Origin of the sequence: Kribbella sp. NPDC051952 (assembly GCF_040680855.1) — a bacterium.
Classification (GTDB): domain Bacteria; phylum Actinomycetota; class Actinomycetes; order Propionibacteriales; family Kribbellaceae; genus Kribbella.
In genome coordinates this window covers 113,048-170,718 of record NZ_JBFAXQ010000004.1, presented here as the reverse complement: position 1 = coordinate 170,718, position 57,671 = coordinate 113,048, and the positions used below count along the sequence as shown (strand labels likewise).

The 57,671-nt window shown below is 67.5% G+C and carries 49 protein-coding genes and 1 riboswitch (2 of these 50 running past the window's edge); of the genes, 20 read left to right on the top strand and 29 right to left on the bottom strand.

Annotated features, from left to right (window positions below):
* A protein-coding gene (locus tag AB0L70_RS10115) for an NAD(P)-dependent oxidoreductase (protein WP_363682148.1) crosses the window boundary here: on the bottom strand, positions 1–678 show its 5' portion. The gene continues 129 nt to the left of window position 1, outside the view; 678 of the gene's 807 nt are visible here — the first part of the coding sequence; the start codon lies at positions 676–678; the stop codon falls past the left edge of the window.
* A 52-nt stretch (positions 679–730) separates the two neighbouring features.
* Here AB0L70_RS10115 and AB0L70_RS10110 point away from each other — a divergent pair, with 52 nt between their 5' ends.
* Complete coding sequence (locus tag AB0L70_RS10110; protein ID WP_363682146.1) at positions 731–2,359, top strand: hypothetical protein; 1,629 nt, start codon at positions 731–733, stop codon at positions 2,357–2,359.
* Positions 2,360–2,426: 67 nt separating this feature from the next.
* Here AB0L70_RS10110 and AB0L70_RS10105 read toward each other — a convergent pair whose 3' ends face one another.
* Both AB0L70_RS10105 and AB0L70_RS10100 read right to left on the bottom strand, forming a co-directional pair.
* Entirely contained in the window at positions 2,427–3,374 is a 948-nt protein-coding gene (locus tag AB0L70_RS10105) for an electron transfer flavoprotein subunit alpha/FixB family protein (protein ID WP_363682144.1), read from the bottom strand.
* Positions 3,375–3,388: 14 nt separating this feature from the next.
* Complete coding sequence (locus AB0L70_RS10100; protein ID WP_363682142.1) at positions 3,389–4,171, bottom strand: electron transfer flavoprotein subunit beta/FixA family protein; 783 nt, start codon at positions 4,169–4,171, stop codon at positions 3,389–3,391.
* A gap of 299 nt (positions 4,172–4,470) precedes the next feature.
* Between AB0L70_RS10100 and AB0L70_RS10095 the strand changes: the two genes are divergently transcribed.
* The 3 genes from AB0L70_RS10095 to AB0L70_RS10085 all read left to right on the top strand — a co-directional run bounded on the left by AB0L70_RS10095 (position 4,471) and on the right by AB0L70_RS10085 (position 5,967).
* A complete protein-coding gene (locus AB0L70_RS10095) occupies positions 4,471–5,088 on the top strand; it encodes a PRC-barrel domain-containing protein (protein ID WP_363682140.1) in 618 nt (205 codons plus the stop codon).
* Positions 5,089–5,370: 282 nt separating this feature from the next.
* Positions 5,371–5,700 (top strand): hypothetical protein, encoded by a 330-nt coding sequence (locus AB0L70_RS10090; RefSeq protein WP_363682138.1) that lies wholly within the window; start codon positions 5,371–5,373, stop codon positions 5,698–5,700.
* Positions 5,701–5,805: 105 nt separating this feature from the next.
* Entirely contained in the window at positions 5,806–5,967 is a 162-nt protein-coding gene (locus AB0L70_RS10085) for a hypothetical protein (protein ID WP_363682136.1), read from the top strand.
* 182 nt (positions 5,968–6,149) lie between these two features.
* On the opposite strand, the gene AB0L70_RS10080 is transcribed toward AB0L70_RS10085, so the two are convergent.
* From AB0L70_RS10080 to AB0L70_RS10060, 5 genes are all read right to left on the bottom strand, one after another.
* Entirely contained in the window at positions 6,150–6,470 is a 321-nt protein-coding gene (locus AB0L70_RS10080) for a hypothetical protein (protein WP_363682134.1), read from the bottom strand.
* Positions 6,467–9,811: a hypothetical protein gene (locus AB0L70_RS10075; RefSeq protein WP_363682132.1), complete on the bottom strand. Its 3,345-nt coding sequence runs from the start codon at positions 9,809–9,811 to the stop codon at positions 6,467–6,469. The genes AB0L70_RS10080 and AB0L70_RS10075 overlap by 4 nt, the downstream gene beginning before the upstream one ends.
* Positions 9,811–10,704 (bottom strand): hypothetical protein, encoded by an 894-nt coding sequence (locus AB0L70_RS10070; RefSeq protein WP_363682130.1) that lies wholly within the window; start codon positions 10,702–10,704, stop codon positions 9,811–9,813. Before AB0L70_RS10070 ends, AB0L70_RS10075 begins: the two co-directional genes overlap by 1 nt.
* Positions 10,701–10,877: a hypothetical protein gene (locus AB0L70_RS10065; protein WP_363682128.1), complete on the bottom strand. Its 177-nt coding sequence runs from the start codon at positions 10,875–10,877 to the stop codon at positions 10,701–10,703. The genes AB0L70_RS10070 and AB0L70_RS10065 overlap by 4 nt, the downstream gene beginning before the upstream one ends.
* A gap of 370 nt (positions 10,878–11,247) precedes the next feature.
* On the bottom strand, positions 11,248–12,507 hold the full coding sequence (locus tag AB0L70_RS10060; protein ID WP_363682126.1) for an AAA family ATPase: 1,260 nt from the start codon (positions 12,505–12,507) through the stop codon (positions 11,248–11,250).
* Between AB0L70_RS10060 and AB0L70_RS10055 the strand changes: the two genes are divergently transcribed.
* Positions 12,496–12,714: a hypothetical protein gene (locus AB0L70_RS10055; protein ID WP_363682124.1), complete on the top strand. Its 219-nt coding sequence runs from the start codon at positions 12,496–12,498 to the stop codon at positions 12,712–12,714. The genes AB0L70_RS10060 and AB0L70_RS10055 overlap by 12 nt on opposite strands.
* A gap of 181 nt (positions 12,715–12,895) precedes the next feature.
* Here AB0L70_RS10055 and AB0L70_RS10050 read toward each other — a convergent pair whose 3' ends face one another.
* Positions 12,896–13,099 (bottom strand): hypothetical protein, encoded by a 204-nt coding sequence (locus AB0L70_RS10050; RefSeq protein WP_363682122.1) that lies wholly within the window; start codon positions 13,097–13,099, stop codon positions 12,896–12,898.
* A 486-nt stretch (positions 13,100–13,585) separates the two neighbouring features.
* Positions 13,586–14,488, bottom strand: coding sequence for a tyrosine-type recombinase/integrase (locus AB0L70_RS10045; protein ID WP_363682120.1), 903 nt, complete (start codon positions 14,486–14,488; stop codon positions 13,586–13,588).
* A gap of 41 nt (positions 14,489–14,529) precedes the next feature.
* On the opposite strand from AB0L70_RS10045, the gene AB0L70_RS10040 reads away from it, so the two are divergent.
* Complete coding sequence (locus tag AB0L70_RS10040) at positions 14,530–15,282, top strand: methyltransferase domain-containing protein (protein WP_363682118.1); 753 nt, start codon at positions 14,530–14,532, stop codon at positions 15,280–15,282.
* Here the strand turns inward: AB0L70_RS10040 and AB0L70_RS10035 are convergent.
* The 6 genes from AB0L70_RS10035 to AB0L70_RS10010 all read right to left on the bottom strand — a co-directional run bounded on the left by AB0L70_RS10035 (position 15,279) and on the right by AB0L70_RS10010 (position 21,238).
* Positions 15,279–16,391: a hypothetical protein gene (locus tag AB0L70_RS10035; protein ID WP_363682116.1), complete on the bottom strand. Its 1,113-nt coding sequence runs from the start codon at positions 16,389–16,391 to the stop codon at positions 15,279–15,281. The two genes, AB0L70_RS10040 and AB0L70_RS10035, sit on opposite strands and share 4 nt — an antisense overlap.
* Positions 16,384–17,247, bottom strand: coding sequence for an acyltransferase (locus tag AB0L70_RS10030; protein WP_363682114.1), 864 nt, complete (start codon positions 17,245–17,247; stop codon positions 16,384–16,386). The genes AB0L70_RS10035 and AB0L70_RS10030 overlap by 8 nt, the downstream gene beginning before the upstream one ends.
* A gap of 9 nt (positions 17,248–17,256) precedes the next feature.
* On the bottom strand, positions 17,257–18,240 hold the full coding sequence (locus tag AB0L70_RS10025; RefSeq protein WP_363682112.1) for a methyltransferase domain-containing protein: 984 nt from the start codon (positions 18,238–18,240) through the stop codon (positions 17,257–17,259).
* A gap of 2 nt (positions 18,241–18,242) precedes the next feature.
* Positions 18,243–19,022, bottom strand: coding sequence for an enoyl-CoA hydratase-related protein (locus AB0L70_RS10020; protein WP_363682110.1), 780 nt, complete (start codon positions 19,020–19,022; stop codon positions 18,243–18,245).
* A gap of 153 nt (positions 19,023–19,175) precedes the next feature.
* The gene (locus AB0L70_RS10015; protein WP_363682108.1) at positions 19,176–20,219 is read right to left on the bottom strand and encodes a Gfo/Idh/MocA family oxidoreductase; all 1,044 of its coding nucleotides are present in this window, start codon (positions 20,217–20,219) and stop codon (positions 19,176–19,178) included.
* Entirely contained in the window at positions 20,216–21,238 is a 1,023-nt protein-coding gene (locus tag AB0L70_RS10010) for a Gfo/Idh/MocA family oxidoreductase (RefSeq protein ID WP_363682106.1), read from the bottom strand. Before AB0L70_RS10010 ends, AB0L70_RS10015 begins: the two co-directional genes overlap by 4 nt.
* A 154-nt stretch (positions 21,239–21,392) precedes the next feature.
* On the opposite strand from AB0L70_RS10010, the gene glgX reads away from it, so the two are divergent.
* Positions 21,393–23,489 carry a glycogen debranching protein GlgX gene (glgX, locus tag AB0L70_RS10005; protein ID WP_363682104.1) on the top strand — a complete coding sequence of 699 codons (2,097 nt, stop codon included), beginning with the start codon at positions 21,393–21,395 and terminating at the stop codon, positions 23,487–23,489.
* On the opposite strand, the gene AB0L70_RS10000 is transcribed toward glgX, so the two are convergent.
* Positions 23,486–25,288, bottom strand: a complete 1,803-nt coding sequence (locus AB0L70_RS10000; RefSeq protein WP_363682102.1) for a WD40 repeat domain-containing protein — start codon at positions 25,286–25,288, stop codon at positions 23,486–23,488. The genes glgX and AB0L70_RS10000 overlap by 4 nt on opposite strands.
* Before the next feature lie 29 nt (positions 25,289–25,317).
* Positions 25,318–27,753 carry a BTAD domain-containing putative transcriptional regulator gene (locus AB0L70_RS09995; RefSeq protein WP_363682672.1) on the bottom strand — a complete coding sequence of 812 codons (2,436 nt, stop codon included), beginning with the start codon at positions 27,751–27,753 and terminating at the stop codon, positions 25,318–25,320.
* Positions 27,754–27,929: 176 nt separating this feature from the next.
* On the opposite strand from AB0L70_RS09995, the gene AB0L70_RS09990 reads away from it, so the two are divergent.
* Positions 27,930–28,244 (top strand): hypothetical protein, encoded by a 315-nt coding sequence (locus tag AB0L70_RS09990; protein WP_363682100.1) that lies wholly within the window; start codon positions 27,930–27,932, stop codon positions 28,242–28,244.
* Between the two features lie 145 nt (positions 28,245–28,389).
* Complete coding sequence (locus tag AB0L70_RS09985; protein WP_363682098.1) at positions 28,390–29,130, top strand: SGNH/GDSL hydrolase family protein; 741 nt, start codon at positions 28,390–28,392, stop codon at positions 29,128–29,130.
* Here AB0L70_RS09985 and AB0L70_RS09980 read toward each other — a convergent pair.
* The 4 genes from AB0L70_RS09980 to AB0L70_RS09965 all read right to left on the bottom strand — a co-directional run bounded on the left by AB0L70_RS09980 (position 29,117) and on the right by AB0L70_RS09965 (position 32,069).
* On the bottom strand, positions 29,117–29,572 hold the full coding sequence (locus AB0L70_RS09980; RefSeq protein ID WP_363682096.1) for a hypothetical protein: 456 nt from the start codon (positions 29,570–29,572) through the stop codon (positions 29,117–29,119). The two genes, AB0L70_RS09985 and AB0L70_RS09980, sit on opposite strands and share 14 nt — an antisense overlap.
* Positions 29,569–30,066 carry an RNA polymerase sigma factor gene (locus tag AB0L70_RS09975; protein WP_363682094.1) on the bottom strand — a complete coding sequence of 166 codons (498 nt, stop codon included), beginning with the start codon at positions 30,064–30,066 and terminating at the stop codon, positions 29,569–29,571. Before AB0L70_RS09975 ends, AB0L70_RS09980 begins: the two co-directional genes overlap by 4 nt.
* Complete coding sequence (locus AB0L70_RS09970) at positions 30,063–31,364, bottom strand: alpha/beta fold hydrolase (RefSeq protein WP_363682092.1); 1,302 nt, start codon at positions 31,362–31,364, stop codon at positions 30,063–30,065. Before AB0L70_RS09970 ends, AB0L70_RS09975 begins: the two co-directional genes overlap by 4 nt.
* Positions 31,365–31,442: 78 nt before the next feature.
* A complete protein-coding gene (locus AB0L70_RS09965; RefSeq protein WP_363682089.1) occupies positions 31,443–32,069 on the bottom strand; it encodes a PadR family transcriptional regulator in 627 nt (208 codons plus the stop codon).
* A gap of 89 nt (positions 32,070–32,158) precedes the next feature.
* Between AB0L70_RS09965 and AB0L70_RS09960 the strand changes: the two genes are divergently transcribed.
* From AB0L70_RS09960 to AB0L70_RS09950, 3 genes are all read left to right on the top strand, one after another.
* Complete coding sequence (locus tag AB0L70_RS09960; protein WP_363682087.1) at positions 32,159–33,010, top strand: MerR family transcriptional regulator; 852 nt, start codon at positions 32,159–32,161, stop codon at positions 33,008–33,010.
* Entirely contained in the window at positions 33,010–33,873 is an 864-nt protein-coding gene (locus AB0L70_RS09955; RefSeq protein ID WP_363682085.1) for a transglutaminase-like domain-containing protein, read from the top strand. Before AB0L70_RS09960 ends, AB0L70_RS09955 begins: the two co-directional genes overlap by 1 nt.
* Before the next feature lie 106 nt (positions 33,874–33,979).
* Positions 33,980–34,615, top strand: a complete 636-nt coding sequence (locus AB0L70_RS09950) for a dihydrofolate reductase family protein (protein ID WP_363682083.1) — start codon at positions 33,980–33,982, stop codon at positions 34,613–34,615.
* A gap of 3 nt (positions 34,616–34,618) precedes the next feature.
* Here AB0L70_RS09950 and AB0L70_RS09945 read toward each other — a convergent pair whose 3' ends face one another.
* The gene (locus AB0L70_RS09945) at positions 34,619–35,290 is read right to left on the bottom strand and encodes a hypothetical protein (protein WP_363682081.1); all 672 of its coding nucleotides are present in this window, start codon (positions 35,288–35,290) and stop codon (positions 34,619–34,621) included.
* 126 nt (positions 35,291–35,416) lie between these two features.
* Here AB0L70_RS09945 and AB0L70_RS09940 point away from each other — a divergent pair, with 126 nt between their 5' ends.
* Positions 35,417–35,947, top strand: a complete 531-nt coding sequence (locus AB0L70_RS09940; RefSeq protein WP_363682079.1) for a hypothetical protein — start codon at positions 35,417–35,419, stop codon at positions 35,945–35,947.
* A 684-nt stretch (positions 35,948–36,631) separates the two neighbouring features.
* On the opposite strand, the gene glgP is transcribed toward AB0L70_RS09940, so the two are convergent.
* The gene (gene glgP / locus AB0L70_RS09935; RefSeq protein ID WP_363682077.1) at positions 36,632–39,226 is read right to left on the bottom strand and encodes an alpha-glucan family phosphorylase; all 2,595 of its coding nucleotides are present in this window, start codon (positions 39,224–39,226) and stop codon (positions 36,632–36,634) included.
* Between the two features lie 244 nt (positions 39,227–39,470).
* Here glgP and AB0L70_RS09930 point away from each other — a divergent pair, with 244 nt between their 5' ends.
* A complete protein-coding gene (locus tag AB0L70_RS09930; RefSeq protein ID WP_363682075.1) occupies positions 39,471–41,459 on the top strand; it encodes an alpha-1,4-glucan--maltose-1-phosphate maltosyltransferase in 1,989 nt (662 codons plus the stop codon).
* 26 nt (positions 41,460–41,485) lie between these two features.
* Here the strand turns inward: AB0L70_RS09930 and AB0L70_RS09925 are convergent, their stop codons facing one another.
* Together AB0L70_RS09925 and AB0L70_RS09920 are read right to left on the bottom strand one after the other, a co-directional pair.
* Positions 41,486–42,643 carry a threonine synthase gene (locus tag AB0L70_RS09925; RefSeq protein ID WP_363682073.1) on the bottom strand — a complete coding sequence of 386 codons (1,158 nt, stop codon included), beginning with the start codon at positions 42,641–42,643 and terminating at the stop codon, positions 41,486–41,488.
* A gap of 11 nt (positions 42,644–42,654) precedes the next feature.
* Entirely contained in the window at positions 42,655–43,263 is a 609-nt protein-coding gene (locus tag AB0L70_RS09920) for a winged helix-turn-helix domain-containing protein (protein WP_363682071.1), read from the bottom strand.
* Between the two features lie 326 nt (positions 43,264–43,589).
* Between AB0L70_RS09920 and AB0L70_RS09915 the strand changes: the two genes are divergently transcribed.
* Positions 43,590–47,960, top strand: a complete 4,371-nt coding sequence (locus AB0L70_RS09915; protein WP_363682069.1) for a S8 family serine peptidase — start codon at positions 43,590–43,592, stop codon at positions 47,958–47,960.
* 23 nt (positions 47,961–47,983) lie between these two features.
* On the opposite strand, the gene folP is transcribed toward AB0L70_RS09915, so the two are convergent.
* The 3 genes from folP to AB0L70_RS09900 all read right to left on the bottom strand — a co-directional run bounded on the left by folP (position 47,984) and on the right by AB0L70_RS09900 (position 50,969).
* A complete protein-coding gene (folP, locus tag AB0L70_RS09910; protein WP_363682067.1) occupies positions 47,984–48,796 on the bottom strand; it encodes a dihydropteroate synthase in 813 nt (270 codons plus the stop codon).
* A 19-nt stretch (positions 48,797–48,815) separates the two neighbouring features.
* Positions 48,816–48,904: riboswitch (ZMP/ZTP riboswitch) on the bottom strand.
* Between the two features lie 143 nt (positions 48,905–49,047).
* Positions 49,048–49,578, bottom strand: coding sequence for a winged helix-turn-helix domain-containing protein (locus tag AB0L70_RS09905; protein WP_363682065.1), 531 nt, complete (start codon positions 49,576–49,578; stop codon positions 49,048–49,050).
* 170 nt (positions 49,579–49,748) lie between these two features.
* Complete coding sequence (locus AB0L70_RS09900; protein ID WP_363682063.1) at positions 49,749–50,969, bottom strand: glycoside hydrolase family 18 protein; 1,221 nt, start codon at positions 50,967–50,969, stop codon at positions 49,749–49,751.
* 192 nt (positions 50,970–51,161) lie between these two features.
* On the opposite strand from AB0L70_RS09900, the gene AB0L70_RS09895 reads away from it, so the two are divergent.
* The 5 genes from AB0L70_RS09895 to glgB form a co-directional block, all read left to right on the top strand.
* Positions 51,162–52,244, top strand: coding sequence for an OmpA family protein (locus AB0L70_RS09895; protein ID WP_363682061.1), 1,083 nt, complete (start codon positions 51,162–51,164; stop codon positions 52,242–52,244).
* A 116-nt stretch (positions 52,245–52,360) separates the two neighbouring features.
* The gene (locus AB0L70_RS09890) at positions 52,361–52,960 is read left to right on the top strand and encodes a hypothetical protein (RefSeq protein WP_363682059.1); all 600 of its coding nucleotides are present in this window, start codon (positions 52,361–52,363) and stop codon (positions 52,958–52,960) included.
* Between the two features lie 290 nt (positions 52,961–53,250).
* The gene (treS, locus tag AB0L70_RS09885; protein WP_363682670.1) at positions 53,251–54,945 is read left to right on the top strand and encodes a maltose alpha-D-glucosyltransferase; all 1,695 of its coding nucleotides are present in this window, start codon (positions 53,251–53,253) and stop codon (positions 54,943–54,945) included.
* Positions 54,945–56,360, top strand: a complete 1,416-nt coding sequence (locus tag AB0L70_RS09880; protein WP_363682057.1) for an aminoglycoside phosphotransferase — start codon at positions 54,945–54,947, stop codon at positions 56,358–56,360. Before treS ends, AB0L70_RS09880 begins: the two co-directional genes overlap by 1 nt.
* A gap of 152 nt (positions 56,361–56,512) precedes the next feature.
* Positions 56,513–57,671 carry the 5' portion of a 1,4-alpha-glucan branching protein GlgB gene (gene glgB / locus AB0L70_RS09875; RefSeq protein ID WP_363682055.1) on the top strand. It continues 1,016 nt past the right edge of the window, so 1,159 of the gene's 2,175 nt are visible here — the first part of the coding sequence; its start codon is at positions 56,513–56,515; its stop codon lies beyond the right edge, outside the window.

Genomic DNA, 57,671 nt, shown 5'->3' with positions numbered 1-57,671 from the left:
GTCTGCGGTCGGCTGGTGCATGCCGGTGTCTTCGGCGGCGATCACCAGGGCTGCGTAGTTGTCGGAGCGGGGGTTGAGGGACAGGACGCAGGCACGAGCCGCTTCGGCGAGATCGACGTACCCCCAGAGGTTGCGGCGGTTGTCCTCGGGCGGCGCGTCGGCGATGTACCGGCGGACCTCGTCGGGTTCGAGGATCCAGTGGAAGCGCAGTGCGGTGACCTGCATGCCGCGGCGGCCGTACAGCTGCCCCATGCGCTCGAGCAGGTCCTTGGTCAGCGCGTACGGATCGACGTACCGCAATTCGGTCTCTTCGTCGATGGGGACGTCCGGGGTGCCGATCTCCTCGGGCGACCAGGCCGTGCCGTAGATCGAGCCGCTGGACGCGAGTACGGCGGTGCGGATGCCCAGCGTCCACGCCTCTTCCAGCGCGTTGAACGTGGTGATCGCGTTGGCCTGCAGCAGCTCGAGCGGGCCGATATTCTCCGGGCTCGCGATCCCGGCGCAGTGCACGATCGCGTCCACGTCCGCGAGCGACTCCGCGACCGCGTTCCGGTCGCTCAGGTCCACCGGATGTGGGCCGGTCAGATCGGCCTCGACCACCTCGTGTCCGTCGGCTCTCAGCTGCCGGCAGACCTCGGTTCCCAACCTCCCGCGAGCCCCACTCACCCAGATGCGCACCCGCCGATGCTAGCCACCCGGCCGTGATCCCGCCCGCTGTCACACTGCGAACATGCCCGGACCCCGCTTCGTCGTTCGCGACCTGGACGCGCTGTTCCTGCTGCAGGGCACGATCGTCCAGGAGCTCGCCGCACCGGACCACTCGGCGTACTCGCCTGCCATCACGGGCACCGAGCTCACCTACCACCCCGACGCCGATCCGGCCGCGATCACCCGCGACGGCAGGATCGAGTACGACGGCGACCTGGTCGCGAAGCCGCTGGGACGGTATCTCGCCGGCGACGACGTCTCGCTCGCCGCCGTGAAGTCGGCCGCGTTCTTTGTCGTGCAGGCGAATCTTCGCCGGATGCTGCCGGGCGATCGGCAGGAGTACCGTTTCAGCCGCGATCCTGACCTGCAGGCGATCGACAACGCGTACACGGATCTGGGCGCACTGGAACTCGTGGACGACTTCAACGACGCGACCGGGCTGGACTGGCCGTCGGCCGGGCTGCGCGAGATCGATCTGCGGACCGAGTTCGCCTCGAGCAACTCACCGGTGTACGACCAGCTGTCGTGGGGCGTCGGCGCCGCGGACGCGCTCACCTCTCGGCTCGCTGAACGGGCCGGCCTCTCCCGGGCTGAGCTGCTCCTGCGGGTGAACCACCAAGACGCCGAGGGGAAGCTGGCGCTCCTGACCGATCTGGTGCTCGAAACCAGTCCTACTTTCGTGGCAGCTGACGATCCGGTGACAGAACGGGTGAGCGCCGCACTACGCGACGGCTTCCGGGTGATCGGTTCCGGCCGGGACGAGTCCGGTGCGCAGCTCCTCGCGGCCCTGGACGCCGCTGTCGCCGGTTCGGCCGAGGCGTTCGACGAGATCGAGCCCGTGCATACCGCCGCCGAGTTCTGGGAGCGACAGGGCTCGCAGTTGATTGATGAGCGGGTGGACCGGCTGTTCGAGGGCGGCGTACTGGATCACGACGAACTGGTTGCCGGGCGGACGGGACTGCGCGCGGTGTTGCAGACGTCGTACCAGGCCGACGGTGCGGATGTGGTCGATCGCGGGTTCTGCGAGGCGGCTGCCCGGGAGGACGTCGACCGGCTGATCGACCACCTGCCGACCGAGCTCGGTGACGCGCTATGGACCGTCGAGGAGAGGTACGACGACCCGGTCGCGACTGCGGCGGCGCAGACGTTCGCGCAGCGCCTTGGCGATCGTGCCGACGTACTGCGCACTCTGGCGAACGAGACGCCGTCGGATCGATCGACTCGGGCGGCGGAGCTGGCCTTGGCTCATAGTCCATTCACGACTCGGGCCGACGTGCCGCCGATCGTTCGGAACGCCATGGTCGAGTCGGTCGCGGACGCCCTGGATGGTCAGCTACGACAGATCGCTTCGGAGACCGAGCGGGCCGAGGAGGCGGGTCTCCCCTTGGCGGAGAGGCTGCAGCTCGGCGACCAGCTCGGCGACAGCTGTGTCGAGGCAGTGCGGGAGACGATCGAGGCCGGCGAAGGTGACCTCGAGGCGCTTGGGCCCGAGCAACTAGCCACCCTGCTGCGATCCAACCAGCGTTCGTCGTCCCGCCACCGAACGGTCTTCGAAGGCGACTCCCCCACGGTTGAAGCTCTCCGCCCGTTGCACCTCCGAGACGTCCCCCGGGGCGGCCGGGTAGACCCCACGGGCCGCCTCCGCGGCTGACCTCAGGACAGCGCGAGGCCCGGCTCGGGAGGGGAACCGAGCCGGGCCAGAACCGCTGTGAGGAAGGTCAGTTCTTGCGCTTGGTGACTTCTTCGGTGGCGGTCGGGAGGACCTTGTGGAGGTCGCCGACGACGCCGAAGTCGACCAGCTCGAAGATCGGTGCTTCCTCGTCCTTGTTGATCGCGACGATCGTCTTCGAGGTCTGCATACCGGCCCGGTGCTGGATCGCGCCCGAGATACCAGCGGCCACGTACAGCTGCGGGCTGACCGTCTTGCCGGTCTGGCCGACCTGATAGGCGTGCGGGTACCAACCCGAGTCGACGGCCGCACGGGACGCACCGACAGCAGCGCCCAGGGAGTCGGCGAAGGCTTCGATCGGGCCGAAGTCGCCACCGGTACCGCGGCCACCGGACACGATGATCGCGGCCTCGGTCAGCTCCGGACGACCGGTCGCCTCCCGCGGCTTGGTCTCGGTGATGCGGGCGGTCTTCGCGCCGTCGGAGATCGTCACGTCGAACTCCTCCACCTCCGGCGAGGTCTCCGCCGCCTCCGGGGTGGCCGCGTTCGGCTTGACCGTGATGATCGGCGTCCCGTGCGTGACCTTCGCCTGCACGGTGAAGTTGCCTGCAAACACGGACTGCGTCGTGACCGGTCCCGCCTGTACGTCGACAGCGTCAGTGATCAAGCCCGAGTCGAGCTTGACGGCCAGCCGGGCAGCGATCTCCTTGCCCTCCGAGCTGGACGAGATCAGGATCGCGACCGGCTCGATCTTCGCCGCGACCTGCTGCAGCGCCTCGGCCTTCGGGGCCACCAGGAACTGCGTGAGGTCCGGGTTGGTCAGCGCGATCACCTTGGTCGCGCCGTACTGACCGAGCGCGGGCAGCGCGTCCTGTACGCCGTCACCGATGTACACCGCAACCGGCTCGCCGAGCCGGCGCGCGATCGTGAGGAGCTCGGCGGTCGTCTTGCGGACAGTGCCCGCGGTGTGGTCAACGAGAACCAGAACGTTCGACATGAACTGATCGCCCCTCAGAGGAACTTGTTGGTGGACAGGAACTCGACGAGCTGGCCCGCGCCGCTGCCGTCTTCGTCGGTCACGATCGTGCCGGCACTACGCGGGGGACGGGCGGTCACCTCGACCACCTCGGTCCACGCCGATGCGCCACCCACCTGGTCGGCGGTGAGCTCGAGGTCGGCCAGCGACCAGGTCTCGACCGGCTTCTTCTTCGCGGCCATGATCCCCTTGAACGACGGGTACCGCGGCTCGTTCGCCTGGTCGGAGACCGACAGCACCAGCGGCAGCGTGCCCTCGATCGTCTCGCTCGCGGTGTCGCCGTCGCGGCGGATCCGGACGGTCTGCCCGTCGACGGTCACCTCCGAGCCCAGCGTCACGGCCGGCAGGCCGAGCCGCTCCGACACCATCGCCGGCACGACACCCATGCCGCCGTCGGTCGAGCCCATCCCGAACACGACCAGGTCGGCCTCGAGCTTGGCCAGCGCCTTCGACAGGATCAGCGAGGTCGCGACCGCGTCCGAACCGTGGATCGCGTCGTCGATCACGTGGACACCGGCGTCGGCGCCCATCTGGAGACCCTTCTTCACCGCATCCGCGGCCTGCTCCGGGCCTACGGTCAGCACCGTCACCTCAGCGTCACCGGCCTCTTTCACGGTGAGCGCGGTCTCGACGGCGTACTCGTCCAGTTCGGACAGCAGCCCGTCGACACCGGCACGATCCACCGTGTTGTCCTCGGTGCGGAAGCGGCGGTCCGCGGTGGCATCCGGCACGAACTTCGCGCAGACGACGATCTTCATAGCGTGTGGGACCCCTTCTGGTTAACGGTCTCTCCAAGCCTGCCACGGATGTTACTCGCGAGAAACATCAGCTCTATGCGAGTCCTATCACACCGCCGGCGCGCCCACAGGCTATCCGGTCCCCCTCCGCCGGTCAGGGGTCCGGCACCGAGTCGTCGGACACATCCGCACCGCAGAGCCGAACGTTATCCGAACGACTCACAGTCAGCGGATGATCACCGAGTGTTTGGCACTTCGGTAGTCGGGCACCAGACGAGAGTTCGTTGCCAAGCGCAAACATCGACACGGAGTTGACAACGATGACCATGCAGGGAATCGAGCAAGTCGTGGGCGAGACGGCGTACGACGCCGTCGGCAACAAGGTCGGGTCGGTCGGGCATCTCTACACCTCCGACACCAGCGGGAACCCGGAGTGGGTGACGGTCAACACCGGCCTGTTCGGCAGCAAGCACACGTTCGTGCCCCTGGCCGGCGCACGGGTCGAGACCGACGGTCTCCACCTCGCGCCGTCGAAGTCGAAGATCAAGGACGCGCCGAGGATCGACAGCAACGGTCACCTGTCCGAACGCGAGGCCTCCGAGCTGTATCGGTACTACGGCCTCACCCTTCCGCAGCGGAACACGCCGGGTCGACCGAACATGGCCGGCGACCAGCCGATGCCGGGAGCCGACGGAAAGATGCGTGCCGGCGGCACCGGAGACAACCAGCTGATGCGTGACGGTGACAACCAGATGATGCCGGCCGGTGACAACTCCATGGTGCGGTCGGAGGAGCGGCTGCGGCCGGGCACCGAGACCGTCCGTGGCGAGGAGCAGGTCTCCGAGACCGTGCGTAAGGAGCAGGTCGAGGTCGAGGGCCTGGCCGACGACGCTCGCAAGCCCGGGAACGGCAGGCCCGGCGAGCACCGCAAGCACTGACCAGCAGATCAGCGAACTGCGCCCAGGCCACCTCGGCCTGGGCGCAGCCGCGCTCTAAGCTGACTCGCGTGACCGAGACGCTGCCGCTCACCGGCGAGAGAACCGCTCCCGGCATCTGGCACGAGAACTATTGGGTCTCGACCGCCAACCCCCTGTGCTATCTCGCTTGTCACGCCTGACTCACGGAACCGACGCACCTCAGGTTATCGGACGAAATCAGCGGTCCCGGCACGACGACTCCACCGCCGACCGGGACCTCGACCGGAAACAGAGGTTCCGACCGTGAGCACATCATCCAACAACCCGGACAGCATCGCCGCCCTCGTGAACTCCCTCGAGGCACACGAGGGCATCTCCATGACCCCACGCGAACGGCAGCTGTGCACCACGCTGCTGAGCGGACTGGCGGCAGCCGATCAGCTCGTCGCACCGATCCCGGCTGACGGCCTGCTGGACTTCGACTTCGCGACCGCGAGCGAGCGTGAGCGCTGGTCGTACGACTGTGGCCGGCAAGACGCTCTCGACGGCCAGAAGATGACCATGGACGAGATCCAGGATGCACTTGAGGCGGTCGTCGAGGCACTGAGGCGCATGACCGGCGAGCAGTCGTGATCGCCGAGAGCGTCCGGGTCTCAATGCCCCTGCTCGAGTGGCTGCTCACGATGGGCGCCGCGTTCGTGCTCGGCTTCGCCGGCGGCTGGTGGGTACGGTGACAACGTGGAAGACCTCGCAGTCACAGCCATGGCCCGGATTTGTGCCGAGCTGCCTCCGGATCAGGACGCGGCGGAGATGGCCCAAGCTCTGATCGGATCAGCGCAGGACGTCCAGTACGACGCGACCACCGGCCGCCTGACGATCGTGTTCGTCCGCCGGCCCTGATGTACAGAACAGCGCCCCCACCAGGAAGTGTCTGGTGGGGGCGCTGTTGCGTTGCGTTGCAACGTTGCGTGCGGCTGAAACGGTCACTGTGAGCGTCACTGTGACGTTGTGACCGTGGCACTGTGACACGAAAACGTCAGGGAGAGAGACGAGATGGGTGCGGTCATGGTGGGTGCCAGATCTCAAAAACCGGGCAGAGGTCCCGCGACGGCACCGACGGCGTCATGCCACGTGACGTACGTACGGGCCACCACCTCATCGGCGTCTACGAACATGGTGAACCCCGCAGACTCCAAGTCCGCTTCGCTTGGCAGTGTCTCGAGCCGCATTTGCATCCAGCCCATGAGCGCGTCCAGCGAGAACCCAGGCTTCAGGTGCAGGGTTGTGACCGGCTTCGGATCGTCATACAGCGTGGGGTGCGGGCATCGGACCTCGAGGAACGCCACGCACGGCTCGGGTACGTCGGAATCCTCGTACACCTGGACTGGGAAGTCTTCGATCATCGTGGCCTGCCAAACGCTTGCTGTACATCTCCGCCGGCTGAAACGTGGACGTAGCGCCGGATGATCTCTGCAATCAGATTGTCCATCTGTCGGCCGCTGGAGCGGACCTCCCAGATGATGCGCTGCTCGGCGGGTGCCCTGTAGCTGGGTGCCACACGGCTGCCCGCGGTGCGGCCGGCGCCTACCTGACGGGCCGCGTCACCCATGCCTGAGGCGGCCTTCGCGATCAGGCCATACTCGCCTTCGATGCCCTGCTTGAACCCGAGCGCCGCCATCGAGCCGTGCCACTTCAGCACACGGGACGGCGAGTGGATCCCCAGCGTCTTGCGGATCTGCGCGACGATCTGGTTCGCCAGCTTCGCCGCCGCGTTGTTCAGTGCCTTCGTCTTCGCGAGCAGGCCGTTGACGAGACCCTGGGCCGCGTCAACACCGGCCTTGTACATGTTGTTCGCGGCGGTGTTACCCAGCCCCGCTGAGGCGTTGGCGATCTGCGCCTGCAGGTTGTTCGCCGCCGCGATAGTCCCCTTGCCGCCCTGCAGCAGCGCCTGCGCCGTCGCACCCCCCGCTTCCACTCCGGCCTCGGCGATCTGCTTGTACAGGTCGCTGCGGAGGCCAAGTTTCTTTAGGTTGGCGAGGTTCGTTGCGAACGCCTTCGTCTTGGCGAGGGTGTTCTGCATGCTCTCGAGGATGTCCCGGCCGATCAGGGTCTTTCCGTCGCCGGGTTGGATGCTGGTGATCGCGTTGAACGACAGCGCCGCTTCGGTGATCTGCTGCCGGAACTCGTTGCGCACCTGGATCGCCGCGGCCAATTTCGCCTGCGCGGCCTTCAATGCTGTCGCGACCTTGGCGCGGGCGATCGTCGCCGCCTGGAGAGCCTTGTTCTCCATCTGCAGCATCCGCAGGATCCGGCCCTGCTTCGCGCTGGAGTACCCGATGCCTACGACCTTCGACATCAGCGACGACATCGCCGACTGGATGCTCGTGGTGGAGCCGCGGATACCCCGGTTGAAGCCCTGCGCGATGTACAGCGCGATCTGCGTGAACTTCTTCGACGGCGACGAGATCCCGAGCACCTGATTGGTTTTCGCGATGACCGCATTCGCCATGTCGGATGCTGCGGAGATCGCCTCGCCGGTTCCACCCCGGATGCCGGCCGCCATACCGGACGCGATGCTCATCCCGCTGACCGGGATAGAGCCGCTCTTCTTCACTGCGCTGTTCGGGAGGATCGTGCCGTTCTGGTCAGGGATGAACGGCTCCGGGCCTTTCTCTCCAACCCAGTAGGGGCGACCCTTCACCACGGGACCGCCGGACGCGCGGGTCTCGTTGATGTGGCCGCCACCGGAACCGGAGCCGCTGCTGCGGGAGCCAACCGTCTTGTAGACCGTGGTGATCGTCGTGGTCTTCGACGCAGGGACTGAGGCGAGAGCAGCCTTCGCACGCTGGATGCCGGCCTGCAGGTTGGAGATCTCCGCCTGCAGCTTCGCCTTCTTGGTAGCCGTCAGCTTCGGGTCCGCGAGTTGCTTCTTGGCAGACGCCAGCTTGGCCTCAAGGTCGGCCTTGTTCGCCTGCAGCTTCGCGGTGCGGGTCACGTTCGGGATGGCGACCATCGTCTTCGCCATGGCCCTGGCCTGCGGACCGGTGTACCCCATCTGCTGGGCAAGCTTGACGAACGACTGCCTCGCCGTCTCGCCGTGCTTCGCCGCGGCCACGTTCCCGTCGCCGTTGGCCTGCAGGGCCTTCGTTTCCTGGTTGGCGGCATCCCTGAGCGCTAGTAGCTGCCTCTGGTTGTCGCGCCCCTTCTGGGTCAACAGGTCGTGCGTCTTGCCGTTCTCCTTGATCGCCGCGTTGGCGTCTGCGAGCGCTTGCGCGTAGTTGACCTGTGAACCCATGATGCCGGCGAGTGCGTCGCTGGCGCGCTGCGTGGCGGCAGCCTGACGGTCGAACGTAGCTGCCAGCTCTCGCGCGTTGCGGTTGGCGATCGCGGTCGCGTTGGCCACATCCGTGACGGCAGGCGCTGCCCTGCCCGCGGCGGCATGCACCGCAGCGACCTTCGCTGCCATGTCGCCGGCCGCGCCACCGGTCAAGGTAGCGGCCTTGCCGAGATCAGCCACTGACGGGGTTGTGCCGCCGTGCAGCAGAGAGTCGAGCTGACCGACTCCGCCTGTGATGGTGTCGATGCCGCCCTTGATGGGGTTCAGCATTCCGGGGATCTTCGCGAAGTTGCTGAAGCCGCCAGGGATCTTCCCCAGCAACCGGTCCACGTCATTCAGGACCGTGACTGCCTTCACGCCGCTGTCGGCGATCGAGCCAAGCCCGGACGCCAGATCCTTCAGCCCGTCGGGATTCTTCGAGACACTGTCAGCGAGCTCGATCAGCTTGGTGGACAGGTTGCCGACGATGCCCGGCAGTGCGCCACCCAGGGATTTCAGGACGGCAGAGGTTGCGACGGACAATGGCCGCAGGGCAGGTGCGAGCCGCTCGAGCGCCCTGGTGGCGTCGTCACCGAACTGGGTAAAAGCCGGAGCCAGTGTCTTGAACGAGGCCGCGAGCTCGGGCTTGAAGGTTGCGAAGGCACGTCGCGCCGACGAGGCCATCGAGATCAGGGTCTTCTCGAACGGTGCCGACAGCACCTTCATGTCCGCACCCATGCCGCGCAGGGTCCGCGACCACTCAGCCTGCACGGCCTCGCTCTTCGCTGCGAAGACGATGCCGAGCGCGCCGATACCGGCACCGAATCCGGCCACGAGACCGGACGCGGCGATCGAACCGGCGATCGGCGCCGCAACGGCAACCGCGCCACCCACACCGGCAATCAGGGCAGGACCAAGAACCGGCGTTTTCAGGGCGCCGGCGAGGCCAGACCCGAAGACGGTTCCGCCGTCCTTGCCGATCGACTCGAACACACTCTTGCCGTCGCCGGTGAACCACTTCTTCAGCCCCGAACCGAGACCCTTACCCGCCTTCTTGCCCTCTTCGTCGAGGGCCGCGGAGAGATCCTTCGCGGCCTTCTGTGCATCGTTCCCGGCCAGCGCTGCCTCACGCCGGGCCTTGGCCAGGGCCTTCTCGGCGGCGAGGACCTGGCTGGTCTTCGCCTTCGAGTTGCTGCGGACCTCGGCCAGTCGCTGCTCCGCGACCTGCACCTTGTCCAGGGCGTTGGTCTCGGCGTTGTGCGCCTTCGCGAGAGCGTCGGACCTCTTCGCGAGCTCGTCGCTGATCTTGGAGTTTTTCTTCATCGCGTCACCGGTCTTATCGGTGGCGCGGGCAACCTTCTCCAGTTCCGCAGCAGCAGTACTGCCACCACGAGCGACGATGTCGAACGCGAGCCTGGAGTCGACCATCACGCACCGCCCACTGCGTGCTTCAGTCGCGCACCGATGGTGAGTGGTGTCGGGGTGGGGTCACCGTTGCCGTTGATCTGGTCCGGCCGCCAGAGACCGGGCTGCCAGCCGTGATCGATTGCCCAGCGCAGCCGAAGCGGCCGGGCTACCGTACGGAGCTCCTCGAACTGCTGCTGCGCCGTCAGCCACGCCCGGTACTGGAACGCCAGCCGCGGCGCCGCACCCGGCAACTCCGACAGCAGTCCACCGAGCCGGCGCGTCAGGTCCGCCGCCTCATGCAGCCGCATGAACCGGTCGCCTTGCATCAGCAGAGTCGTCCACGACTCGGCGTGCTCCGACCGCATCACCAGGGCGGCGGGCTCCGGGGTCACCCACACCTTCTCCGGGAGCGGTGCAGCGCCGACCTGATCGACCGCGTCGGCCGCGAACTCCTGCAACTTGCGGTAGATGAGATCTCCCTTGCCCCCGGCCAGCATCACCGCACGCTGCACCGAAGCGCGCGACAACCTGCGCGCCTCCGACATCAACGGGGAGTCCTGTCCCGGCTGCACCGGTAGCCAGGGCTCCGCGTCGCGCTGCTCGGCGGCCATGGCCTCAAGGGCAGCGATCGTGTCGTCAGCCAGCGCTGCTCGCTGACGAGCTTCGGTGATCCGCTGGATCGCGGCGTTCTGCCTGCTCGCCGCCTGCTGGTTGATCTCGCTGGACTTCTCCAGCGCAAGCTTCGCGTCCGTCAGCATCGACGGCGCGCCCAGCGCATCGAGGTCCGCCAGCAGGCGGCGAAGCGCCGGCACCGCATCCGGGCCATCCGGTTCGATCTCGCGCAGCGGATGGAACGTCGAGTCGGGCTCGTCGTTGGAACCGAGCCATGCAGCTACAGAAGCGGTTGTCGTCATCGGAACAACCTCGATCCACCGTTGCGCTCAGCCATCGCAGCGATCGGATTCGTGGGCTCGTCGTCGCCGCGACTTCTGCGCGTACGCTCCTGCGCCAGATGACGCAGCAACTCCGGAGCCGTCTCGCGCCTCGCGTCGATCCACTGCTGCAGGTTCTCTGTGGTCATGGTCATTGCCGTTGCTCCTAGGTGGAAGTGAAAACTCTGAGTGCGTGCGGACGCACGGACGGTCCGTGTGTGTGGAGGCATGAGTGCGGTCATGTGCAGCCGCGCAGGACAAAGAACCTGCTCGCCTCCCAGACTTGTCAGATCTCCAGACCCGTACGCACAGAGGGTCAGATGAGTGCGGTCACAAGGGGCAGCTGATCTGAAAACCGAAGGCTCCGTCACCGGTCGTCACCCCTCTCCCGAGGCCGCGCGTACGGGTCGTAGTCCCGCTGCTTGGGTGGTGGTGGGGGCGGCTGGCAGGTTGCGCACCATGCACGCCTATCCCCGACGTCGAGGACCAGGCCGCAGGTCTGGCAGCGATACGCAACGCGCATGGTCATGACGCCTCCCGATGCTCGGCGCACACCCACGACGGGTCATAGCGCTCTTGCAGCCGAGAGCACGCGGGGCAGACTGCCTCCTGCGGTACCGAGAGATCGAGTGTTCCCCGTTCCCCCAGCTCTGTGTGGGGAACACGGGTACGCCACTCGCGGAGCACTGCTGACGCCCTGTCGGTACGCCAGTTGAGACGCGCCTTCACGTCCCTGACCGAGGCCGGTGGCGGGTCGAGCAGGTCGAGGGCGTCTATATCCGCCTCGGCCACACCAGCCGGCGCGCGGTCTCCGAGCTCGGGGGCCGTGATGCACCACATCGTGGTGCCGTCGTCCTCTGCCTTCAGCAGGAACGTGCCCGCGTACGCCTCTCCTCCGTCTGGTGGTGGGCAGTGCTGGCGCAGCCCGCCATGCCTGTCCTTGTGGATCGTGATGGCAGCTGCTCCACCACGTCCGGGCGTGAAGGCGTCCTTCAGCGTGATCCGGACCGAGACGCCACCCACCGCGCGCTTCTTGGCTGCCGTGCCAGTAGGACCTGACGTACGGCTCTCGGTGCCCTTAGCGAGGTGGTCAATCCCGAGCACTGCCGCGCCGGCTACAGCCAGGGGCTTCAGTACCCGACTGTTGACGAGCGTGAAGTCATCGGGCGAGTTCGAGGAGAACCCGAACACGGGCAGCAGTTCGCCAACGGAGTCGATCAGGGCAAGAGCCGGACCCCATGCGATCGCCGCCGTAATGACGGCCATCAGATGCGGTGCATCTTCGGGTTCGACGTACAGGAACCGGCTCGAGTCGGCCAGTGCGCTCTCTTGCGCACCGAGCATCAGCAGTCGATCGATCGTGGCTGACGGCCCGTTGTGGTCGAGGTCGATGACGAGAACCCGACGTCCGCGGCTGAGCGCCTCTGCACACGCGGCCAAGCACAGGAACGTCTTGCCTGACTCGGGGTCGCCGAATACCAGGTTCACCTGACCTGCGTAGAACAGCGCGTGCCCATCGGTGCGCGTTCCTACGACAGGCGCGGGTGGGTCAGGCAGTCCGCCATCGAGCATCCCTGCTACGTCGTAGAACAGCCCCGGGAGCGGGCTGAGTGAGTGTTCCCCGTTCCCGGGGACATAGGTGGGGAACGCGGGTACAGCCCCATTCGTGGTCTGTACCCCGTTCCCCGGGAACACTGCGGGAACATGGGTACAGGTGCAGTTCATGCCTGCTTGCTCCCAGAAGGTGAGTCCGGCCATGTCGCAGCCGGGGCGATGAGAGGCCATCTACGCCACCTCCCGAACTACGGCCGCGACGTCCTCGGAGAACGGGTCTCCTTCGGCGAGCAGTCCGGCGTGACGCAAGCACCGGGCAATGTCATTCCGGATCCTCTGATCGCGTTCGGCGATCTGCTCTGGCGTCATCCGGCCGGCGAGATCTCCGGGCCGGCTGAGCCCCGCGGCCAGCTGTGTGGCTCGGCGGTGCCAATGTGAGGCGAGGCTGTCGCGGAAAGCATCACGGATCAGCTGTTCGGCGATCGTGTCCACGTCCACGTGGAAGCCGCCGCGGGGGCCAGTTGAGACCCACCACTGGCGGGTTCGGGTACCTTGGTCGTGAGAGCCTTCAGAGCTGCTCGATGGCGCCCCGGTCTGACCCCCGGGGCGTTCTCTTGTCTCAGGCGGCATCCGGGCCACCTGCCTCGGCAGCGGCGACCGGCTCTCGGGACTGTCGGCGGGTGGCCTTGGCCTTCAGTGACATGCGCATCATGTGCGCGCGCAGCAGTTGCTCGACGCCGCGCTCTACCTCGGCAGGATCGAGTGTGCCGTCGGGGTCGATCTCGCGGGCGAACTTGGCGCGGAGGCCAGCGCGGGCTGGCATCGTGGCCGCGACGCGGTCGGGAGTACGACCCCAGCGTTCAGCGGCAGCGATCCGGGCGACTAGCGAGCGTTCCTCGGGTGTTCGGGCAGGCAACGGACAGCCCTCCAGGGCATGTCCGGGATGCCATCTCCGGAGATCCGCGCTACGCGGTGGCCTTCGTTAGCACAACGGTACCGCGCGCGTTGAGCACATCGGTAGTCGCCACGCTGCCGAGTCCATGTCGCTGGCAGCCCGCCGTCAGACTCTCAGGGATATCAGGCCGGGAGAGTCTGGGATGTTCCAGCAACTGAGCCGATGGCAGCCGTTGCTGACCGCGGACACGGTAGGTCGTGTGCCAGAACTTGACCCCACCGGGACTAAGCAGCACGTGACCAAGCGGACTCGGGTCCTTCCGCCGCTCGGCTGCACACTCGCCGCAGTAGACGGTGAGAATGACTCGAGCGTCGTGCTGGGCCAGGTACTCCGAGGTACTTCTTGGCAGCTCGCTCACAGCCGGTCCCCCAGTCTCATCCGCTTGAACGCCTCGCGGGCTCGCTCATCAGCTGCAGAGTTGCCGTACCGCTCAAGCATGGCGTCGGAGCGCCAGCCTGCCAGCCGCTTCAGGTCCCGCTCCTGGCCGCCGGACAGCAGCCATCTGTGCGCGAACCCGTGCCGGAACTGGTGAGCGTGGATGTGCTCGATGCCTGCCTCGCGGGCTCGCTTCTTCAGCGCATACTCAACGCCGTCGTCAGTGAGCCCACCGCGGATCCCCAGCCACAACGCGTCAGTGGTGTTGGCGAGGCGGTGGTCGCGCCGTGCCCTCAGGTAGCGGTCGAGCGCGCGGCCGGTCTTCGCACCGAACGGCACCGCGCGGTCGACGTCGCCCTTCCCGTGGACATGCACAACATCGTGGTGCTTCAGGTCCACGTCTCCCACCTGGAGGCCGGCGCACTCGCTGATCCGGATCCCGCAGTCGAACAGCACCCGGAGGATCGCCTGATCGCGACGGTCGGCGTACTCCTTGCCCTCACAGGTACGGAGGAGCTTCGTCACGTCGTCGTCGGAGATCAGCGGCACCGGCTTCGGTTTCACCGTAGCGGCCTGGAGTCCGGCCATCGGGTCCCGGTCGAGCTCCTCCTCAGCTACGAGCCAGAGGATGAACCGGTGGAGTCCCTTGAACCGGATCTGGAGCGTCGCAGGCTCGCGGCCCAGCTCTGCCAGGTCGCCGAGCCAGGTCGCAATAGCGTGCTTCGTCATCGACTCGGCGACCGCCGGCCGGTCGTGTGCGATCAGCCAGTCGCGGAACTGATCCACCGCGAGCATGTACTGCTTGATCGTCTTCGGCGACCTGTCCGCGGCGCGCAGATCCCGGATCCACGAAGCAGCGAGATCGTCTATGAGTTCGGCCACGGGTCTAGGTTATCCCGCGAGTGTCCTTTATGCTATCCGTGATGGAGAGCCATGAGGCCGCGTTTCCGCAGGTCATGCAGCTAACGGGCGAGCGAACCGCTCCGGGGATCTGGCACGAGAACTATTGGTTCGCGCGCCATGACGCCGCCTATCGCTGGATCACGGCCAACCTTGCGGTCGAGCGGACCGGTCGCGTCCTCGACGCCGGCTGCGGCGAGGGCTACGGCGCCGAACTGCTCCGCCTGGCAGGGGCGGAATCGGTCACCGGTCTCGACTATGAACATACGACGTTGCAGCACGTCCGACGCGTTTATCCACAGGTCAATCCGGTCCGCGGCAATCTCGTCCAGACCCCGTTCGCCGCCGGCACGTTCGGCCTGGTCACGTCACTGCAGACGATCGAGCACCTCTGGGAGCAGCCGCGCTTCATCGAGGAGTGCGCGCGCATAGTCGAGGCAACAGGCACCCTCGTCCTGAGTACGCCGAATCGCCTGACGTTCCCGAGCGGGAACTGGTACCACACCCGCGAACTGACAGCCGCCGAGTTCGTCGAACTACTCGAGCCGCATTTCGAGATCACGCAGGCGCTGGGTCTCCACCATGGCTCCACATTGAGCGCGTGGGAGGCGCGGTACGGCTCATGCGTCGATGCTCAACTGGCCACCGGGCACGACGAGTGGGACGAGAACCTGGCCGGACTCGTGCAGAGCACGCACCACGAGGATTTCGAGATCCGCCCAGGAAACCTGGACGAATCTCTCGACCTCATGCTGGTAGCAACACCGAAGAACTAGGGACGCACGAAGCGTTCGATGATCTTGCCGGCGATCAGGTAGACCAGCGCCGCGATCCCCCAGTTCACCAGCAGGGTGTTCTTCGCGGTCTCGAGCCGGAACAGGTCCTTGAACGGGCCGACCAGGTCGTGCCCGCGCTCCAGGATCCAGCGCACGATCTCGTTGCTCTGGTTGGTCTGGTCGAGCGCGGTGAACAGCGCACCGAGCGCCAGTACGGCGGCCACGAGTACAGCGACCAGCCAGATCAGCGACGCGATCAGGTTGCGCAGCTTGCGTACGCCGGAACCCACCGAGCTCAACGCCTGCTTGCCCTTGTCCGCCGCCCCGCGCCCGGACGACGAACCGCCCGTGTTCCGTCCCGTCGGCGGTTTGTTGCCTGAGGCACCGGTCCCGCCGGTCGAGGCGACCCTGGCGACCGGCTTGGTCACCGAGGTCTGCGCGGGATCCGCAGTCGAGCCCGCCTTGGGTGCGGCCTCCTCCGAGGCGGCCGCACTCTTGCCGGATTCAGGGCCGGATTCAGCACCGGAAGCCTCGGCAGCAGGCGTTTCGGCCGCCGCCTTCTCCCGGGCCCGCTGCTCGGCGACGATCTCCGCCGCGGTCTTCGCCCGGGCCGGCTTCGTGGCGGTCGCCGTCCCCGAACCGCTCGACGGCGTGCCGGCGGGCGTGTCGCCCGCCGAGGCCTTCTTCTCGGCGTCGGCCGCCGTCGCCTTCTCGTCGTGTGTACCCACGTCGTCCATCTCCTCAGCCGGGGTCGGTTCCTCGTCCGTCACCACTGCTGCCACCACTACTGGCTCTGGAGCCGGCGGTCTCCTACGCCGGCTCACCGGGACCGGGCGCGGCGACAACCTGCGCCGGGCACCCGCGATCGGGGCCGGTGCCGCTGTCTGGCCGTCCACTGCCTGTACCTCTGGGTCCAACTTACGATTCACGCCCACATCCGGATCATTCGTTTCAAGCACTGGTTCCAACGTAGCGCCACCGGGTTCCGTCACGATCGGGACCGGGTCGACCGCGCGGATCCGGGCCAAGGCGATCGAGTCGTCCGCCGCGGCCTCGTCGAGCAGGGACCGCTGAGCCGCGGACGGCTCCGCCCCGGCCTGATCAGCCACGGTGGATCTCCTTTCCGACACTCAACCGATCGTGAGGGGCTTGCGACGCTTCGTGCGGGACATAGTGCCCGACCGGTGAGTAACTTGAGAACCCCTCACCGTCATCCTCTTTGTCTTCCACCACGTCTTCAGCCTCTACCGGAACCTCCCGAGGGGCCTCGGGAGGAGGCTCCGGCGGAGCGCCGGTGTGCAGTCGCTCCCGGGTCCGGTCGTTGGCCTCGGCGAGCCCGGCCAAGTACTTGCGGCGAGCCTCGCCGGCGGCGTACCGGCTGGTCCGATCGCCGACCACGACCGCCGGCACTCCGGCGGCCACGGCGTACGCAGGAATGTTGCCACGGGCAACACTGTTCGCGCCGATCACCACGCCGCGGCCGATGTCGGTTCCGCGCGTCACGGTCACCTTGGTGGCCAGCCAGCAGTCCGGGCCGATCCGGACCGGCGACTTCACCAGGCCCTGGTCCTTGATCGGCAGGTCGAGATCCTCGGTCTTGTGGTCGAAGTCGCAGATGTAGGTCCAGTCCGCGATCAGCGTCGACGCACCGATCTCGATGTCCAGGTAGCAGTTCACCGTCACGTCGCGGGCGAACACCACCTTCTCGCCGATCCGCAGCGTGCCCTCGTGCGCCCGCAGCCGGGTCTCATCACCCAGATGCACCCACTTGCCGAGGATGATCCGGCCGTGACCGGGCCGCGCCACCACCTCGAGATGTTTGCCCAGGAAAACGAATCCCTCGGTGATCACGTGGGGGTGGCGCAACTTGAACCAGGCGAACCGCCAGTAACGCTTCAGGTAGTACGGCGTCCAGGCCCGGTGGCGCACCACCCAGCCCAGATTCGCCGCGGTCAACAACCGCATTCAGTAACCCTACTGCGCTTGATTCCTTCCCCGCCCCGCCGCCCCGGTCGGGGCGGTTCCAGTAATCGAGACGTTGTAGTACAGCTCGTCAGGTACGACGCTCGCCAGCACCTTGTCCACCTTCGACAGCTGCAGCCACGACTTGTACGCGAACATCCGCCAGCCGAAACCGAGCTTCTGCTCCGGTACGGCGGCCTCGAACGTCCGGATCGGCCACCCGACCCACGCGGCCAGCAGCTCCTCCGTGACGGTGCGAACGTCCGTCGCACCTGCCCGCGAAGCCATCCGGGCCAACGTGTCCGGGTCGAACGTGTGCAGGTCGACGACCGCTTCCAGTGCCGCAGCCCGGGACGACTCGTCCAGCTCGGCCTGCGGCCGGCGCCAGTCCATCAATGCGGGTAGCTTGGTCACGTTGGTCGTCGCCCACCAGGTGAACCGGGACAAGCGGCGCGCCACGAAATCGCCGTACCGGGTGGGTTCGCCGCAGATGACGAAGCGGCCACCCGGCTTGAGGACCCGCAGCATCTCGCGGAAGGCGAGCTCGACATCGGGGATGTGGTGGATCACCGCGTGCCCGATGACGAGGTCGAAGGTGTTGTCGTCGTACGGGAGCTTCTCCGCGTCCGCGACCCGGCCCTCGACCGCGAACCCGAGGGTCTTCGCGTTCTTCTTGGCCGCCTCGACCATGCCCGGCGAGAGGTCGGTGACGTGCGCCTCGGCGAGAACACCGGCCAGCTTGAGGTTCAGCGTGAAGAAGCCGGTGCCGGCACCGATCTCCAGCGACTTCCCGTACGGCCAGCCGTCGGATCCGGCGATCGCGGTGAACCGGTCGCGGGCGTAGGCGACGCAGCGTTCGTCGTACGAGATCGACCACTTCTCGTCGTACGTCGAGGCTTCCCAGTCGTGGTAGAGCACCTGGGCGAGCTTGTTGTCGTTCCAGGCCGCCTCGATCTCTTCGGCGGTCGCGGCGGGCTTCGCTGCAGAGGTGGTCACTTTCAGATTCCCTTGAACTCGGCCTTGCCGGGGCCGTTCTCGACGAAGGACTTCATCCCGATCGCGCGGTCCTCGGTGGCGAACAGCGCGGCGAACTGCTGCCGCTCGATCTCCAGACCGGTGGTCAGCTCCACGCCGAGCCCGGAGTCGATCGCCTCCTTGGCTGCCCGCAGCGCCAGCGCGGCTCCGGCCGAGAACTGCGAGGCCCAGGCGACGGCTTCCTCATAAACAGAAGCTGCCGGCACGACCTTGTCGACCAAGCCCAGCGACAGTGATTCGGCGGCGTCCACGAAACGGCCGGTGTAGATCAGGTCCTTGGCCTTGGAGGGCCCGATCAGCCGGGACATCCGCTGGGTGCCGCCGGCGCCTGGGATGATGCCGAGCAGGATCTCCGGCTGCCCGAGCTTGGCGTCCTCGGCGGCGATCCGGTAGTCGGCGCACAGGGCCAGTTCGCAGCCACCACCCAGGGCGTATCCGGTGATGGCCGCGACCGTCGGCTTCGGGATCGCGGCAACCGCGGTGAACGAGGACTGCAGCAGACCGGAGCGCTTGACCATGTCGGCGTACGACATGTCGGCCATCTCCTTGATGTCCGCACCGGCCGCGAACACCCGCTCGCCGCCGTAGATCACCACCGCGCGGACGTCGTCGTTCGCCGTCGCCTCGAGTGCCGCGGCCCGGATCTCCTCCTGGACCTGGACGTTCAGCGCGTTCATCTTCGGCCGGTCCAACCGGATCGTGCCCACACCGTCGCTCACGGTGAGATTGACGAACTCGCCCATCACGTCGCTCCTAACACGCCAAGGTCTACCCGCCGGTCACATCCCCGGAACCGTACCGGACCCGGATCTGCCGCACTCAGTAAACCCCCTGCAACCTGCCGCGAAGGCCGCCGCTGAGCGTGCGCGACGGCCTTCGGAACAGGTTGGTGAGTGTCACACGTCCACGGGTTGACCCGAGGTCGCCGAACGGCGGGCGGCGTCGACGATGCGGAGGGTTCGCAGACCGACGTTGCCGTCGGGCTGGGGTACGACGGCGGGCGTCGTGCCGGGCTTGGCCGGGCCGGATTCGCGGACTGCCTTGAGGAAGGTCGCGAGCAGGGACTCGTCGAGGTTGCCGCCGATCGCGAGGTACACCTCACCGGACTCGTCCGTGCCACCGACGTGCGGCAGGAACGGCTCGATCTCCACTGATCCGTTGGTCCCGGTGACCTGCAGCGTGACGCCACCCCAGGTCGGACCGTTGTCCGGCACGCTCCACGAGCAGTCGATCGTTGCCAGCAGCCCGTTGTCGTAGTTGACCGTGACCAAACCACCGGTCTCGACGGCCACACCCTTGTCCTGGTGCAGGATGCGGTTGGCCGCGGCGTACACGCGGGTTGCCGATGCACCGCCCGTCAGTCCGTCGATGAGGTCGGCACAGTGCACGGTGTGGTCGACGAGCGCGCCCCCACCGGCCAACTTCGCGTCGGTGAACCACTGGCGCTGCTCGAACGGGATCTTCCCGTTGTTCGTCCCCAGTACGGCGAACACGTCACCGAGCCGGCCGGCTTCGACCATGGCGCGCAGCCGCAGGTACGACGGCGCGAACCGGACCGGGTACGCGATCATCAGGATCGACCCGGCGGCCTCGCACGCAGCGAGCATCGCCTCGCCGTCCTCGACCTCGGTGGCCAGTGGCTTCTCGCAGAGCACGTGGGCACCGACTGCTGCGGCCCGCTCAACCAGTGCGCGGTGGCCGGCGTTCTCCGACGTCACCACGACCGCATCCGGTCCCCAGGCGAACAGTTCGTCGTACGAGTCGACGTACGGCACACCGATCCGCTCAGCGAAGTCAGCGCCGCGCGGTCCGGCGTCCGGCGCGGCTGCACCGTCCGGATCGGCAGCCAGCACCTCTACATCAGGCATGCCGGCCAACAGGTAGGCGTAGCCGGCGGCGTGGGTGTGGGCGAACGAGGCGATCGCGACCTTCAAGCTCATGCCACTGCTCCCGTCGAGACGAAGGTCTTCATGTCGATCACACGGCCGGTCTCCATCGAGGCACGGGCCGCTTCGGCCAGGTACACCGCGGTCGCGCCGTCCGACGCGAGTACGCGCGGTTCCGGCCCACCGCGCAGGCCGATCGCAAGCTCACGGAGCTGCGACAGGTAGGGGCTCTCCCCCAGCGTCGATGCCGGGATCAGCAGGTCGCCACCCTCGTCACCGCCCTGCAGCTCCTCGGTGATGCCCGAGTACTCGGTGGACTTGTGCTTCAGTACGCCGGTCGCCCCGGCCACCTGGAATCCGGACTGGAACGTCGTACCCGTCGCGCCCCAGGTCGCACGGCAGTGGCTGATCGCGCCGGTGTCATGGGTCAGCGTCACGTGCGCCGCCACGTTGACCGGGCTGATCCCGTCCACGGTCGGCGGGTTCTGCACGGCGTACACGCTGGTGACGTCGCCGCAGAGCCAGCGGGCATGGTCGAGGTCGTGGACCATCAGGTCCATGATCACGCCGCCGGAGCGGTCGACCTCGCGGTACCAGCCCGCACCGGCCGGCGACGAGGCCTGGCGGAAGAACCGGGCCACCGCGACCGGCCCGATCCGGCCGGCCTGGATCGCGTCGTACGCCGCCTTGTAGGCCGGGAAGAACCGGACCACGTGGGCCGGGTAGAGGCGCACGCCGGCGGCCTTGGCCGCGTCGATGACCTCGTGGGAATCAGCCGCCGTGAGCGTCAGTGGCTTCTCGCAGATCACGTTCGTACCGGCCTTGATCGCGGCCAGCGTGATCTCCTTGTGGGTCGCCGACGGGGTGACGACGTCGACGAACTCGACCTCCGGCAGGAGGGCTTCCAGCGTCGGCATCACCTCCAGCCCGTACTGCTCGGCGAGCTCGGGCGCACCCTCGAGGGAGTACACCAGGACTCGGGCACCGAGCGCTTTCCAGGCGGCGACATGGACGTGTGAGATGTTGCCCGCACCGATCAGACCGACGGTCAGACCGGCCAACTGTTCCGACATGAGGCCCCTAAGTCCCGGGTAAATTAGTAACGGTTCTTGCGTATCATTGCGCAGAGACGTTCGCAACAACCGTCTCACGAACACAACCACGATTGATAACGTGAAGTCCCCCCGCCACCGCGACGGTTCGAGAGGTCTTGTGCAGAATGTGCCGGTGACCGACGCGACCGCCGCCCCGAGTGCTCTCGGCCCACCGCCCGAGGACCAGCCTCGGTTGGGGGCAGTGGTCCAGACCGATGGGACCACGTTCACCCTGTGGGCCCCCGCGGCCGAACGCGTCGAGCTGGCGCTGGTCGGCGACGACGGCAGCCAGCGGAACCTGGACCTGGCGCAGACCGGAGAGTTCTGGACCGGGTTCGTCGGCGGTGTCGGTCCCGGCCAGCGGTACGGGTACCGGGTGCACGGCCCGTTCGACCCGTCGCACGGGCTCCGCTTCAACCCGTCCAAGCTGCTGCTCGACCCGTACGCGCGGGCCATCGACGGTGCGCTGGACTTCGCCAGCCCGCTGATCTACGACTCCTCCGACGGCGATTCCGCCGGACATGTCCCGGTCAGCGTCGTGGTCGCCGGTTCTGAACCGCCGCCGCCGATCAGTCGCCCGGTGCACTGGGGCGAGACGGTCATCTACGAGCTGCACACGAAGGGCTTCACCAAGCTGCATCCCGACGTACCCGAGCATCAGCGCGGCACGTACGCCGGTCTGTCGCACCCGTCGGTGATCGACTATCTGACCGAGCTCGGGGTGACGTCGGTCGAGTTGCTGCCGATCCATCACTTCCTCACCGAGCCGTCGATCGCGGCTCGGGGCCTGCCGAACTACTGGGGTTACAACACCCTCGGGTTCTTCGCCCCACACGCGCCGTACTCGTCGGCGGGTTCGCGCGGTGAGCAGGTGGCCGAGTTCAAGGCGATGGTCGCCGCCTTCCATGCCGCGGGCATCGAAGTGATCCTCGATGTGGTCTACAACCACACCGCCGAGGGCGGGTTCGACGGGCCGACGTTGAGCTTCCGCGGCATCGACAACCGCGCGTACTACCGGCTGTCGCACGGCGGCACCATGTACGACGTCACCGGCACCGGCAACTCGGTCGACACCTCGCATCCGCAGGTCCGCCGGCTGCTGATGGACTCGCTGCGCTACTGGGTCGAGGAGATGGGCATCGACGGGTTCAGGTTCGACCTGGCCGTCACGCTGATCCGCAACGAGCGGCACGAGGTCGACACGATCGACCACCCGTTTCTGGCCGAGGTCGCCGCCGATCCGGTCCTCGGCCGGGTCAAGCTGATCTCCGAGCCGTGGGACGTCGGCGCGTACGGCTACCAGGTCGGCAACTTCGGTACGCCGTGGTCGGAGTGGAACGGCAAGTTCCGCGACAGCGTCCGCGACGTCTGGCGGAACACCTCGGATGGGGTCAAGGACCTCGCCTACCGCCTCTCAGGCTCCAGCGACCTGTACGGCGACGACGGGCGCTACCCCTACGCGTCGATCAACTTCGTCACCGCGCACGACGGGTTCACCCTGCGGGACCTGGTCAGCTACGACCACAAGCACAACGAGGCGAATCACGAGGACAACCGCGACGGCACCGACGACAACCGGTCCTGGAACTGCGGTTACGAGGGTGAGACCGATGACGCCGGTGTCGTCGCGTTGCGAAAACGCCAGATGGCGAACCTGATGTCCACGCTGATCCTGTCCACCGGCGTACCGATGATCACCGCCGGGGACGAGTGCGGGCGGACCCAGCGCGGCAACAACAACGCGTACTGCCAGGACAACGAGATCTCCTGGTTCGACTGGACTCTGCCCGCGGAGTGGTCCGAACACCTCGAGCTGACCAGGCAACTGCTCGCACTGCGGGCGGCCCACCCGGTCCTGCGCCAGTGGCACTACTTCTCCGGCGGCCCTGTCGTACCAGGTGGTCGCAAGGACCTGTCCTGGATCGCACCGCACGGCGGCGAGATGACCGACGCCGACTGGTACGACGGCAACCTCCGCACGATCGGCATGTTCCTGGCCGGCGACGCCCTCCGCGCCACGGATGCCCAGGGCAACGCGCTCACCGACAACTCGTTCCTCCTGGCCCTCAACGCGACCGCCGAAACCCGCCCGGTCGTCGTACCCGACGCCTCGTGGGCACCGGCGTACGAGGTGGTCCTCGACACCAGCTACAGCATGGTCACCGAGGTAGAAGCCGGCGCCACCGTCCCCCTCGCCCCCCGCTGCCTGGTGCTGCTCCGCGCGCTCTAGCAGGTTCTCCGGTACGGCCGATTACCGAAGTTATCCCGCCACTCCGCCTCGGTCAGATCCCTGCCGGCCATCCGGCAGGCTGTCTCGATCGCATGCTCCAGCCGGGTGTCCCAGCGGTAGATCCCGTCGTCGTACGCGGCGATCATCACGGTGTGGCCGTCGGCGAGGAAGTCGGCGGTGACCAGTTGCTGGTTCGGGGTGACTATCGAACCGAGGAGCGCCGCCGTGGCTCCGTCGAAGAGGCTGACGCTGCCGTCCCAGCCGGACGACACAAGCAATGAACTGTCTGCGGAGAAGGCGAGACCGTTGGTCAAGCCCTGGTGGACGAGTTGCGGTGGCGCCGCCGTCCTACCGGTGGCAGGGTCAACGATCAACACATGTCCCGCGGCGCTGCCGATAGCTACCCGCTTGCCGTTCGGAGCGAAGGCGACCAATTCAGGATCGATCACCGGGAGCTTCCCGCGCCGAAGTACTGTGCCCGCGGCCAGATCGACCATCGCCCAGCCTGTGGACGGGACGTCCAGTCGGTCCGAGATGTTGCGTCCGCCGGTCAGCACAAAGGCGGAACGGTTGTCCGGGCTGGCCGACAACCACGCAAGCGAAGCACCGATCTGGACCGGCTGGCGCAGCGGCTGCAGGGTTTCCGCGTCGAGCAGCAGGGCCGCGCCACCCTCGGTACCGATGACGAGCCGACTGCCGTCGAGTCCGCTGTAGTCGAGGTCGAGTACAGGCGTGGCCGACACCTTCCGCTTCGCCAGCAGGCGGCCGCTGCGAACGTCAAGGACGAAGACCTCGCCATCGGTGTTGCCGAAGGCGAACCTGTTCCCGGACGGATGCCAAGTGCCGCAACTGTTCGTCGAATCGCCCATGTGGGTCGCGTCGAAGCGGACTGCCTTCCCGGTCGCGGAGTTCACGAAGGTGCCACCTTGTCCACCGGCGTCCACAGGGTCGAGGCTGGTCTCGACGAGCCGGTAGACGACTTTGCCGCCGGGTGCGATGATTCGGCAGCTCAACTCGAAACCAGTCGAGTTCTTCACGCGTGTGACGTACCTGCGGTTCCCGGTGAGATCCCAGCTGCGCAGCGCGCCGTCACCCGCTGATGTGTAGAGCGTTTTGTCGTCCGGGCTGAACGCGGCGGTGAGCGTGTCGCCCTCTGAGATCGGGATGTCCTCCAGCGCCGATCCTGCTGCCACGTCCCACACCACGAGGCCCAGATCGGCTCCTCTGGAGACAAGAAGCTTCCCGTCGTGGGAGAACTTCACGCCCAAGAGGTTGTTCGTGTGGCGGCTCAGCTTTTGCTGGGTACGTCCGGTCACCGCGTCGAGCAAGAGTGCATCATCGTAGTCGGGGCCGGCTGTGTCCGTGGCTTCGGATCCGAGCGCCAGTGTCTTGCCGTCCGGACTGAGGTCGGACGCTCCGAACGCCAGTTCGGGCCGGATGAACAGCTGCTTGCCGGAGGCAACGTCGTACGCTGCGACCGGCTTGGTCGTGTAGATGCGGTCACCCGTCGGGCTGACCGCCACATCCTGCACCGATTCAGCCGATAGCGGCATCGTTCGACGTAACGTCGGTGGACGGCCAGGACGCACATCCCACACGAACACACCGCCGCTGCTGAAGTCGTTCGCGACGCCGTCGCCGTAGTACTGGATCATCGCGACGAGCGTGTTGCCGTCGCGGCTGTAGGCCAGATGCGTCGCTCGAGCCGGGGTCCGGGGGAAGCCGGGCAGCCGTCGGCCGGTAGGCCGGAGGGTAGTGGGAGCGAGCAGTCGTACCGGTTCGTTGGTTGGAGGCGGCATCCCGACTGCCAGCTCACGATCAGCCGAGCTCAGTGCGAACGGCGCCAGGAGGTCCAGGTGCACTGCTCCGGACGAGCGTTCGCGGGACGGTGCGCCGCGAGTCGCCGGCCACTTGCCAGGTCGTATAGCAGCACGGTGCCGTTGGCGTCGTACAGGAGCACCCGGCGCCCGTCGGCGGTCACCTGGATGCCGTAGGAGGCCAGCTTCTCGGTCTTCATCGACCTGACTAGCTGTGGGTGTTTGGCCAACGCAGCCAGAAGATTTGCCCGCGACTCCGGCGACTCCTTCATACGAACGCCGGCCACGGCGAGCAGCACGGAGGTGTCGATGTCGGTCTGTACCACGGCCTTCGCTCCGGCCCGGCCCGCGTCGGCGGCCACGGCGGCCTGGTCAGCGGCGGCGGCCTGCCGGTCAGCTCGCCCGGCCTGCCCTGCGGCGAGCAACCCGGCAATCAATGCGCCGACCAGTAGGACCGCTGCCGTGCTCAGCGCGGCTCGTAGCCGCCTGTTCACCCGGATCTGCTGCCGGGCGCGCTCCTCGGCGGCGTGCAGCTCTGCGGCCGAGAGCCGTTCTCCTGCGGCGAGGAACTCGGATTCCGTTGCGGTGAGGACCGGCGCTGCGTCCTGTTGCCATTGCAGGGCCTTTGCGAGGCGAACACCTCGATACAACTCACTCTCCGGACGCCCAAGCGACTCCCACGAGTCGGCGACCTGGGTGAGGTGATGCAGGATCTGCTGGCCTTCCAGATCATCCTCGAGCCAACCGCGCAGGCGTGGCCATGCCCGCGCGAGCGCCTCATGAGCGAGTTCGACGACGCCGTCGTCGCTGGTGACGAGGCGCGAACTGATCAGCAGATCGATCAGCACGTCTGACTCGGGACCGGTCACCACGGTTCGTCTCGGCAGCCGGCTGCGGACCGGCTGGCCATCGGGGCCTGGTGTGACAAGGCGCAGCAGGAGGTCCCGCAACATCGGCTGTTGCTCGGGCGAGAGTCGCCCATGGATCTGCTCGGCAGACTGAGCCACAGCTCCTTGGATGCCGCCGGACGCGCGGTATCCCGCGACCGTCAGCGTGCGACCTTCCCGACGTTGCCAGGTCTCAGCCAAGGCGTGCGACATCAGCGGAAGAGCGCCTGGCTGGCCGGCGACATCAGCAACCAGGAGGTCCACCAGTCCGGGTTCCACGACCAGTGATGCGATCCGCGCAGGTTCGGTGATGGCTACCCGGAGGTCCGCCTCGGACATGGCGGTAAGCAGGTGCATGCCGTTCTCCACGGCATGGGCAAATCCGGGATGGGAGGAGATGTCGGCGAGCCGATCGGCGCGGAACGATAGGATCAGTGGCGCCGTCGCGGCGTGATCGGTCAACCGGGTCAGGAACGCCGCTCGCTCGGCCGCGTCCGGACACAGCGAGAAGACTTCCTCGCACTGGTCGACGACCAGAGTGGGCAGCAGGCCCTGGCCTGGTAGCGCGGCGGCGAGCGCTCGCACGGGGTGGAGCCCTGGTGTGATCGTCACGACCTGCCGGCGGTCGCTGCGGAGCGAAGCAGCGATGCCGGCCCGAATGAGCGAGGACTTGCCACAGCCGGACGGTCCGACGACCGCGAGGATCGAACGGTCGGCCAGCTTCCGCAACCCGGTGGCGACCTCGTCGTCCCGGCCGAAGAACAGCTCGGCGTCGTCGACGTCGTACGGCTTCAGTCCCTGGTACGGACAGACCGTGCTCGGTTCCGGCGGGGCGCTCGGAACGACCAGCGCCGGATCCTGGCGCAGGATCGCCTGCTCGAGCGCATCGATCTCCGGGCTCGGGTCGAGCCCGAGCTCGTTGTCGAGTACCACCCGCAGCCGCCGAAGTGTCTCCAGCGCCTCCCCCTGCCGGCCGGCCTGGTACTGCGCTGTCGCAAGCAGGGCCCATCGCCGCTCGCGGAGGGGTGCTTCCGCGGTGAGAGCCTGGGCCTTGCCCAGCACCCCCTCATGGCCACCGGACCGTAGCGAAGACTCGACGTACGACTCCTGCGCGAGCTGCCGTAGTTCGGTCAGCCGGGCGACCTCGATCCGGGCAACGTCCCAGTCCGCCACCTCGTCGAACGGTCTACCACGCCAGAGCGTCAGTACGTCGGACAGCACGACCGCAGCACGCTCTGCCTCGCCGGCCGCCAGCAACACACCTGCCCGGGCCACGGCATGCTCGAAGCGTTGGCTGTCGATCTGGTCAGGTGGAACGGTCAGCCGATAACCGTCCGTCGACGTCTCGATCGCATGGCTGCCGAGCAGCTTCCGTAGCCGGTACACGCAGCCTTGGATCACTTTGGCCGCTGAGGCGGGCGGTCGTTCTCCCCATAACGCGTCAGCCAGAGCCCCAGCGCTGACAACCTCTCCCGGATGCACTGCCAGTGCGGCCAGGACGACGCGGTCGCGTCGTGCGAGGTTCCTCCACTCCCCCTCGATGGTTAGTGGGCCGAGCACGGCGATACCCACTCCTCGACTCTCGACCCCCTGGGGACACCCGTCAAGGTCGTCGATACCGCGCTGATACCAGCAACCGCCGATCCGATACCGACAACCGGGACAACGAGACCACGACCTCGAGGCGCAACCGGACCACCGATCACGGAGATCCCGCCGGAAGAGGAGAGGACGCGATGACCAACGCCGTACGCACCACGAAACAGTCCATGACCATCCGGCTCGCCCGGCTGGCCGCCGGCGCCGCAGTCAGCGTCGCCTTCATCACCACCGCCACACCGGCGATGGCCCAACTGCTCCCCGAACCTCGTGGGGGATCCATCGAGCAAAGCCCCGATCGTCCGACCGCGCCAACACCGCCTGCATCTGCAGTCGACGTGAGCTCAGCCACGCTCGGCGCCCTGGGCGGCATCGCCCTGGGTGGCATAGGACTGGGGATCACACTCGGCGTGCAGCGCCGCCGAGACCGCTCAGCGGCGCATCCCGTCTGACCGCAAACGAGGTGCCGGGACCGTGCTGGGGGTCCCGGCAGGCGCTCTGAGGGTTGTTAACCTTCCTCCAGTACATTCGCTGGTCACCTGGTGTTCATGTCTGGGGGGACCGATGTTTTTGCTGCGCCGTGAGGCCCGTGAACGTATGACACCGATCGGTGCGCTGCACCAGGCCGTCATGCATTGGGGCGAGGCCGAGCGGACGAATTCACGGCTGGCGTTCCGTCGGTGGGTGGACGGAGTCGCGTATGTCGACGTGCAGGCGAAGACGTACGCCGAGTACTGGACCCGGCAGAACGAGAAGGCGCTAGCCGCGGACGGGCCACTGTGGGTGGTGCTTGGTGACTCGACCGCGCAGGGGTTAGGGGCGTCGTCGCCGCTGCATGGGTACGTCGGTCAGGTGCTCAACGCACTCCGGCGTACGGGCAGTCCGTGGCGGGTGCTCAACCTGTCGCGGTCCGGCGCTCAGACCAAGCACGTGCTGGCCGACCAGCTGCCACTGGTCGATGGGTTGCAGCCGGCGCTCGTGACCTGTGGGATCGGCAGCAACGACATCCTGGGTACGCCGCCCAAGCGTTTCCGCGACCACCTGCGTGAGGTGATCGACCGCCTGCCGTCCTCGTCCGTGATGATGGATCTCACCGTCCCCGACCGCTTCTGGCGCATCGGCGGCGTCGCGAGCCCTTACGTCGCGGGCATCAACCAACTCATCAACACCACAGCCAGCTCACGCGGTCTCCCGGTCGCCGAGGTCTCTCGCCACGCCCGTCCCCCGTGGCGCGGCATGCTGGCGCCCGACAACTTCCATCCCAACAACCTCGGGTACCGCCGCCACGCCGACGCCCTGCTCGCCGCCCTTCCGGCCGGCGTCCTCAGGCCTGCATAAGCCGCTCGAGCCGATCCATCGTCCTGGCGCTCTCCTGCCGCACTCGCAACGGAACGATCGCAGCCCGTCCCGGCACCCGGATCCCGCCGGTCAGCGCGGCCCGTGTGCCACCACCTGGCTCGGCGGCGACCGCCATACCGATGATCAGGAACCGGCTCTGCAACCAGCACCACCCGGGCCGCAGCTGACCGACAAGTCGCGCCCGTTGTCCTCGCTTGCCCCGGGCGAGTACGACGACCCGATCGCCGTCCCGCTCGAGCAACGTGGCCGACACCAGATCGGCCTGGATCGTCGCAAACACGTCCAGATCAGCGAGCGACTCCATCACCCGCTCGGGAGCAGCCGCGAGCACCCTTTCGGTGACGGCAGCGCCGGGGACGCCCGCCGCGAGGGCGCGAAAACGCTCGACCTCGGTCAGCTCGACTTCCGGCCAGTTGTTCATGACGACCACACCTTCCGGAAGCTTGCGCGGGCCCGGTGCAGCCGCGACTTCGCCGTACCTGTGGGCACTTCGAGCAGGGCCGCCGCGTCCCGCTCGTCCAACCCTTCGAGATCACGCAGCACGAGCAGCGCACGATGCTCGGGAGACAGCCTCGCCAAGGTGTCCCGTACGTCGACCGCCAGTTGCGGATCACCGCGAGCCGGCAGCTCGGCGAGGTCGGCGGCGACCTGCCGTTGGTCCTGTCGCGCCACCCGGATCGCCTCCCGGACCGCGATCGCCCGGACCCAACCGAACAGCGCGGCCGGCTCCTTCAACGTACGCAGCGATCTGAACACCGCGATCAGCGCTTCCTGGGTCGCGTCCGCGCCGTTGCCCAACGCGATCGGCGCACAGATCCGCCCGACGTACGGCGTGAGCTGGTCCAACAGGTCGTTCATCGCGAGCGTGTCACCGCCTTGGGCCGCGCGCACGAGACGCTCCGGGTCCTCGATCACGCCAGGAACTCTTCCAGCAACGGCGTGACCCGGCCGGCGCAGTCCAGGGTGAGCGCATGACCGCAGCCGGGCAACGTCCGTACCGTTGCGTGAGGCAACAAGTCGCCGAAGCGCTTCGCCTGCGTGACCGGAAGCACGCTGTCCTCCTCACCCCAGACGACCAGGACCGGTTGCCGCGTCGACGGCAGCGCCGCCTGGGTGACGCGCCAGTCGAGGCCGCGCTCCAGCGCGTACATCGCCCGGACGTTGTCACGATACGTCCCCGGCACCCACATCTGGTCGACCAGCGCCGGAGTCACCAGATCCTTGTGGACAAAGAGATCCCGGACCGCGGTCTGTACTGCGGTACGACTCGCACCGAGCTTCGCCAGCAGTTCACCGGCGAGTGGAAGCTTGAGGACCTCCCAGCTCGCCGGGTCCGGCTCGGCCAGACCGGAAGGAGCGAGCAGGAGCAGCTTGGACACCCGCTCGGGATGCCGCTGCGCGTAGGCGAGTCCCCAGCCGCCGCTCCAGGAGTTCCCACCCAGTACGACGTGTTGCAGGTTCAGCTGGTCCAGGAACTCCCCCAGCGCTCCGGTCATCGCGTCCAGATCAAAGGCAAAACCCATGCCGTGCAGCCGGGTCTCCCCTTGACCGGGGAGATCCACGACGTACACGGCATGGGTTTTGGACAAGGCCTCGAGCTCAGGCTGCCAGGCGGACGCGGGTGCGGCGCCGGGCGACAGGAGCACTACGGGTGCGCCGGTGCCGCGTTGCAGGTAGTGGAACCGCGCAACCGGCGTATCGACGTACCGGGAGTCCTTTGACGGCTCCGGATTCGGCTGGGCTGTCGGCTGGTAGCCGTAGGCCAGCAAGCTGACCAGTACTACGCCGATGACGGGTAGTGGAATGACCAGTCGCTTGAGCCACTTGGCCTGGAGCAGTCTGACGTCCATCGCCAGGAGTGCCACACAGGCGGGGGTGTAGAGGAACAGGTTGAGCCAGAAGAACGCAGTACCGGTGGCGGTGAAGGCCCACACCAGGCCGAGAGTGGCCCGGGCTGCCAGGCCTGCGGCGAGGCCGGCTACTACGATTCTGGCGAGTGCGGACCGGTCAGACCGGAGCACCGCTAATGCCAGCAGTAGATGCAGCGCTGCGAGTGGCAGCACCACGTGGGGAGCGAAGGACGCTTCCCCGCCGAGGACCGCTCGGGAGAGTGATCGCTCGTCGGACGCGGGCCAGGTTGCACCCGTCGCCCAGTAGATGTGCACCGCCGCAAGCAGGATGTGCGCGCCCGCGGCGAGCCTTCGAGACCCCATCCCGACCCCTCCTCAGATGTGTTGAACATCCGGGAAGAGGAGTCGTGCTGCCGAAACGTTCCCTGCGTGACGCAGGTCTCAGGCTTCGGAAGCCCGGGGGCCGTCGGCCAGCAGCAGGTAGAGGGAGCGGCGGGCCTCGGTGAGGATCTTGGCGGCTGCTGTGCGCTGGTCCTCGGAGCCGGTGCGGGCAACCTGCCGAGTGGCTGAGTGCAGCTCCTCGATCAGGCCGCGGAGGTCGTTGGCGGGTTCGGCTGTCGCGTAGCCGGCAAAGGGATCGGTCGCGGTTTCGCGACGTCCGTCGACGTACTCACGGCCGGAATCGGTCAGGGTGACGAGCTTGCGGCCGGCTTCCGCGGTCACGGTGACCAGGCCCTCGTCCTCCAGTTGGTTGATGGTCGGGTAGATCGCGCCGGGGCTGGGGGTCCAGCGTCCGCCGCTGCGGTCGGCGATGGCCTGCATCAACTGGTAGCCGTGCATCGGCTCCTCGGCGAGCAGCATCAGGACGGCCGTTCGGACATCGCCGCGCGGAGCCCGTCCACGGCCTGAGCCGCGTCCCGGACCACGACCACCGCGACCACGTCGGTCGCCGTGCATCGGCATGCCTTCTCCCATCCGCGGTCCACCGCGGCGGGGGTGATGGTGACCGCGTCGGCGGCCTTCTCGTTCGTTGGGGGTGTTCATAATATCCTCCTCGATATTGTTCATGACACTAACGATATATCGTTACCGTCTCTAACGCAAGCCTCGCGCAAAAGCTTCCGTCTGCCCCTGGGGCAGGGTGTTCACTGACATCCATGAACGGCTCACACGACACCGACGGCGAGCTGACGATCAGCGAGTTCGGCCGCCGGTCCAGCCTCTCGCACAAGGCGCTCCGCCTGTATGACGTCTCCGGGCTGCTCCCCCCGGCCCGGGTCGACCCGGTCAACGGATACCGCCAGTACTCCGTCGGCCAACTGGAGCGCGCCCGCCGGATCAGCGTGCTGCGGCAACTCGACATGCCGTTGACCAAGATCGCCGAGGTACTCGCGGGTTCCGACGAGGAAGCGCTGATCCGGCTGGACCGGTGGTGGACCGCGCAGGAGGCGACGACCGCGGCACGACGGGCGACGTTGGAGTACCTGCGCGATCGGCTCTCGCGGTCCGGAACCCCTGGCCTGACCCCGCGTCCGGTGCAGCTCCGCGACGTACCGGAGACGAAGATCGCGGCGATCCGGACCGATACCGATCAGCAGTCGCTGGTCGGGGTGATCGTGTCGTCGACGTACGAGATCCGCGCGCACCTGATCGCCGCGGGGGCGACCCAGACCGGCGAATCGTGGGTGATCTTCCACGGCGCCGTGACACCGGAGGCCGAGGCGACCGTCGAGGTGTGCATGCCGTTCACCGGGCTGGTCGATCCGTCCGGGTCCATCGCGATCCGGGTCGAACCGGCCCATCGCGAGGCGTACTGCCGGATCACGATGGACGAGTGCTCGTTCCCGCGGATCATGCTCGCGTACGACCTGGTCTACGACTGGATCCGCGCGCACGGACTACCCGACAGCGGCCCACCGCGCGAGGTCTACCCGCCCGACTGCCACCTGGGCCCACGCGACCAGCCGGCCGTCGACATCGCCGTACCCATTCTTGAGAGGAACGCCTGATGGATTACACAGTTCAGACCCGGTACAGCGATCCCGGCGTCCACGCCGGCCTGTACGACGCGCTGCCGCACGACATCCCCGCGATCGGCGCGGTGGTCCGCAACCTGCTGATCCACTACCGCGGTGGAGGTATCGAGTTCACCGGCGACCGGCTGGCCGAGATCGACCATCGGTGGGTGTCCGCGATGCTCGAGACCGACCAGAAGCGCAACGGTACGGCGCTCGCCGTACGACGTGAGCCGGTCGACCACGTGGTCGGCTGCTGCCGCGACTACACGCTGATGTTCGTCTCGATGCTGCGCCACCAGGGGATCCCGGCCCGCAGCCGGATCGGGTTCGGGGACTACTTCGCCGAGGGGTACAACCACGATCACGTGGTCGCGGAGTACTGGAACGGCGATCGCTGGGTGATGTTCGACGCACAGATCGATCCGGCCGAGGACCGCCCGTTCGACGTCCAGGACATGCCCCGCGGCCCGTTCCGCTCGGCGGCCGAGGTCTGGCTCGGCGTCCGGGCCGGCGCGCTCGACGCGGAGGTGTTCGGCATCGGTCCCGACTCACCGATCGGTGGCGAGTGGTTCATCCGCAACTACGTCCACCTCCAGCTCGCGCACCTGAACGGCGACGAGCTTCTGCTGTGGGACAACTGGGGCGAGATGTCGGACCCCGACCTGACCGGCGCCGACCTCGACCTCACCGACCGCATCGCCGGGTTGATGGATGCCTCCGACAACGGAGACGAGACCGCGACCAAGGAAGCCGCCGAGGTGTACCGCACCAATCCCGCCCTCACCTTCACCGGACGCTCCTTCGTCACCTCCCCCGCCAGCGACGGCAACTTCACCTGGGTGGACCTCACCTGATTGCCAGGGTGAGTGCGATTGGCGTCCCTGGTGATGTCAAAGCCGGCTGGTTCGCTCCGACCTTCTCGTGACAGCGATCACGACGCATGAGAACAGGAGTATCACCATGTCACTCGCCCGCGTTCACAACTTCTCCATCTCGCTCGACGGCTTCGGCACGGGTGAAGGACAGAGCAAAGACCTTCATTTCGGTCACGCCGGGGACAGGCTCCATCAATGGCTGTTCGCCACTCGGTGGTGGCAGCAGACCGGCGGTACGAACGGCGTCGACGACGCTTTCGCCCACGAGCACACGTCCTCGATCGGCGCGGAGATCATGGGCGCAGGGAAGTTCGGCCATCCCGGGTGGCACGAGGATCCCGACTGGAAGGGTGCCTGGGGTCCCAACCCGCCGTTCCACACTCCGGTCTTCGTTCTCACCCATCAGTCGCGCCCGTCGATCGAGATGGAGGGCGGTACGACGTTCCACTTCATCGACGCCTCGCCCGCAGAGGCGCTCGAGACTGCCCGCGCCGCGGCCGGCGGCCGGGACGTGCGCATCGGTGGCGGTCCGACCGTGATCCGTGACTTCCTGGCTGCTGGGCTGATCGACCACCTGCACACGGTGGTGGTCCCGATCCTGCTCGGCCGTGGGATACGCCTGTGGGACGGGCTCGAGGGCATCGAGCAGAACTACGCGATCGAGTCGGTCTCCTCGCCGAGTGGGGTCATTCATGTGACCTTCACCCGTACGGGTGCCTGATCGTCAGAACCCGAGCGGCCACGGCGCGTAGACACTCACACGGACCACACGGGGATCGAACCAGTACCACATGTTCGAGCAGCCCTTCGCGTACTCGTTGCGTGCTTGGAGCAAGTTCGGCCTGGTCAACCGCTCACGCCGTACGCGAAGGACCGTCACCACCTGACGAACCGGCCAGGAGTCCTGTGTGTACGTCGCCGCGTAGTCCTCGGGTCCGGCGATGACGAAGTCCGGCGTGCCAAAGGCCTTTGCTATGTACTGAAATGTGCCTGGGGCGAGCACGTCACCGTTGTTCGGACCACGACTGTCGCCGGGCAGGTTCTGCCGGTTGGGCCCGCTGTTCGTCTCCTGGGCGCTGCCTGACTCGTAGGCGCAGGCGAACGTCACCTGCGCCTGCCCGGCCAACGGCGGAAAGGATTTGTCCGGCGTCGTCAGGTGCTTCAGCCCGGTCAACTGTTGCTCCGCGCCAGCCGGCGCAGGCGTCCGGGTCGGCGGCACCACGGTGTACTCCGGTGTCGGCGGCGGTCGGTACGACGGCGTCTGCGGAGTCGGCGCTCCGGTCCGGCCTCCTACCACCGATGCGACGAGCGTTGGCTTTCCGCCGGTCGGCGCGGCTTCGGTGCCGCAACCGGCGACGAGCAGTGCGAGTGCTGCGATCCCCCAGGACATGCGCATGGGACAACTATGGACTGCTTTGCTACTTCGGCTGGGGTAGATGGAGTGTCTCCGCCGGGCCGACGCGCGAGGGGGTGTCGTTCGCTCAGGATCGTAGGTAGTTGATCCGAGTGGATGGAGAGCGAGATGAGTAGCGCAGTACTGGACGCAACGGCGGCGAGGAAGCCGTGGCGGCTCGGCGGGAAGACCCGGAAGGCAGTACTCGTGCTGCACATCGCGTCGGTCGGCTCGTGGCTGGGGATCGATGTGGTGATGGCGGTACTGACGTTCACCGCGATCGGCACCGACAACGCGAGCACGAAAGCCTTGTGCTTCCGGGTGCTGGAACTCGTCACGATCTGGCCGATGACGATCTCCGGGCTGACCTGCCTGGTGACTGGCGTGCTGCTGGCCTACGGCAGCAAGTACGGCCTGCTCAAGTACTGGTGGGTCGTGGTGAAACTGACGATCAACCTGCTGCTGAGCACACTCGTCCTGATAGCCCTCCGCCCCGGTGTAGCAGAGCTGGCCAACCGCGGCGAATCCGCCGACCTGAACGTACCCCTGGGCGACATGATCTTCCCACCGATCGTCTCCCCGACCCTGCTGATGGTCGCGGTGGTCCTATCGGTCTTCAAGCCCTGGGGCCCACTACGCAAACGCAACCGCCCATCATGAACACGAACCCACGACCCGACCGGTGTGGTTGCGCCGGGCAACCACCCTCCCACCCCCAGGTCACCCCGCACGCCGTTCACCAATCCCGCGACGCCGAAACGACGAGACGATCGCCCACACGCAACAGCACACGGCCGCCGGACAACAGACCCCATCGGCTGTCCCATCCCCACAACCACAACCACAGCCCACTCACCCCACCACGCGACCCCTCGAGCCCCACCCCACAACCTACTCACCCCACCACGCGACCCCTCACGTCCTCATCCCCGCAACCACAGCCCGCTCACCCCACCACGTGAGGGCGTGAGGCGAACCACACCAGCCCGGGACCACGTGCCCTCTCGCGCGTCCTCATCCCCCGCAACCACAGCCCGCTCACCCCACCACGTGAGAGCGTGAGGCGAACCACACCAGCCCGGGACCAGGTGCCTCTCGCGCGTCCTCAGCCCCCGCAACCACAGCCCGCTCACTCACCGCGTGAGGGCGGTACCACGAGGCGGTCGATCGCGTGCGGCAGCGCGCACACGCGGGCGATAGCCCGCAGACCTCGGGCGGGTGGGAGCGACCGCGCAGCACGCGACGTAGGAGCGCGCGTGGCGGTTGCGTGAGGCGCGAACCACAGCAGGTGAAAAGTACGACCCCGCCTGGTGAGGCAGGCGGGGTCGTTACTAGCGGGTGGGGTTAGAACTCTGAACCGGCCGGGAGGTCCGGGGGCGTCGGAGCGTCGGGGCCGGCTGCCAGGCCTAGTTCGGCCGGGCTGGCGAGGCCCTTGTGGTTGGGGATTACGCGGACGGTGTAGCCGAACGGACCGGTGCGGTCGAGCTTCAGTTCGCCCTCGAACCGGTGCCGGTTACCGTCATACGTCTCGGCCAACGACAACGACGCGCGCACCGGATCGGTGATCTCGTCGTTCGTGTCGACCCGCCCGTGCAAAACCTCCACGCAGATATCAGCCGGCGTCAGATCACCAATAGCCGCAAACGCGCGGATCCCGACCGTAGTCCCAAGCTGCGGCACATCGCCAAGCCCTTGCAGCTCCACGTGGTCGACCCGGATCTCCGGCCAGGCAGCCCGGACCTTCTTCTTCCACGCGGCCAGTTCGCGAGCACCGTCGTACGTCGCGTTCAACGACCGCGACGACTTCGCGGCCGGGACGTACAGCTGCTCGACGTAGTCGCGGACCATCCGGGTGGCGAGCACCTTCGGGCCGAGTTCCTTGATCGTGTGCCGCAGCATCTCGATCCAGCGAGTAGGCGTCTGCCCCTGCTCCGCGTCGTAGAACCGCGGCGCGACCTGCTTCTCGATGAGGTCGTACAGCGCGTGCGCCTCGAGGTCGTCACGCCGGTCGGTGTCCTCGATGCCCTCGGCGGACGGGATCGCCCAGCCGAACTCGTCGTCGTACCACTCGTCCCACCAGCCGTCGCGGATCGACAGGTTCAGGGCGCCGTTGAGAGCGGCCTTCATGCCCGACGTACCGCACGCCTCGTACGGACGCAGCGGGTTGTTCAGCCAGACGTCGCAGCCCGGGTACATCGGCTGCGCGAGCGCGATGTCGTAGTCGGGCACGAACACGATCCGGTGCCGGACCTCGGGGTCGTCGGCGAAGCGGACCATCTCCTGGATCAGCTTCTTGCCACCCTCGTCGTGCGGGTGGGCCTTGCCGGCGATCACGATCTGGACCGGCCGCTGCGGGTGCAGCAGCAGCGCCTTCAGCCGGGCCGGGTCGCGCAGCATCAGCGTGAGCCGCTTGTACGACGGAACCCGCCGCGCGAAGCCCATGGTCAGGACGTCCGGGTCGAGGATCGAGTCGACCCAGCCGAGCTCGGCCTCGCTGGCACCGCGGTTCAGCCAGGACTGCCGGACCCGCGACCGGGTGTCGTCGATGAACCGCTGCCGCAGGACCCGCTTGGTCTCCCAGATCTGCGCGTCGGTGGTCTTGTCCAGGTTCTCGAAGACGGAGTCGCCCTCGGCCGAGTAGTTCGCGTACGTCAGCTCGTGGATCTCACGCGGCACCCACGTCGGAGCGTGTACGCCGTTGGTGATCGAGGTGATCGGTACGTCGACAGCGTCGAAGCTCGGCCACAGCCCGGCGAACATGCCGCGGCTGACCACACCGTGCAGCTTGGACACGCCGTTGGCACGCTGTGCCAGCCGCAGGCCCATGATCGCCATGTTGAACAGCGCGGGGTCGCCGCCCTCGAAGTCCTCGGCACCGAGCTCGAGGATCCGGTCGATCGGGACACCCTGGCCGAACGCCTCGGGCGAGAAGTGCTGCTGGATCAGCTCGACCGGGAACCGGTCGATACCGGCCGGGACCGGTGTGTGGGTGGTGAACACGGTGCCGCCGCGGGCGACCTCGAGCGCGGTGTCGAAGTCCAGCTTCTGGTCGACCGCGAGCTCGCGGATCCGCTCGATCCCGAGGAAGCCGGCGTGGCCCTCGTTGGTGTGGAACACCTCGGGCGCCGGGTGACCGGTGATCCGGCAGTAGGCCCGGACCGCGCGTACGCCGCCGACGCCGAGCAGGAGCTCCTGGAGCAGCCGGTGCTCGGTGGAACCGCCGTACAACCGGTCGGTCACCTCGCGCTCGGCCGGCTCGTTCTCCTCCATGTCGGAGTCGAGCATCAGCAGCGGCACGCGACCGACCTGGGCCACCCAGATCTGCGCGCGCAGCTGGCGGTCACCGGGCAGGGTCAGGGTCACGGTCGCCGGGGCGTCACCATCCCGGAGCAAGCTGATCGGCAGCCCGTCCGGATCCACCAGGGGGTAACGCTCCTGCTGCCAGCCCTCGCGGTTCAGCGACTGCGCGAAGTAGCCGTGGCGGTAGAGCAGTCCGACACCGATCAGCGGTACGGCGAGGTCACTCGCCGCCTTCAGGTGGTCACCGGCCAGGATGCCCAGACCACCCGAGTACTGCGGGAGGACGTGGGTGATCCCGAACTCCGGGGAGAAGTACGCCACCGAACTGATCGGCGTACCGGCTTCGGTCTGGAACCACCGGTCGTCGGTCACGTAACCGTTCAGGTCGGCTACGGCCAGCTCGAGCCGGCGCAGGAAGGCGTGGTCGTTGGCCAGCTCATCGAGCCGGGCCGCCGGTACCTCGCCGAGCAGTTTGACCGGGTCGCCGCCGGTGCTCCGCCACAGCTGCGGATCGACTGCCTCGAAGACATCCTGCGTCTCCGGGTGCCAGGCCCAGCGGAGGTTGTTCACCAGGGTGCCGAGTCCGGTCAACGGCTCGGGCAGGACAGGGCGGACGGAGAATCGTCGTATCGCTCGCACCGGGACACCGTACCGGCCCCGGGGTCGCGGGACACCCTCGGGATGCATCGATCTTGCAACGCGAGCAAGTTTTTGCAGACACTTTTCCAGGTACTGGTTACCTGGGTTCCATGCTGTGGACCGAACCGTGACGTGTGCATGCCACGAGTTGGCAGCGGGAACCGATAACGTCAGTGCTGTAGTTCTCTGGCCGGCCCCGCAACTCGGGCAGCACAACCCTTAGAGGGGAAGGTTCGTTTACGCCATGACTGGGCGCATCCCGATCACCGACGTCACTCCGACCGTCGACGCCGGAGCGTATCCGGCCAAGGCGTCGGTCGGTGAGACGTTCACCATCGCGGCCACGGTCTTCCGGGAGGGCCATGACGCGGTGAACGCGAACGTCGTGCTGACCTCGCCGTCCGGTCAGACCAGACGGATGCTGATGGCACCGGTCGGGCAGGGCACCGACCGCTGGACCGTCGACGTCACCCTGCAGGAGCAGGGCGCGTGGACGTTCGCGGTCGAGGGCTGGAGCGACCCGTACGGGACGTGGCGGCACAACGCCGAGATCAAGATCCCGGCCGGCCTCGACGTCGACCTGATGTTCGCCGAGGGCGCCGCGTTCTTCGATCGTGCGGCCGCCGGCGTGCCCCCCGCCGTACGCGCTGATCGCGCCACGCTCGGCGACGCCGCACATGCGCTCGCGAATGGCGCCCTGCCGCCGGAGGCCCGGCTGGCCGCGGGAATCTCGCCACAGGTGCGGTCCGCGCTCGGGCGGTATCCGGTCCGTGAGCTGATCACCTCGTCCGAGACGTATCCGGTGTGGGTCGATCGCGAGCGTGCGCTGTACGGCAGCTGGTACGAGTTCTTCCCGCGGTCCGAGGGAGCGACGTACGACGAAGCCACCGGCGAGTGGACCTCCGGGAACTTCAAGACCGCGGCCCGCCGGCTCGAGGCCGTCGCGAAGATGGGCTTCGACATCCTGTACGTGCCGCCGATCCACCCGGTCGGGCACTCGTTCCGGAAGGGCCCGAACAACACGCTCGACCCGAAGCCCGGCGACCCGGGTTCGCCGTGGGCGATCGGCTCGGCCGAGGGCGGTCACGACGCGATCCACCCGGAGCTCGGCACCTTCGAGGACTTCGACAACTTCGTCGCCCGGGCCCGCGAGGTCGGCCTCGAGGTCGCCATCGACCTGGCCCTGCAGGCGTCGCCGGACCACCCGTGGGTGAGCGAGCACCCGAAGTGGTTCAACGTCCGCGCCGACGGTTCGATCGCGTACGCCGAGAACCCGCCGAAGAAGTACCAGGACATCTACCCGATCAACTTCGACAACGATCCCGAAGGCATCTACGCCGAGGTGCTGCGGATCGTGCGGCTGTGGATCTCCCACGGCGTCACGGTGTTCCGGGTCGACAACCCACACACGAAGCCGGTCAACTTCTGGGAGTACCTGCTCGGCGAGATCCGCAAGACCGACCCGGACGTGGTCTTCCTGTCCGAGGCGTTCACCCGGCGGCCGATGATGCAGGAGCTGGCCAAGGTCGGGTTCCACCAGTCGTACACGTACTTCACCTGGCGCAACGAGAAGTGGGAGCTGGAGGAGTACCTGCAGGAGCTGACCGAGGAGACCGGGCACTTCCTGCGCCCGAACTTCTTCGTGAACACGCCTGACATCCTCACCGCCTACCTGCAGTACGGCGGTCCTGGTGCGTTCAAGATCCGGGCCGCGATCGCGTCGACGGCCTCCCCGAGTTGGGGTGTGTACGCCGGCTTCGAGCTGTTCGAGCACGTGGCCCTGCGGCCGGGTTCCGAGGAGTACCTGGACACGGAGAAGTTCCAGCTCCGTCCGCGGGACTGGGATGCCGCCGCGGCCGAGGGTCGCACGTTGGCGCCGTACCTGACGCTGCTGAACACGATCCGCCGCCGCCACCCCGCCTTGCAGCAGCTGCGCAACCTCAGCCTGCACACGGTCGAGGACGAGGCGATCATGTGCTACTCCAAGCGCACGACCTCACCCGACGGCCACAGCGACACCGTGATCATCGTCGTGAACACCGACCCGCACTCGGTCCGCGAGTCGATGGTCCACCTGGACATGGCCGCCCTCGGCATGCGCCCGGAGGACACCTTCACCGTCTACGACGAAATCACCGGCGCAACGTGGCGCTGGGGCCAACAGAACTACATCCGACTGGACCCCAACGGCGAACCGGCCCACGTCCTCGCCGTCCGCCGCGGCCAGGCCTAGAGCGGACAGGCCTAGCGCGGACAGGCCTAGAGCGGAACAGTCTCCGGGTACTTGAGACCCGCGCCGGTGTTCAGGGCAACGACTTGCTCATCGGCGCGGATCCACCCGGACTCCCGCAGCTGCCGGATGGCGGCGAAATTGGCGGCACCCTCGGGACAGATGAACGAGCCCTCCAGCCGGGCGACCAGGTGTTGCTCGGTCAGGATGTCCTCGTCGTCGACGGCGACCGCGCATCCGTCGGTCTCCGCGATCGCCTGCAGTACAAGGAAATCGCCCAGTGCCTTGGGCACCGTGATGCCGAAGGCAACTGTCTGGGCGTTCGGCCAGGGCTCGCTCTCCGGCAAACCCTTCTCCCACGCCCGCACGATCGGCGCGCAGCCAGTCGACTGTACGGCGACCAGTCGCGGCAGCGGACCCTCGATCCAGCCGAGCTCGCGCAACTCGACGAGCGCCTTCCAGATCCCGATGATCCCGACGCCGCCGCCGGTGGGATAGACGATCACATCCGGCAGCTGCCAGCCGAGCTGCTCGGCGATCTCGAGCCCCATCGTCTTCTTGCCCTCGATCCGGTACGGCTCCTTCAGCGTCGACGCATCGAAGTAGCCCTTCTGCTCCCGGACGTACGCCGCCGCATCACCGATCAACCCGTCGATCAGCACCAACTCCGCGCCGACAACCGTCACCTCGCGCCGGCAGATCTCGGGCGCCGCGATCGGCATCGCGATCAACGCCTCCATCCCCGCGCGAGCGGCGTACGCGGCCCAGGCCGACCCGGCGTTCCCGTTCGTCGGCATCGCGATCTTCCGTACGCCGACTTCGTACGCGCGGGACACGCCGACCGCGGCACCCCGGGCCTTGAACGAGCCGGTCGGGATCAGCCCCTCGTCCTTCATCAACAACCGCTCGACCCCGATCTCACGCCCGTACCGCGGCAACGGCAGCAGCGGCGTCATCCCCTCCCCCAGCGTCACCACGTTGTCGGCGGACCGCACCGGCAGCAGTTCGTGGTACCGCCACAGGTCGGGCGGCCGGGTGGCCAGCTCGTCCTTGGTCAGCGTCACCGCGCCGACGTCGTACCTGGCCAGCAGCGGTGAACCGCAGGGACAGAGGCCGATGACCTGGTCGGCGTCGTGGACGGATCCACAACGAGGGCATTCGAGATGACTCAGCGCGGAGAACGTCACAGCTGCAGAAACTACCCCGCGCGCAGATTCGTGATCGACGGGCGTTGGTGATCGGTGAGACGGAACCCGGTCCCGCGGACCGCGTCGATGGTGACCGTGGTGCCGAGTTCGTCGAGTTTGCGGCGCAGGCGCTTGACCACCGAGTGCACGTCCGCGGTGCCGCGCAGGCCCCGGTTCCGCCAGACGGTCTGGTGCAGGGCGTCGTACGTCCAGACCCGGACCGGCGCCGACATGAGCCGGCTGAGCAGGTCGTGTTCGAGCTCGGTGAGCTGGATCTCGCGGCCGCGCCACCGGGCGACCGAGCGGACCCGGTCGATCGTCAGTACGTCGGCATCCGGCTCGTCACCCGTCGCCCGGACCGCGGTGGCCTCGAGCTCGTCGGGCTCAGGCGGTTCGGGGTGTTCGGGAGCCGCGGGTGGGGGCTGCTCGGCGGGCACGAGCAGCTTGCGCAGTTCGTCGAGATTGGTGACCAGGAGCAGCGGGGCGACGCCGTCGACGAGCTCGGCGAGGCGGACGCGCTGCTCGGCCGAAGCCGCGACCGCGATCAGCAGCGGGAACGGTTCCGGACCGGACGTGGTCAGATCGACGTCCGCCGGGGCGGGGACACGGGCGGTGACCATCCGGTCACGATGTCAACCTCTGCCCTTGATCGTCAACGGACTGCCACTGTTTGACTACTTTGCTTCGATCGGTGCGACCGCTAGTCACATCTTGCTCACCAAGTGTGCTTGTTACCACGTTGTTCTGACACATAGGGTCCTCGTCAGGCTCGCGGTGTCACAGGCCGCGAGTCGGGGGGCACGGAGCGTTCGCCCAACCGGTCCAACCGCCCAACGCGAACCCCCATGCACCTCTGCACCGATGACTCGGGGGAGTCGACTCGGGGTCTGTCAAGTGAGGGGCTGCAGAGATGTCACATCAACCACGAAGGGGACTCGCCAGATCCATGGTGGGTGCCCTGGCGACGGTGGCCGTTCTGGCCACCGGGCTGGCCGCGGCCGGCCAGGCGCAGGCGTCGCCACCCACCAAACCCGCCGCCGAACCGGCGAGCAAGATCAAGCCGGAGCTGGCGGCACAGCTGGAAGGCAAGGACGCCAAGGCAGCGACGGACTACTGGGTCCGGCTCGCGCCGAAGGCCGACCTGACCGCCGCCAGCAGGATCACCGACTGGAACGAGCGCGGCACCGCCGTCGCCGCGGCGCTGAAGAAGACCGCCGCCGACAGCCAGGCGAAGGTCCGCGCCGAACTGGACGCCCAACACGTGAAGTACCAGTCCTTCTGGGGTACGAACGCGATCCGCATCGAGAGCGGTTCGCTCGCACTCGCCCAGAGCCTGGCCACCCACATCGAGGTCGAGGGCCTGTACGCCCCGGTCGCGATCGAGGTACCGAAGGTCACCCAGGGCACGGCCGAGCACGAGGTGAACGCGGTCGAGTGGGGTATCGCCAACATCAAGGCCGACCAGGTGTGGTCGCAGTACGGCGACAAGGGTGAGGGCATCGTCGTCGCCAGCATCGACACCGGTGTGCAGTACGACCACCCGGCCCTGGTCAAGCAGTACCGGGGCAACAACGGTGACGGCACCTTCGACCACAACTACAACTGGTTCGACGCGGCCGGCACCTCGCCGAACGCACCGTCCGACGGCAACGGCCACGGCACCCACACGATGGGCACGATGGTCGGCGACGACGGCGCGGGCAACCAGGTCGGGGTCGCACCCGGGGTCAAGTGGATCGCCGCGAACGGCTGCTGCCCGAGCGACGCCGCGCTGATCAACTCCGGTCAGTGGATGCTCGAGCCGACCAACCTCGCCGGGCAGAACCCGGACGCCAGCAAGCGGCCGAACATCATCAACAACTCGTGGGGCTCGACGCTGCCGTCGAACGACCCGTTCATGGAGGACATCACCCTGGCCTGGACCGCGTCCGGGATCTTCGGTGCGTTCGCCAACGGCAACAGTGGTGAGGGCGGCTGCAACACCTCCGGTTCGCCGGGCAGCCTGACCAGCAACTACTCGGCCGGTGCCTACGACATCAACAACACCATCGCGTCGTTCTCCGGCCGTGGTGTCGGTCAGAACGGCACGATCAAGCCGAACATCTCGGCCCCGGGCGTCAACGTCCGGTCCAGTCTACCGGGCAACACCTACGGCGCCTTCAACGGTACGTCGATGGCCACACCACACCTCGCGGCTGCGATCGCGCTGCTGTGGTCGGCGTCGCCGTCGCTGAAGGGTGACGTGGCTGCCACCCGTGCCCTGCTGAACACCACCGCGGTCGACGCGCCGAACAGCCAGTGCGGCGGCACCCCGGAGAACAACAATGTGTTCGGCCAGGGCCGGCTGGACGCGCTGGCGCTGCTGAACGCCGCGCCGATCGGTGACACCGGCACCCTGTCCGGCACGGTCACCGCCTCCACCGGTGGCCCGATCGCCGGTGCCAGCGTGACGGTGAAGGCCGCAGGTCAGCCCGACAAGGTTCTGACCACCAGCAGCACCGGTGCGTACTCATCGGTCCTGCCGGCCGGTAGCTACGACCTGACGGTCGAGTCGTTCGGGTACACCACCCAGACGGCGACTGTTGCCATCACCACCGGTCAGACCACCACCAAGGACTTCGCCTTGGTGAGCAAGCCGACGGTCAACGTCGGCGGCACCATCACGGACGGCTCCGGTCACGGCTGGCCGCTGTACGCGAAGGTGAGCGTCGAGGGTCCGGGCGGTGTGTTCGACTACACCACGCCCAGCAACGGCCGCTTCAGCCTGAAGGTGCCCTCGGGTGGTGCGTACTCGCTCAAGGTCGAGTCGCAGTACCCGGGCTACCAGACTGTCAGCCAGCCGATCACGGTCGGCAGCGGCAACCTGACCAAGAACATCGCGGTTCCGGTTCTCGCCGACTCCTGCACCACCGCGCCGGGCTACAAATACGGCTCGGACGGCGTCTACGAGACCTTCGACTCCGGTGCCGCACCGAGCGGCTGGACCGTGGTCGACAACAAGGGCAACGGCCAGGTCTGGAAGTTCGACGACCCGGGTGCCCGGGGCAACCTGACCGGTGCCGGTGGCAAGTTCGCGGTCATCGACAGCGACGACTACGGCAGCGGCGGCGCGCAGGACAGCTCGCTGGTCAGCCCGGTCGTGGACCTGAGCGCGGTCACCGCTCCGGTGATCCGGTTCAACCAGGACCTCAACTGGCTCGGTGGCGAGAAGGCCGATGTCGACCTGTCGATCGACGGCGGCACCACCTGGTCCAACGTCGCGGCCCAGGCCGCGGACCTTCGTGGGGTCAAGGAGATCGCGATCCCGCAGGCGGCCGGCAAGTCCGCCGTACAGGTCCGGTTCCACTACTACGACGCGTCGTTCGAATGGTGGTGGGAGGTCGACAGCGTGCTGATCGGCAGCCAGATCACCTGTGAGCCGACCGGCGGCGGCCTCGTCGTCGGCAACGTCAAGGACGCCAACACGGGCGGTTTCCTGAACGGCGCGGTCGTCACCCGTGACGGCAGCACCGAGTCCGGCACCACCGTGGCGACGCCCGAGGACACCGGTCTGAACGACGGCTTCTACTGGCTGTACTCGTCCGCCGACGGCGACCAGGGCTTCACCGCCAAGGCCGGCAACTACGTCAGCGCGAGCCAGACCGTCAATGTCGAGGCGGACTGGACCACCACCGCCGACTTCACGCTGCAGGCCGGCCGGCTGAGCGTCACGCCGGGCAGTGTCAGCGGCAACCTGAAGCTGCCGACCGGCACGGTGACCAAGTCGTTCACCGTCAAGAACACCGGCGGCGCGAACGTCGACGTCAAGTTCGGCGAGAAGGACGGTGGCTTCGTCCTGCAGAACGCGAACGGCTCCACGACCACCAAGTCGCAGGTACTCAACGGCGTCGGTGCGCCGCTGCAGCGGCTGGCCGTGCAGACCTCGTTCGCGAAGGTGCTGTCGGGCAAGGCGCCCGGTACGCCGGCCGCCGCGAAGCCGCTCGCGGCTCCGTGGACCGACATCGCCGACTACCCCGCGACCGTGATGGACAACCGGGTGGTCAGCCTCGACGGCAAGACCTACTCGATTGCCGGTGGCAACGGTAGTGCGTCGAGCGCGAACAGCTACGTGTACGACCCGGCGTCGCTGGCCTGGACGCCGATCGCCCCGCTGCCGGGTGCTCGCAACGCCATCACCGTCGGCGTCGTGGGTGGCAAGATCATCGCCAGCTCCGGCTGGGGTGACTCCGGTCCGGACGCGGCGACCTGGTCCTACGACCCGGCTGCCAACGCCTGGACCGCGGTGGCGAACAACCCGGCGCCGCGGGCCGCGGCCGGTCAGGCTGTCGCGGACGGCAAGCTGTACGCCGTCGGTGGCTGCACGACGGCGGGCTGCACGCCGATGAGCAACACGGTGGTCCGGTACGACCCGGGCACCAACGCCTGGGAGACGCTGGCGAACTACCCGCAGTCGGTCGCGTTCGCGTCCTGCGGTGCCATCGACGGCAAGGTGTACTGCGCCGGTGGTAACGACGGTGTGAACTCGCTGAAGTCGGCCTACGTCTACGACCCGGGAGCAGACTCCTGGACCGCGGTCGCCGACGCTCCGGCCGACCACTGGGCGGCGTCGTACGCCGTTGCCGGTGGCAAGCTGCTCGTGGTCGGCGGGGTCCAGGCCGGTGCCGTCACCAACGCCGGGTTCTCGTACGACCCGTCGTCGGACAGCTGGACCGCACTGCCGAACGCCAACCTGCCGCGGTACCGCGGTGGCGCGGCCTGCGGCTTCTACAAGGTGGGTGGTTCGTCCGGTGGCTTCACCGCCACGGCGGACAGCGAGGCCCTGCCGGGTCTCGAGGACTGCTCCGAGTCCTCGGCGGACGTGAGCTGGATGTCGCTCGACAAGACCGAGGCCACGCTGGCCCCGGGACAGTCGACGACGGTCAAGGTCACGCTCACCGCGAACGTCGACCAGCCCGGTGTGTACAGCGGGGCGGTCACGATCGGCGAGAACACCCCCTACACGGTCGCACCGGTCGGCGTGACGATGACTGTCACCCCGCCGAGCACGTGGAGCAAGCTGCAGGGCACCGTCACGAGCGTCAGCTCGACCGGCGTCACCGCACCGCTCCCGGGCGCGATCGTCGAGGTGGACTCGTGGGCGCAGTCGTACACCTTCATCACCGACAAGGACGGCAAGTACGCCTACTGGCTGGACCGTCGCAACAACCCGCTCACCTTGATCGCCGCGAAGGACGGCTACAAGCCCCAGACCCGCAGCACCAAACTGGTAGCCGGCTCCCCGGTCACCGAGAACTTCGCCTTGAAGTCCATCAAGTAGTTCGTTGAGTGACGAGCCGGCCCTCACCCCTCGGGGTGGGGGCCGGTTCGCAGTACATCGGCCACGACCAGCCCGTCGGAGAGCGCGGCAGGATCGTGGGTCCGGATGTAGTCGACGCCTTGGGCGGCCGCATGCAACTCCGCCGCCAGGGTCGCCGGTCCGATGTCCGCGACTCTGGTGCCGGTGATCGCGCGCAGGAACGACTTCCGTGACGGCGAGACGAGCACCGGCAACTCGTACCGGGCCTTCAGTCTCGCGATCTCACGCAGCACGATCAGGGACGGTTCCGGCGTACTCCCGAGGAAGTAGCCCAGGCCGGGGTCGAGGATCAGGCGGTCGCGGGTGATACCTGCCTTCTCGAGTGCCTCGATCCGCTCGTCGAAAAAGTCCTCGATGCGGGACCAGATCCCCTGCGCGTCTGTCCGCACCTTCGTCGCCGGTCCACGCCGCTGCACCGAGTGCATCACCACCAGCTGACAGTCGAGCGCCGCCAATTCGTCGTACCGGCGTGGATCCGGGAAGCCCTGGATGTCGTTCAGGTACGACGCTCCGCGCGCGGCCGCGTACCGATGCGTCTCCGGGTGATAGGAGTCCACACCCCAGAGGATCTCGTGCAACCCGTCGATCACCCGGGCCAGCCGTTCGATCTCCTCCCCCGGCGACACCTTCTCCGCTTCCGGATGACTCGACGCCGGCCCGAGCTCCACCAGGTCGGCGCCCGCGTCGACCAACTCGTGCGCGTGCGCGATCGCGTCACCGGCAGCCAGGTATCTGCCCCCGTCCGAGAACGAATCCCTGGTGATATTGACGATTCCCACCAACCGCGGACGGTTCATGCCGGGCCTCCCGGGTAGATCCAGAAGCCCAGGCGCACGGCACACGTCATCCAGACGAGACCGCTCCCCGGTGGTAACCCACCTCACGCGCCAGTCACGGTCCAGTCCGCACCTTATCCCTGGGCAGGGGCGGGGACAGGTGCATGTTTGGGGTGTGGATTGGAACTTTGCCTCACCGCTTGCTGGCCGAGTTGGGCCGGATGCAACAGCTCCCACAGCGGCGAAGGCGACGCTCCGGTTCCCCAGATGCCTTAAGTGGTGGGGAGGAGGTGGAAACCTACGCCTCGGACGGCGTGGATGGTGACGGTGGCGCCCAGGTTGGAGAGTTTTTGGCGGAGGCGTTTGACGACCGAGTGGATGTGGGAGCCGTGGCCGAGGTGCTCGTTGCCCCAGACGGCGTGGTGCAGACGCTGGTAGGTCCAGACGCGGCCGGGCTCTTCCACCAGGCAGTGCAGGAAGTCGTGTTCGAGCCGGGTCAGTGATACTTCGCGGTCCTTCCAGCGGACCACCCGGCGATCGACGTCCAGGTACAGCTCCACCGCCGGTTCGGGCACAGCCTTGATCTGAGCAGGCTGCTCACTAGTAGGCAGCACGGCCGGCGCCAAGACAGCCGGGCTGATCGCCGGCGCCACTCCGGTGAGCTCAAGGAACGCGCGGGCCTGATCGGCACTCGACACCAGCAGGAGTGCCTCGGCACCACCCAGCAGCCGCGCCAAGTGGACGCGTTCGGCCGTGGACGTGGCCACGCCGATGACCAATGACGAATCCGACGACCTCTCCATGGCGAGCCCCTCCCAATCCGACGCCCGAGCCAGCCATAAGTACGGTTTACGGCGCGAACTAAGTCAAGGGATTCCCCGCACCCCGGGCTGGCACATATGCGACCTGTCCGAGAACGGACAAGGGCCGACCGGGCCCGGGGCGGCGGGCGCGGCCGGCGGTCTCGAAAGGATCAGCCGACGGACTTCACCGCGGTGATCAAGGTGCCGTCACCGGTGTCGCCGGAAAGCTCCCAGAAGAAGGCGCCACCGAGTCCCTGATCGTTCGCGTACGACATCTTCCCGCGGATCGTGTCGGGCGTGTCATACCCCCACCACTCCCCGTTGCAGAACGCGTACGCCGTACCTCCGACCGTTCCGGTGGACGGGCAACGGGTCGAGATCAGCTTGTAGTCCTCGATCCCGGCCTCGTATTTCCCCGGCGCCGCACCGGTCGCGGTCCCACCCGGCGCGGACTGCGTGACACCGGTCCAGCCCCGGCCGTAGAACCCGACCCCGAGCAGCAGCTTGGAGGCGGGCACGCCCTTAGACTTCAGCTTCTGGATCGCCGCATCGCTGTAGAACCCGGGCGTAGGGATTCCGGCGTACGACGTCAACGGCGAGTGCGGCGCGGTCGGGCCCTGGGCGCTGAACGCACCGAAGTAGTCGTACGTCATCGGCATCAGCCAGTCGAGCTTCCCGGCTGCCGACGCGTAGTCGGTCGCGTCGATCTTGCCGCCGTCCGTGCCGTCGGCCGTGATCGCCGCCGTCACCAGCGCGGACGAGCCGAACTTGTCCCGCAGCGCGGTGATCACGTTGTTGAACGCGCCCGGTCCGGAGGTGTCGCAGCTCAGGCCGCAGGCGTTCGGGTACTCCCAGTCGATGTCGATGCCGTCGAACACATCGGCCCAGCGCGGGTCCTTGACCAGGCTGTAGCAGGAGTCGGCGAACGCACCGGGATTCTTCGCGGCCTCGGTGAACCCGCTCGACCAGGTCCAGCCGCCGAACGACCAGACCACCTTGAGGTTCGGGAACTCCTGCTTCAGCTTGCGGAGCTGGTTGAAGTTCCCGCGCAGTGCACCGGTGTCCCAGGTGTCGGCTACGCCGTCGACCGACGAGGCCGCGTCGTAGAACTTGTCGTACGCCGCGTACGAGTCACCGATCGCGCACCGGCCACCGGTGGTGTTGCCGAACGCGTAGACGATCGTGGTCAGCTTCGAGGCCGATCCACTCGTCTTGATGTTCTTCACGTGGTAGTTGCGGTCGTAGACACCCCACTCGGTGAAGTAGCCGACCACCTGTTTGCCGGCCTCGACGGTGTGAGTGGAGGTTGGTTGAGCAGCGGTAGCTGCGGGCGCCAGACCGGCACCTAGAAGAGCCGTCGCGGCTGCCACGACGAGAAAACGGAAACGCATGAGTGCCTCCTTGGGGGCGGAAGAGGAACTGTCCGCACCCTACCGAGCACATCCAGTTAAATAAAGAAGTTAACCGAATAAAAATGTGCTCGTGATCATCACGACGCTCCTCGGATAGGTGTGCGGAGGCGGCGCAGGGCGGAGTACTCTCCTCGCGCACGGTCACTCTTGACCGCACCCGACGGAGGAACAGTGCGCGGTCTCATCCGGCGGCCACTTGTCATCTGGCTGCTCGCAGCCCTCGCGGTACCCGTACTGCTGACGGCTGTGCTCATTCCGGCCAGAGCAGGCACCACCGAGGACGAACTACGCGACCGGACGCTGACCGCATTGCAGGCCCGTGGCATCGAGGCCGGGTCGATCGATTTCGACGGCCGGGACGCGAAGATCGTCGTACCAGCAGGCGTTGACGCCGGGCTCGTACGCGAAGTGGTGTCGGGCGTCGACGGTGTGCGGTCGGTCCAGGTCGAAAGCGGGTCGACGCCGACTCCCTCGGCCAATCCACCGGCTGAAACCGCGGGTACGCCGTTCGAGGTCGGCCGGACCGACCAGGCGATCCGGGTCCAAGGCGCGGTCAAGGACCAGGCGGTCAAGGAAGCGATCGCTGCCGAGGTGGCCAAGGTGATCGGCGAAGGCCGTGAGTACGACGACCGTACGACGATCGACGCCGCGACCGGGATGCCCGAGGCGACGACGATCGCCGGTTTGCTGCCGGCACTCGCGGCCGGCAGCGGCGACGCCTCGATCCGGTACGACGGCAACACGGTGACGCTCTCCGGTGAGGTGCCGGACCAGGCGACCAAGGCGACCGTGGCGCGCGCGGTGGCGAAGGCGGTCCCGGGCGCGGTGATCGCGAACGAGCTGGTCACTCCCCCGCCGCCGACGTCGCCGATCAGCGAGGCGTGCCGGACGATCAAGGCACGGATGACCGCGTTCACCCGGCAGGACAAGATCATCTTCCTGTCCGGCACCTCGATCGTGAACAACGCCTCGAAGCCGTCGGTGGTCAAGGCCGCCGCGTTGCTGAAGACGTGTACGACGGCGTTCGTCGAGGTGGCCGGTCACACCGACAACCTCGGCTCGCCGGCGAGCAGCCTGCCGTTGTCGCAGCGCCGCGCCGACGAGATCAAGGCCGAGCTGGTCCGGCTCGGTGTGGCCGCGAACCGCATCCACGCGAACGGTTACGGGCAGGCCTTCCCGATCGCGCCCAACTCCACCGCCGACGGCCGGATCGCCAACCGCCGTGCCGAGATCCGAGTACTGCAGGGGAACTGAATGAGCTGGCTGATCGCGCAACTGTGGATCCTGCTACTGGTCGCGTTCGTGCTCGGCAGCGCGGCCGCCTGGCTGCTGCACCGGCTGGTTCGCAAGCCCGCGAGAGGAACCCGCTGATGAGCTGGCTGCTACGACACAACTGGCTGTGGTCGCTCCTCGCCTTCGTCCTCGGCGCCGTCATCACCTGGCTCCTCCTCGACCGCCGCCACCACCCGGCGCCACTCGCCGACCAACCGGCAGAAGAAGAAGTAGCCGAGGAGAAAGAAGAAGTCCTGGTCGGCGCGAGAGTCGCCGAGGTCCAGGAAACCGGAGCGGCGGACACCCGAGAGACCCGACCAGCAATCGCCCAGGAGGCCCGCGCAGCGGAGGTCCGGGAGGAACCGCGGCCGGTGTTCTCGCAGTTGATGGAGCCGGAGCCGACGCTGTTCGATGACGTCGAGAACACATCAAACGCGACACAGCCGCAGATGCGATCCGTTGCGCCGCCCGGACGCTACGGTGAGGGCTCGGCCGAAGCGGTCCCGCACCAGGGACCGCCGGACGGGTTCACCATCAAGGGCAACGCCCAGTCGATGTTGTTCCACACCCCTGACTCCCCGTACTACGGCCGGACCAAACCCGAGGTCTGGTTCCGCACCGAGGCCGACGCAGAACGCGCCGGCTTCACCAAGTACACCCGCCGCCCCCGCAAGTCCGCGAACCCCTCGCAGGACTGACCCGGCGGTCGGCGGACCGGTCCGCAATAGGGGGATCAGGCCCCTATTTGCTTGTACTGGCAAAGGACCGTCAGACTGTGCGGAACGCCTTGCGGGACCGTCCGGCCGATGGCGTCACCACATCACCGGTCTCAACCGGAACTTCGCGCTGTCGCCTTTTACCGGCCCGCTAACGGGGTACGGGAACCAGTGCGGATCCGGGTGAGTCCCACACACCGTCGCCACGTCGTGGCGGCAAGCTGTAATACCGCTAGGTTTGGAGACACCCGATGGAGGTGAGCGTGACCGACATGCTGCCGGAGCAGCACCACGGACTGACGAAGAGTGACCCGCTGTGGTTCAAGCGGGCCGTCTTCTACGAGGTCCTCGTGCGGTCCTTCAAGGACTCGAACGCCGATGGCATCGGCGACCTGCAGGGCCTGACCGAGAAGCTCGACTATCTCGAGTGGCTCGGCGTGGACTGCCTCTGGTTACCGCCGTTCCAGCCCTCACCACTGCGTGACGGCGGGTACGACATCTCCGACTACACCGGCGTGATGCCGGAGGTCGGCACGATCTCCGACTTCGCCGCGCTGATGGAGGCCGCGCACGCGCGCGGGATCCGGATCATCGTCGACTTCGTGATGAACCACACCTCCGACCAGCACCCCTGGTTCCAGGCCTCCCGCGAAGACCCCGAGGGCCCGTACGGCGACTTCTACGTGTGGTCGGACACCGACGACAAGTACCAGGACGCCCGGATCATCTTCGTCGACACCGAGACCTCGAACTGGACCTGGGACCCGGTTCGCGGTCAGTACTTCTGGCACCGGTTCTACGCCAACCAGCCGGACCTGAACTTCGAGAACCCGGCCGTCGGCGACGCGATGATCGAGGCGCTGAAGTTCTGGCTCGACCTCGGCGTGGACGGTTTCCGGCTGGACGCCGTGCCGTACCTGTTCGAGTCCGAGGGCTCGAACTGCGAGAACCTCCCCCGGACGCACGAGTTCCTGAAGCGGATCCGCAAGGAGGTCGACGCCAACTACGCCGACCGCGTCATGCTCTGCGAGGCGAACCAGTGGCCGGCCGACGTGGTCGAGTACTTCGGTGACCGCAGCTCGGGTGGTGACGAGTGCCAGATGGCGTTCCACTTCCCGGTGATGCCGCGCATCTTCATGGGCGTACGGCGTGAGTCCCGCTTCCCGATCTCGGAGATCCTGGCGCAGACCCCGGAGATCCCGGACACCTGCCAGTGGGGCATCTTCCTGCGCAACCACGACGAGCTCACCCTCGAGATGGTCAGCGACGAGGACCGCGACTACATGTGGGGCGAGTACGCCCAGGACCCGCGGATGAAGGCGAACATCGGCATCCGCCGCCGGCTGGCACCGCTGCTGGACAACGACGTGAACAAGATGGAGTTGTTCACCGCGCTGCTGCTCAGCCTGCCCGGCTCCCCGATCCTGTACTACGGCGACGAGATCGGCATGGGCGACAACATCTGGCTCGGTGACCGCGACGGCGTCCGTACGCCGATGCAGTGGTCCCCGGACCGCAACGCGTCGTTCTCCACCGCGACACCGGGCAAGCTCAGCCTGCCGGTGATCATGGACCCGGTCTACGGCTACCAGGCGGTGAACGTCGAGGCCGAGATGGAGAACGCCTCCTCGTTGCTGCACTGGACCCGGCGGATGATCCAGACCCGTAAGCAGCACCCCTGTTTCGGTATGGGTACCTTCACGGACCTGGGGGGTTCCAACCCGAGCGTGCTGTCGTACATCCGTCAGTTCGGTGACGATGTCGTGCTCTGCGTGAACAACCTGTCCCGGTTCCCGCAGCCGATCGAGCTGGATCTTCGGCAGTGGCAGGGCGTCGACCCGGTCGAGTTGCTCGGTGGTGTGCACTTCCCGACCATCGGTGAATTGCCCTACCTTTTGACGCTCGGCGCCCACGGTTTCTACTGGTTCCGGCTGCCGGTGCCGGCTGACCATGAGGAGAGCATGTAGTGAATTCCCATCTGGACCAGGTCCAGTCCTTCTGTGCGAGCCAGCGGTGGTTCGGTGAGAAGGGACACGACGTCGTTGTCGACGCGATGGCCACCTCGGTGTGGCTGTCCGGCGAGGACGTCTGGCCCGCGGTCCGGATCGGGTTCGTCTACTGTTCGGGCCCGCCCGGGGTGGATATCCCGATCCGGGTGTACCAGCTGCCGCTCAGCTACCACCGCGCCCCGGTCGAGAACCTCGGCCACGCGCTGATCGGTGAGTGGGTGGAGCCGGATCTCGACGACACCGAGGTCTGGGTGTACGACGCCTTGCACGACAAGGAGGCGACGCCGTACTGGCTGGACGGGCTGACCCAGGGCCGGCACCTGGACGGGCTGGAGTTCCACCCCGTCCACTCGCCGGACCGGACCATCGTCGTACCGGAGGACGCGCAGTCGCTCGTCCTCACCGTCGAGCAGAGCAACACGTCGCTGGTGTTCGGCGACGTGGCGCTGCTGAAGGTGTTCCGCCGGCTCGAGCCCGGGAGCAATCCAGGGGTCGAGATCGAGTCGGCGCTCACCGAGGCCGGGTCCGAGCTGGTCCCGGAGGTGCTCGGTTCGGCGCGCGGCAGCTGGCCGCGGGCCGGCGGCGGCACCGACAACGGTGAGCTCGCGATGATGACGGCGTTCCAGAAGAACGCCACCGACGGCTGGACGTTCGCAAGCTCCTCGGTGCGGGATCTGTACGCCGAGGCGGACCTGCACGCCGAGGAGGTCGGCGGTGACTTCGCCGCCGAGTCGCACCGGCTCGGCGCGAGCACCGCGCAGGTCCACTCCGAGCTGGCGAAGGCACTGGGCACGGACATCTGGGAGCCGGCGAAGCTGGTCGAGCACGCCAACGCGATGCGGCGCCGGCTCGACACCGCTTCTGCTGCGATTCCCGAGCTCGCGCCGTACGCCGATGGACTGGCGCGCGCGTTCGACGCGTTGGCGACGTACGGACAGCCGGTCACGGTGCAGCGGATCCACGGTGACTTCCACCTGGGCCAGGTGTTGCGGACCATCGACGGCTGGAAGCTGATCGACTTCGAGGGTGAGCCGGCCAAGTCGCTGATCGAGCGGCGCGCGCTGGACACCCCGATCAAGGACATCGCCGGCATGCTGCGCTCGTTCGACTACGCGGCCCGATCGCTGCTCGAGGACCACCAGGGCGACCAGCAGATCGCCTACCGGGCGGCCGAGTGGGCGAACCGGAACCAGCAGGCCTTCTGCGACGGGTACGCCGAGGTCGCCGGCACCGATCCTCGCGAGCAGAGCGTGCTGCTGAGCGCGTTCCTGGCCGACAAGGTCATCTACGAAACCCTTTACGAGGCCCGCAACCGCCCTAGCTGGCTCCGCATCCCCCTCGCCGCAGCAGCCCAACTGGCCGAGCCGCTGTAGTCACCCGACTGCGTGATGCGCTGACTGATCTCGCGTTCGGCGGGTACGGGGTGCAGTGAATAGACAGTGGATCGGGCAGGATGGGGTTTATGGGATCGAGCGAGCAGCCTGAAGCATTCGTGCAGCCGGTGGCAGCGGTGGAAGAGCCTGTGGTGACAGCGGTTCCGGTCGATCGGACCACGCTGGAACGGGTGGTCGGCGGGACCTTCCACGATCCCCATCAGGTGCTCGGTCCGCATCTCGGCGAGCACGGCGTCACGGTGCGCGCACTGCGGCCGTTCGCCCAGTCCGTCACGGTGCTGTACGAAGACCAGCGGCTCGAGCTCCGGCACGAGTTCGAAGGGGTATGGGTCGGCGTCCTCGACATCGACAAGGTGCCGGACTACCGCCTCGAGGTCACCTACACCGACGGTCCCGCGGTCGAGCTCGACGACCCGTACCGCTACCTGCCGTCGCTCGGCGAGGTCGACCTGCACCTGATCGGCGAAGGCCGCCACGAACAGCTGTGGACCGTGCTCGGCGCGCACGTCCGGCGCTACGACGGCCTGGGCGGAACGATCACGGGTACGTCGTTCGCCGTCTGGGCACCCAACGCCCAAGGGATCCGGCTGACCGCGGACTTCAACTTCTGGGACGGCCGTGCGCATCCGCTGCGCTCGCTGGGTTCGTCCGGTGTCTGGGAGCTGTTCGTCCCCGGCGTCGGCCCGGGGACCCGGTACAAGTTCGACATCTGCGGGCGGGACGGGGTCTGGCGGCAGAAGGCCGACCCGATGGCCAACCTGGCCGAGACTCCCCCGGCGAACGCTTCCGTCGTCCATGAATCGTCGTACGAATGGGCTGACGCGGCCTGGCTGGACCGGCGGGCCGTGGCTGAGGCCTATGCCGAGCCGATGAGTGTGTACGAGGTGCACCTCGGGTCGTGGCGCAAGGACAAGTCCTACCGTGAGCTGGCCGACGAACTCGTTGCCTACGTCAACGACATGGGGTTCACCCACGTCGAGCTGATGCCGGTGATGGAGCACCCGTTCGGCGGCTCGTGGGGTTACCAGGTCACGTCGTACTTCGCGCCGACGTCGCGCTTCGGTGACCCGGACGACTTCCGGTTCCTGGTCGACCGGCTGCACCAGTCGGGTATCGGCGTGATCGTCGACTGGGTCCCGGCCCACTTCCCGAAGGACGCGTGGGCGCTGGCCCGCTTCGACGGGACCCCGCTGTACGAACACCCGGATCCGCGCCGCGGCGAGCAGCCCGACTGGGGCACGCTGGTGTTCGACTTCGGCCGTCCGCAGGTCCGGAACTTCCTGGTCGCGA

Coding starts and splice junctions, on each gene's coding strand:
- AB0L70_RS10110 (WP_363682146.1), top strand. CDS start 731: ATGCCCGGACCCCGCTTCGTCGTTCGCGACCTGGACGCGCTGTTCCTG.
- AB0L70_RS10105 (WP_363682144.1), bottom strand. CDS start 3,374: ATGTCGAACGTTCTGGTTCTCGTTGACCACACCGCGGGCACTGTCCGC.
- AB0L70_RS10100 (WP_363682142.1), bottom strand. CDS start 4,171: ATGAAGATCGTCGTCTGCGCGAAGTTCGTGCCGGATGCCACCGCGGAC.
- AB0L70_RS10095 (WP_363682140.1), top strand. CDS start 4,471: ATGACCATGCAGGGAATCGAGCAAGTCGTGGGCGAGACGGCGTACGAC.
- AB0L70_RS10080 (WP_363682134.1), bottom strand. CDS start 6,470: ATGATCGAAGACTTCCCAGTCCAGGTGTACGAGGATTCCGACGTACCC.
- AB0L70_RS10075 (WP_363682132.1), bottom strand. CDS start 9,811: ATGGTCGACTCCAGGCTCGCGTTCGACATCGTCGCTCGTGGTGGCAGT.
- AB0L70_RS10070 (WP_363682130.1), bottom strand. CDS start 10,704: ATGACGACAACCGCTTCTGTAGCTGCATGGCTCGGTTCCAACGACGAG.
- AB0L70_RS10065 (WP_363682128.1), bottom strand. CDS start 10,877: ATGACCATGACCACAGAGAACCTGCAGCAGTGGATCGACGCGAGGCGC.
- AB0L70_RS10055 (WP_363682124.1), top strand. CDS start 12,496: ATGAGAGGCCATCTACGCCACCTCCCGAACTACGGCCGCGACGTCCTC.
- AB0L70_RS10060 (WP_363682126.1), bottom strand. CDS start 12,507: ATGGCCTCTCATCGCCCCGGCTGCGACATGGCCGGACTCACCTTCTGG.
- AB0L70_RS10050 (WP_363682122.1), bottom strand. CDS start 13,099: ATGCCAGCCCGCGCTGGCCTCCGCGCCAAGTTCGCCCGCGAGATCGAC.
- AB0L70_RS10040 (WP_363682118.1), top strand. CDS start 14,530: ATGGAGAGCCATGAGGCCGCGTTTCCGCAGGTCATGCAGCTAACGGGC.
- AB0L70_RS10030 (WP_363682114.1), bottom strand. CDS start 17,247: ATGCGGTTGTTGACCGCGGCGAATCTGGGCTGGGTGGTGCGCCACCGG.
- AB0L70_RS10020 (WP_363682110.1), bottom strand. CDS start 19,022: ATGGGCGAGTTCGTCAATCTCACCGTGAGCGACGGTGTGGGCACGATC.
- AB0L70_RS10015 (WP_363682108.1), bottom strand. CDS start 20,219: ATGAGCTTGAAGGTCGCGATCGCCTCGTTCGCCCACACCCACGCCGCC.
- AB0L70_RS10010 (WP_363682106.1), bottom strand. CDS start 21,238: ATGTCGGAACAGTTGGCCGGTCTGACCGTCGGTCTGATCGGTGCGGGC.
- AB0L70_RS10000 (WP_363682102.1), bottom strand. CDS start 25,288: ATGCCGCCTCCAACCAACGAACCGGTACGACTGCTCGCTCCCACTACC.
- AB0L70_RS09990 (WP_363682100.1), top strand. CDS start 27,930: ATGACCAACGCCGTACGCACCACGAAACAGTCCATGACCATCCGGCTC.
- AB0L70_RS09985 (WP_363682098.1), top strand. CDS start 28,390: ATGACACCGATCGGTGCGCTGCACCAGGCCGTCATGCATTGGGGCGAG.
- AB0L70_RS09980 (WP_363682096.1), bottom strand. CDS start 29,572: ATGAACAACTGGCCGGAAGTCGAGCTGACCGAGGTCGAGCGTTTTCGC.
- AB0L70_RS09970 (WP_363682092.1), bottom strand. CDS start 31,364: ATGGGGTCTCGAAGGCTCGCCGCGGGCGCGCACATCCTGCTTGCGGCG.
- AB0L70_RS09965 (WP_363682089.1), bottom strand. CDS start 32,069: ATGAACAATATCGAGGAGGATATTATGAACACCCCCAACGAACGAGAA.
- AB0L70_RS09960 (WP_363682087.1), top strand. CDS start 32,159: ATGAACGGCTCACACGACACCGACGGCGAGCTGACGATCAGCGAGTTC.
- AB0L70_RS09955 (WP_363682085.1), top strand. CDS start 33,010: ATGGATTACACAGTTCAGACCCGGTACAGCGATCCCGGCGTCCACGCC.
- AB0L70_RS09950 (WP_363682083.1), top strand. CDS start 33,980: ATGTCACTCGCCCGCGTTCACAACTTCTCCATCTCGCTCGACGGCTTC.
- AB0L70_RS09945 (WP_363682081.1), bottom strand. CDS start 35,290: ATGCGCATGTCCTGGGGGATCGCAGCACTCGCACTGCTCGTCGCCGGT.
- AB0L70_RS09940 (WP_363682079.1), top strand. CDS start 35,417: ATGAGTAGCGCAGTACTGGACGCAACGGCGGCGAGGAAGCCGTGGCGG.
- AB0L70_RS09930 (WP_363682075.1), top strand. CDS start 39,471: ATGACTGGGCGCATCCCGATCACCGACGTCACTCCGACCGTCGACGCC.
- AB0L70_RS09920 (WP_363682071.1), bottom strand. CDS start 43,263: ATGGTCACCGCCCGTGTCCCCGCCCCGGCGGACGTCGATCTGACCACG.
- AB0L70_RS09915 (WP_363682069.1), top strand. CDS start 43,590: ATGGTGGGTGCCCTGGCGACGGTGGCCGTTCTGGCCACCGGGCTGGCC.
- folP (WP_363682067.1), bottom strand. CDS start 48,796: ATGAACCGTCCGCGGTTGGTGGGAATCGTCAATATCACCAGGGATTCG.
- AB0L70_RS09905 (WP_363682065.1), bottom strand. CDS start 49,578: ATGGAGAGGTCGTCGGATTCGTCATTGGTCATCGGCGTGGCCACGTCC.
- AB0L70_RS09900 (WP_363682063.1), bottom strand. CDS start 50,969: ATGCGTTTCCGTTTTCTCGTCGTGGCAGCCGCGACGGCTCTTCTAGGT.
- AB0L70_RS09890 (WP_363682059.1), top strand. CDS start 52,361: ATGAGCTGGCTGCTACGACACAACTGGCTGTGGTCGCTCCTCGCCTTC.
- treS (WP_363682670.1), top strand. CDS start 53,251: ATGCTGCCGGAGCAGCACCACGGACTGACGAAGAGTGACCCGCTGTGG.